General features: G+C 64.6%; 33 protein-coding genes. 8 read left to right on the top strand and 25 right to left on the bottom strand.

Annotated elements, in window-relative coordinates; all coding sequences use genetic code 11:
• From VM94_RS28885 to VM94_RS05960, 8 genes are all read right to left on the bottom strand, one after another.
• Positions 1–1,401: FAD-dependent monooxygenase (locus tag VM94_RS28885; RefSeq protein WP_046682713.1), on the bottom strand; the 1,401-nt coding region annotated here is incomplete at its 3' end.
• A complete protein-coding gene (locus VM94_RS05930) occupies positions 1,398–3,017 on the bottom strand; it encodes an AMP-binding protein (RefSeq protein ID WP_046682628.1) in 1,620 nt (539 codons plus the stop codon). The genes VM94_RS28885 and VM94_RS05930, both read right to left, overlap by 4 nt.
• 93 nt (positions 3,018–3,110) lie before the next feature.
• Entirely contained in the window at positions 3,111–3,818 is a 708-nt protein-coding gene (locus VM94_RS05935; protein WP_046682629.1) for a response regulator, read from the bottom strand.
• An 86-nt stretch (positions 3,819–3,904) separates the two neighbouring features.
• Positions 3,905–8,068, bottom strand: a complete 4,164-nt coding sequence (locus VM94_RS05940; protein WP_235432855.1) for a hybrid sensor histidine kinase/response regulator — start codon at positions 8,066–8,068, stop codon at positions 3,905–3,907.
• A gap of 120 nt (positions 8,069–8,188) precedes the next feature.
• Positions 8,189–9,358 (bottom strand): patatin-like phospholipase family protein, encoded by a 1,170-nt coding sequence (locus VM94_RS05945; protein WP_034751717.1) that lies wholly within the window; start codon positions 9,356–9,358, stop codon positions 8,189–8,191.
• Positions 9,359–9,466: 108 nt separating this feature from the next.
• A complete protein-coding gene (ggt, locus tag VM94_RS05950) occupies positions 9,467–11,242 on the bottom strand; it encodes a gamma-glutamyltransferase (RefSeq protein WP_046682631.1) in 1,776 nt (591 codons plus the stop codon).
• A 72-nt stretch (positions 11,243–11,314) separates the two neighbouring features.
• The gene (locus tag VM94_RS05955; protein ID WP_046682632.1) at positions 11,315–12,073 is read right to left on the bottom strand and encodes a 3-hydroxyacyl-CoA dehydrogenase; all 759 of its coding nucleotides are present in this window, start codon (positions 12,071–12,073) and stop codon (positions 11,315–11,317) included.
• Between the two features lie 158 nt (positions 12,074–12,231).
• A complete protein-coding gene (locus VM94_RS05960; protein WP_052755554.1) occupies positions 12,232–12,669 on the bottom strand; it encodes a hypothetical protein in 438 nt (145 codons plus the stop codon).
• Between the two features lie 282 nt (positions 12,670–12,951).
• On the opposite strand from VM94_RS05960, the gene VM94_RS05965 reads away from it, so the two are divergent.
• Positions 12,952–15,021 (top strand): TonB-dependent receptor domain-containing protein, encoded by a 2,070-nt coding sequence (locus tag VM94_RS05965; RefSeq protein WP_052755556.1) that lies wholly within the window; start codon positions 12,952–12,954, stop codon positions 15,019–15,021.
• Here VM94_RS05965 and VM94_RS05970 read toward each other — a convergent pair.
• The 10 genes from VM94_RS05970 to VM94_RS28120 form a co-directional block, all read right to left on the bottom strand.
• Positions 15,018–15,518, bottom strand: coding sequence for a glycine zipper family protein (locus tag VM94_RS05970; RefSeq protein WP_046682633.1), 501 nt, complete (start codon positions 15,516–15,518; stop codon positions 15,018–15,020). The two genes, VM94_RS05965 and VM94_RS05970, sit on opposite strands and share 4 nt — an antisense overlap.
• A gap of 14 nt (positions 15,519–15,532) precedes the next feature.
• Positions 15,533–15,955 carry a hypothetical protein gene (locus VM94_RS05975; protein ID WP_052755557.1) on the bottom strand — a complete coding sequence of 141 codons (423 nt, stop codon included), beginning with the start codon at positions 15,953–15,955 and terminating at the stop codon, positions 15,533–15,535.
• A gap of 174 nt (positions 15,956–16,129) precedes the next feature.
• Positions 16,130–18,253 carry a sodium-translocating pyrophosphatase gene (locus VM94_RS05980; protein ID WP_046682634.1) on the bottom strand — a complete coding sequence of 708 codons (2,124 nt, stop codon included), beginning with the start codon at positions 18,251–18,253 and terminating at the stop codon, positions 16,130–16,132.
• 179 nt (positions 18,254–18,432) lie between these two features.
• Positions 18,433–19,089 (bottom strand): adenylate kinase, encoded by a 657-nt coding sequence (gene adk, locus VM94_RS05985; protein WP_034782090.1) that lies wholly within the window; start codon positions 19,087–19,089, stop codon positions 18,433–18,435.
• Between the two features lie 244 nt (positions 19,090–19,333).
• Positions 19,334–20,089, bottom strand: a complete 756-nt coding sequence (gene kdsB, locus VM94_RS05990; protein ID WP_046682635.1) for a 3-deoxy-manno-octulosonate cytidylyltransferase — start codon at positions 20,087–20,089, stop codon at positions 19,334–19,336.
• Positions 20,090–20,091: 2 nt separating this feature from the next.
• On the bottom strand, positions 20,092–20,268 hold the full coding sequence (locus tag VM94_RS27710; protein WP_010395789.1) for a Trm112 family protein: 177 nt from the start codon (positions 20,266–20,268) through the stop codon (positions 20,092–20,094).
• Entirely contained in the window at positions 20,249–21,304 is a 1,056-nt protein-coding gene (gene lpxK / locus VM94_RS05995; protein WP_046682636.1) for a tetraacyldisaccharide 4'-kinase, read from the bottom strand. The genes VM94_RS27710 and lpxK overlap by 20 nt, the downstream gene beginning before the upstream one ends.
• Before the next feature lie 112 nt (positions 21,305–21,416).
• Complete coding sequence (locus VM94_RS06000; protein WP_046682637.1) at positions 21,417–21,857, bottom strand: ExbD/TolR family protein; 441 nt, start codon at positions 21,855–21,857, stop codon at positions 21,417–21,419.
• Positions 21,854–22,459 carry a MotA/TolQ/ExbB proton channel family protein gene (locus VM94_RS06005; RefSeq protein ID WP_034751738.1) on the bottom strand — a complete coding sequence of 202 codons (606 nt, stop codon included), beginning with the start codon at positions 22,457–22,459 and terminating at the stop codon, positions 21,854–21,856. Before VM94_RS06005 ends, VM94_RS06000 begins: the two co-directional genes overlap by 4 nt.
• Positions 22,460–23,004: 545 nt before the next feature.
• Positions 23,005–23,454, bottom strand: coding sequence for a hypothetical protein (locus VM94_RS28120; protein ID WP_138828895.1), 450 nt, complete (start codon positions 23,452–23,454; stop codon positions 23,005–23,007).
• 333 nt (positions 23,455–23,787) lie between these two features.
• Between VM94_RS28120 and xseA the strand changes: the two genes are divergently transcribed.
• The gene (gene xseA, locus VM94_RS06010) at positions 23,788–25,149 is read left to right on the top strand and encodes an exodeoxyribonuclease VII large subunit (protein WP_046682638.1); all 1,362 of its coding nucleotides are present in this window, start codon (positions 23,788–23,790) and stop codon (positions 25,147–25,149) included.
• An 81-nt stretch (positions 25,150–25,230) separates the two neighbouring features.
• Here the strand turns inward: xseA and VM94_RS06015 are convergent, their stop codons facing one another.
• From VM94_RS06015 to VM94_RS06040, 6 genes are all read right to left on the bottom strand, one after another.
• A complete protein-coding gene (locus VM94_RS06015; protein ID WP_046682639.1) occupies positions 25,231–27,681 on the bottom strand; it encodes a TonB-dependent receptor in 2,451 nt (816 codons plus the stop codon).
• Between the two features lie 107 nt (positions 27,682–27,788).
• A complete protein-coding gene (locus VM94_RS06020; RefSeq protein ID WP_046682640.1) occupies positions 27,789–28,829 on the bottom strand; it encodes an ABC transporter ATP-binding protein in 1,041 nt (346 codons plus the stop codon).
• Position 28,830: 1 nt separating this feature from the next.
• Complete coding sequence (locus VM94_RS06025) at positions 28,831–30,198, bottom strand: GH1 family beta-glucosidase (protein ID WP_046682641.1); 1,368 nt, start codon at positions 30,196–30,198, stop codon at positions 28,831–28,833.
• Positions 30,199–30,224: 26 nt separating this feature from the next.
• Entirely contained in the window at positions 30,225–31,043 is an 819-nt protein-coding gene (locus VM94_RS06030; RefSeq protein WP_046682642.1) for a carbohydrate ABC transporter permease, read from the bottom strand.
• Positions 31,040–32,029: a carbohydrate ABC transporter permease gene (locus tag VM94_RS06035; RefSeq protein WP_052755558.1), complete on the bottom strand. Its 990-nt coding sequence runs from the start codon at positions 32,027–32,029 to the stop codon at positions 31,040–31,042. The genes VM94_RS06030 and VM94_RS06035 overlap by 4 nt, the downstream gene beginning before the upstream one ends.
• A 7-nt stretch (positions 32,030–32,036) precedes the next feature.
• Positions 32,037–33,338, bottom strand: coding sequence for an ABC transporter substrate-binding protein (locus VM94_RS06040; RefSeq protein ID WP_138828896.1), 1,302 nt, complete (start codon positions 33,336–33,338; stop codon positions 32,037–32,039).
• 433 nt (positions 33,339–33,771) lie between these two features.
• On the opposite strand from VM94_RS06040, the gene VM94_RS06045 reads away from it, so the two are divergent.
• The 5 genes from VM94_RS06045 (at position 33,772) to VM94_RS06065 (ending at position 40,096) form a co-directional block, all read left to right on the top strand.
• A complete protein-coding gene (locus VM94_RS06045; protein ID WP_034751748.1) occupies positions 33,772–34,791 on the top strand; it encodes a LacI family DNA-binding transcriptional regulator in 1,020 nt (339 codons plus the stop codon).
• 212 nt (positions 34,792–35,003) lie between these two features.
• Positions 35,004–35,582 (top strand): superoxide dismutase, encoded by a 579-nt coding sequence (locus VM94_RS06050; protein WP_034751750.1) that lies wholly within the window; start codon positions 35,004–35,006, stop codon positions 35,580–35,582.
• 128 nt (positions 35,583–35,710) lie between these two features.
• The gene (locus tag VM94_RS06055; protein ID WP_046682644.1) at positions 35,711–38,683 is read left to right on the top strand and encodes a sensor histidine kinase; all 2,973 of its coding nucleotides are present in this window, start codon (positions 35,711–35,713) and stop codon (positions 38,681–38,683) included.
• Positions 38,684–38,769: 86 nt separating this feature from the next.
• Entirely contained in the window at positions 38,770–39,141 is a 372-nt protein-coding gene (locus tag VM94_RS06060; protein WP_046682645.1) for a lysozyme inhibitor LprI family protein, read from the top strand.
• 79 nt (positions 39,142–39,220) lie between these two features.
• Complete coding sequence (locus tag VM94_RS06065) at positions 39,221–40,096, top strand: Kdo hydroxylase family protein (RefSeq protein WP_046682646.1); 876 nt, start codon at positions 39,221–39,223, stop codon at positions 40,094–40,096.
• A gap of 6 nt (positions 40,097–40,102) precedes the next feature.
• Here the strand turns inward: VM94_RS06065 and VM94_RS06070 are convergent, their stop codons facing one another.
• Entirely contained in the window at positions 40,103–41,677 is a 1,575-nt protein-coding gene (locus tag VM94_RS06070; RefSeq protein ID WP_046682647.1) for a CYTH and CHAD domain-containing protein, read from the bottom strand.
• Positions 41,678–41,798: 121 nt separating this feature from the next.
• Here VM94_RS06070 and mgrA point away from each other — a divergent pair, with 121 nt between their 5' ends.
• On the top strand, positions 41,799–42,839 hold the full coding sequence (gene mgrA, locus VM94_RS06075) for an L-glyceraldehyde 3-phosphate reductase (protein WP_046682648.1): 1,041 nt from the start codon (positions 41,799–41,801) through the stop codon (positions 42,837–42,839).
• Positions 42,840–42,909 lie beyond the last annotated feature (70 nt).

The following is a 42,909-nucleotide window of genomic DNA, read 5'->3' on the forward strand; positions in this document are numbered from 1 at the left end:
GCGCGCGTCCGCCGACACGCACGTCATCTCGGCAAACACGAGGCCCGCGCCGCCCATGGCGCGCGCGCCCAGGTGCATCAAATGGTAGTCGCCCGCCACGCCATCGACGGCGCTGTACTGCGCCATCGGCGAGACGGCGATGCGGTTTTTCAGCAACACGCCGCGCAGCCGGAACGGCGTGAGCATGGGCGGCAATGGCTCTTGCGACAGCGTCACGCCAGCCTGCTCGCCCGCGCGCCGCGCCAGCCACTGTTCATAATCGGCCACGTATGCGGGGTCGCGCAGGCGCAGGTTTTCATGCGAAATGCGCTGGCTGCGCGTGAGCATGGAATAGGCGAACTGCGGCGCTTCCATGGCGCTGTAGCGCTCGACGTTTTCAAACCATTCCATGGAATTGCGCGCCGCGCTCTGGATTTTCAGCACCTCGATGGCACGCAGTTGCTGGTAGGCGGCCAGCGCAGCGTCGGCATCCCCATGCTGGCCGAAGCAGCGCGCCAGCTCGATGGCGTCTTCCAGCGCCAGCTTGGTGCCGGAGCCGATCGAGTAATGGGCCGTGTGGGCAGCATCGCCCATCAGCACGACGGGCACGCCATCCTGGTGATGCACCCATTGCCGGCAGACGATGCGCGGAAAGGTGATCCACTGCGCCGAACCGCGCAAGTGCGGCGAATTGCTCAGCAAACCGTGGCCGTCGAGCTCCTCGGCGAACAGGGCTTCGCAAAAGGCGATGCCCTCTTCCTGGCTCATGGCGTCCAGGCCCGCGGCGCGCCACACGTGTTCGGGCGTTTCGACGATGAAGGTGGAAGTATCTCCATCGTATTGATAGATATGCGCCTGGAACCAGCCGTGCGGCGTCTGGCGGAAGGCAAACGTGAACGCCTCGAATTTCTTGCGCGTGCCCAGCCAGATAAAGCGGCAATGGCGCTGGTCGACTTCGGGCTGGTAGCTGGCCGCATAACGCGTGCGGATACGGCTGTTCAAGCCGTCGCTGGCGATCACCAGGTCGGCGCCGTACTGCTTCGCGATGGCCTGGTCGTCCTGCACTTCCGTCTCGAACACCAGCTGCACGCCGAGTTCCTCGCAACGCGCCTGCAGGATGTTGAGCAGGCGCTTGCGGCCGATGCCGCAAAAGCCATGGCCGCCGGATCGCACGGTCTCGCCCTTGAAGTGGATCTCGATATCGTCCCAGTGGTTGAAGGCCTGCAGGATGGCGCGCGCCGTCGGCTCGTCCGCATTGGCCAGGTTGCCCAGGGTCTGGTCGGAAAACACGACGCCCCAGCCAAACGTGTCGTACGGGCGGTTGCGCTCGATGACGGTGATGCGGTGATCCGGGTTCTGCTTTTTCATGAGCAGGCTGAAATACAGGCCGGCGGGGCCGCCGCCGATGCAGACAATATTCATGGGGTGTCCGTGCGAAGTTTGAAGCGCTGCAGCTTGCCCGTTTCCGTGCGCGGCAGCGAAGGCAGGAAGCGGATGGCGCGCGGATATTTATACGGGGCGATCTGCTGGCGCACGAAGTCCTGCAGTTCGGCCGCCAGGGCATCGCTGGCCTGGCTGCCGTCTTTGAGCACCACGTGCGCCTCGACGATCTGGCCACGCTCGGCATCGGCGCGCCCGACCACGCCGCATTCGGCCACGGCCGGATGGCGCAGCAGCGCCTCTTCCACCTCCGGACCGGCGATGTTGTAGCCGGCCGAGACGATCATGTCGTCGCTGCGCGAGCGGTAATAAAAATAGCCGTCAGCATCCATCTCGAAGGTGTCGCCCGTCAGATTCCAGCCGTTCTGCACGTACTCGCGCTGGCGCGAATCGGACAGGTAGCGGCAACCGGTGGGGCCTTTCACGGCCAGGCGGCCCGTCACGCCGGGCGGCTGCGGCACGCCCGCATCGTCGACGATGCACGCCTGGTAGCCGGGAATCGCCTTGCCGATGGCGCCGCGGCGGATGCCCTCGCCCGTGGCGGAAATGAAGATGTGCAGCATTTCGGTCGCGCCGATGCCGTCCGTCATGGCCAGGCCCGTGGCCGCCTGCCAGGCGTCGCGCGTGGCCAGCGGCAGCGCTTCGCCGGCCGACACGGACAAGCGCAGGCTGCGCAAGTCGTGGCTGGCCGCCAGGGGTGCCATCTGGCGGTAAAAGGTGGGGGCCGTGAAGCAGATCGTTGCTTGATAGGCGCCGATGGCGCGCAGCAGGCCCTCGGGCGTGAGTTTTTCCAGCAGTACGGTGGCCGCGCCGAAGCGCAAGGGGAACAGCAGCAAGCCGCCGAGGCCGAAGGTGAACGCCAGCGGCGGCGTGCCGATGAAAATGTCGTCGGCGCGCACCTGCAGCATGGAGCGGGGAAAGCAGTCGCAGATGGCCAGCAAGTCGCGGTGCATGTGCATGGTGCCTTTCGGGACACCCGTCGTGCCCGAGGTAAAGCTGATCAGGCAGACGTCGTCGGCCGCCGTGTCGCATGCCGCAAAGGGCGCAGCGTGGGCCGCCATGCGCCGCTCCAGTTCCGCGTCGTCGGCGCCAAAGCACAGCATGGGCGGCAGGGATGGCACCGCGTCGAGCTCCGCGCGCAAACCCTGCGCGCACAGCACGGCGTTTACTTCCGCCTTGCTCACGATGGTGGACAGTTCGCGCGCCCGCAGCAGCGGCATGGTGGGCACGGCGATGCAGCCGGCCTTCAGCACGGCCAGCAGGCAGGCCGCCATCATGGGAGTATTCGCGCCGCGCAGCAGCACGCGGTTGCCGGGGATCAGGCGCAGGTCGCTGCGCAGCACGTGGGCGACGCGGTCGACATGCCGCGCCAGCTCGGCGTAGCTCCAGCGCTGGCCGTCGGCCAGGACGGCGGTACGCTCGCCGCCGCCATTGGCCACGGCAGCATCGAGCAGCGCGGCGACGCAATTGAGGCGCGCCGGATACTGCAGCTCGGGCAAATCAAGGCACAGCTGCGGCCAGAGTGCGCGCGGCGGCAAATGCGTGCGCGCAAAGTCGTCGTGGGGAGATGCGGCGGTAGGCGAAGGGTCGCTGCTCATGCTCATCCTGGCGGGTAGCGGGCGCGTGCACAAGGCCCGGAAGCAGATACTTTAAACCTAAAGTATTTTTCCAGCAAGCAGAAAACAGCAGATTCAGTCGGCGCAGTCCTGCTGTAACAAACGCGCCTGCTGCGCCACGCTGCGCGCCAGCGCGGCCAGGGCCGTTTGCATCTGCTCGCCGTCGAGCACCGCCGACTGCAGCAGTGCGCTCATGCCGGCCTCCGCGCCATGCAAGCCCAAGGTGCGGCAACCGAGGTGCAGCCGTTCCAGCTGCTGGCGCGCCTGGGCCGGCTCGCCACGGGCCAGCAAGGCGTCGACCTGTTCGCTGGCACCGCCGATCTGCCCCTGGAAGCCCGTCAAGTAGGCCAGCAGGCGTTCGCTGTCGATGCCCAGCCGCTGCAAGGTATCGCGCGGCGCCTCGGCCGGCAAGGCGGAAACGTCGAAGCAGGCGTCGATATGCTGGCGTACCTGCTCCGGCTGGAAGGGCTTGACGATGTAGCCGGCGGCGCCGGCCTGCACGGCGTCGCGCACCGTGTCCTGGTCATTGGCCGACGAGACGAGCACCAGCGGCATGGCGTCGAGCGCGCTGTCGGAGCGGATTTTCTGCAGCAGCTCCATGCCGGACAGGCGCGGCATGCGCAAGTCGCAAAAGCACAGCGAGGGACGCAAGCCGCCTTCGAGCTGCTCCCACGCGGCCGCGCCATCCTCGGCTTCCACGATATCGTGCACGCCGCAGCTGTCGATCAGGTGCATCAGCACCATACGCGACACGACATCATCGTCAACCACCAGTACTTTCATTGCTTTCTCCATTGGCGGCAGCGTCAAGGTGCCTGGCCATATTCTACCCAGTTTCGCCGCGCGCCCGATGGCCGGCATTGCCTATTTTACATTTCCTGGCCCGAAACGGCTATTTGCGCCAACAGTGCGCGCAATTGCGGCAAATGCAGGGCCACCTGCGTCCAGCGCCCGCCATCCGCCGCCTCTTCCATTTCCGTGCACAGCATGTGCAGCTGCGTTTCATCGAGATAGGCGGCGCTGCCCTTCAAGCCGTGCAGCAAGCGCCCGGCGTTGTCCTTGTCCCGCGCCGCCAGGGCGTCGTCGAGTTCGCGCAAGCGGCCCTCGAGGTCGGCGACGAAGGCGACGCGGATGCGCCGCTGCAGTTCGCCGCTGCGGATGGACTGGGAAGGCGCCGGAACAGGAACTGCCGGCGCGATGCCGAACAGGGCGTCGAGTTCGGCCTGCCCCCGCGCCGCGCCGCGCGGTGCGTTCGAGGGCATGCGCGGCAACATGAAACCGCGCTGCAGCTGGCGCTCGATGGCGCGCGCCAGCAAGCCATGCAGCGCCGCCTCGTCCACCGGCTTGCTGAGGAAATCATCCATGCCGACGCCAAGATAGCGGCTGCGGTCTTCTTCGCTGGCGTTCGCCGTCAGGGCCACAATCATCAATTCCTGGTCGCGCACGGGCTGGTCCGGCCAGCCGCCCACGCGGATCAATCGCGTCGCCGTGGCGCCGTCCATCTCCGGCATGCGCCCGTCCATCAGGATCAGGTCATAGCGCGTATGCACGCAGGCCGCCACCGCCAGCACGCCGTTGGCGACCACGTCGACCCGGTGTCCCAGTTCTTCGAGCATGACGCGGATGATGATCTGGTTGGTGGGGAAGTCTTCCGCGCACAGCACGCGCAACTGGTGGCTGTGCGGCGCCAGCGCCACCTGCGGCACCAGCGGCGGCGCCACACCATCGGCCAGCGGCAAGGTAAAGGCAAACGTGCTGCCCTGCCCCGGCGTGCTGGCCACTTCGATCTCGCCATCCATCAGTTCGACCAGCTGGCGGCAGATCGCCAGGCCCAGTCCCGTGCCGCCGTAGCGCCGCGTGGTGCTGGCGTCGGCCTGCTCGAACTTCTGGAACAGGCGCGCCATCGCATCGGCATCGATGCCGATGCCGCTGTCGCTGACGCTAAAGCGGATCAGGTTGACCTTGCGCCCGCCGCTGCCGCTGGCCACGCCGGCCCGCTCGACGCAGACGCTGACGCCGCCGCGCTGGGTGAACTTGAAGGCATTGCCGACCAGGTTGACCAGCACCTGGCGCAAACGGGTCGGGTCACCCACGACGAAGGGCGGCAGGTCGGGCGCGAAATCGATGGAAAAGCCGATGCTGCGCGCGGCCGCCTGCTCTTCGAACAGAGTGACGACCGTCTCGATGGCCGCGCCGAGCGCGAAGTCGATGTTTTCAATACTCAGCTTGCCCGCCTCGATCTTGGAAAAGTCGAGCAAGTCATTGATGATCACCAGCAGCGACTGGGCATTGGCCTGGCCGCGCAGGATCTGTTCGCGCGTGGCGTCGTGCAGCTGCTCGTCGCGCAGGGCAAAGCCCAGCATGCCGATCACGCCGGCCAGCGGCGTGCGCATCTCGTGACTCATGTTGGCCAGGAATTCCGATTTCTGGCGCGTCGCATCCTCGGCCTTGCGCTTGGCCTGGCGCAGGCTTTCCTCGTTTTTCGTCAGGCTGCTGTTCACTTGCGCCAGCTTTTCCGACTGGGCCAGCACTTCAATCTCCTTGCTCTGCAACTCGGCCGTGCGTTCGCTGACCTGCTTTTCCAGTTCATTCTGCTGATGTCGCAGCGCCCGCACGCGCTGGCGGTAGGCGCCATACACGGCGCCCAGCAGCAGCGCCGCCATCAGGGTGCGGAACCACCAGGTTTTCCAGAACGGCGGCAAGATCGTGATGGCCAGGGTGGTGCCGCTCTCGTTCCACACGCCGTCCTTGTTGGCCGCCTTGACGCGAAACACGTAATTGCCCGCATCGAGGTTGGTGTAGGTGGCAAAGCGCCGTCCCGCATCCGTCATGACCCAGTCCTGGTCGAAGCCTTCGAGCCGGTAGGCGAACATGTTGCGCTGGGGCGCGGCGAAATGCAGGGCCGCGAATTCCAGCGAAAAGACGCTTTCGCGACTGGTCAGCACCAGCTTGCGCGTGTGGTCGATGGCCGTCTTGAGCACGTGTGCGAACTCGCCGCGGCCGATACCCACGGGCTTATTGAAAATCTGCAGCTCCGTGACGGCCACCAGCGGCGGCACGCGGTTGTCGTGGATATCCTGCGGCATGAACGCCGTCATGCCGTTGAAGCCGCCGAAATACATGGTGCCGTCCGACGCGCGCAGGGCCGCGCCATCGAAGTACGAGCCTTCCACCGTGCCGTCCGCGCTGTCGTAGTTGCGAAACAGGCCGCTGCGCATGTCGAGCCGCGTGATGCCGCTATTCGTGCTCAGCCACAGCTGCTCGTTGTCGTCGCCGAGGATGCTGGCGACGGCGTCGTCGGCCATGCCATCCTTGCGCAGGAAACGGCGGAAGCGGATCTCGCCTTTCGCGTCGACGTCCATGCGGTTCAAGCCATTGGCCGTGCCCACCCACAGCACGCCGCGCTTGTCCTCGTGCAGGAAATGCACTTCGTCGTGGCTGAGGCTCTGCGGGTTTTGCGGGTCGTGGCGAAAATGCCGGAAGCGGCCGCTGGCGCGGTCCAGCAAGTCCAGGCCGTGGAAGGAACCTATCCACAGCCGCCCCTTGCCGTCTTCCAGCACGGGCCGCACCATGTTGTCGGACAGGCTGTTCGGGTCGGCCGGATCGTGGCGGTAAGTGGTAAAACGCTTGCTGGCGGGATCGAAACGATGCACGCCGCCCCGCGTCGAGACCCACAGCATGCCGCTGCGGTCGCTGACGATATTGCGGATGGTGTCGCTGTTCGGGTCGCCAGCGGCAAAGCGCATGGTAAAGAAGCGTTCCAAGGCCGGATCGAAGCGGTGCAAGCCCGTCGAGCCGCCCACCCACAGCACGCCGTCCGGCGCCTTGTACAGGGTCGTGACCTGCTCGTCGCGCGACATGCCGGGCGCGCTGCGCAGGTCGAACAGGCGCGAGCTGCCGTCGCGCGTGTCGTACAGTTTCAGGCCGCCCTTGGTGGCCAGCCACAGCTTGCCATTGCCCGCGTCGGCCACGGCGCGCACTTTCTTGTCGGCCAGCGCGCCCACGTCGCCGGGGGCGCGCGCCATGCGCGAAAAGCCGCCGCTGCCCAGGTCGACCCGGCTCACGCCGTTGTACCAGGAGCCGACCCAGAAAGTGCCGGCGCGGTCGCGGTACAACGATGACAGCTGGTTGTCGGCGACGCTGAACTTGTCGCCCGTCTGGTGGCGGTATTGCAGGAAGGTGCCGCTTTCGGGCAGCCAGCGGAACAGGCCATCGGCATTGCTGCCCAGCCAGACGGTGGCGTCGACATCCTGGTACAGGCTGGCCACGCGGATGGCGGAGAAGCCATGTTTCTCGCCGAAGCGCACTCTCGATTGCGGCGGCTGGCCGGCGGCGCCCAGGCGCCAGCGCTCGGCGCCGGCCATGGTGCCTATCCACAGGTTCTGCTGGCGGTCGATCAGCAGCGACTGGATCACGTTGTACTTCGAGCCGGGCGTCGCGTCGACGGCGAAATGCTCGAAGCGCTCGCTGCCCGGCGCCAGCATGTCCAGGCCCGTGACCGTGCCGATCCACAGGCGCTGCTGCGCGTCCAGCGCCAGCGCCTTGATTTCATTGTCGCCCAGGCTGTGCGGGTTGCCTTCTTCATGGTGCCAGGTGCGGAAGTGGCCCGTGGCGGGGTCGAAATGCTGCAAGCCGTCCGAGGTGGCGATCCAGAAGCCGCGCGCGCCATCGTCGAGAATGGCGTGGATATGCCGGTTGCCGTTGCCGCGCTTGCTCTTTTCGGCGGGGCCGTAATGGATGAAGGCCTGGCTGGCGGCGTCGAAACGGTCCAGGCCATTGTCCGTGCCCACCCATAGCTGGCCCTGGCTATCGACATGCAGTTCGCCCACCCAGTTGTCGGCCAGGCTGGTCTTGTCGCCCTCGATATTCTTGTAGACGACCATGCGGTAGCCGTCGTAGCGGCTCAAGCCGGACTGGCTGCCGAACCACATATAGCCTTGCCGGTCCTGGGCGATGGCCAGCACCGATTCCTGCGCCAGGCCCTGGTCAACGCTGAGCTGGTCGAAACGCAGGGTGGGCGCAGGCCCCGCCACGGCCCATCCGCCCATCAGCAGAATTAATAGTAAGGCAACATCGAAAACACGTCGAAATACCAGCACAATCGTCCTGTCAAAAAAAACGCGAAAAACCCGCACGCCGCTCCAAGGGCCGTCTCAAGAACCAAAAAACGCCAGTACATCGTCCTTGCGGGCCTGCGTATCGCGCTGTCCAAGACGGATCAGCTCGTTAGTATACGTCGATTCGAACAATAAATACGATGCCAGCGCCGCCCCGCGCGCTTCGGCCGCGCCGATGCCCGACAACATGGTGCGGATGGGACGCGGCAAACTGCCGATATGCCGGCTGGCGATGGCGTCGAGCCGCTCGGACGGCGCGATGACCAGCAATTCCACGGGTCGCAAGGCCGTCTTGCCCAGCAATTCGGGCGGCAGCATGGACAGGGTCAGGTTGATGCGGTTCAGGCGCTCGATGTCGACGGCCAGGCCATCGAGAAAGATCGACGACAGCGCATGGCCGGCGATCTGCGCCAGGCTCGGGTAGCGCGCCGCTTCGGACGCGGCGGGCGCCGGTTCCGTCATGCGCCCCGCGCCCACCACCAGCACCTTGTTCGCGCCCAGGTGGATGGCCGGCGAGATCGGCGCCAGCTGGCGCATGGAACCGTCGCCGCAGTATTCGCGCTGGCCGCCCACGTACAGGGGCACGGCGGGGAAGATGAAGGGGATGGCGGCCGAGGCCAGCAAGTGCTCCACGCCGATCTGGTCCGGCAGGGCCAGGCGCTGCGTGCGCACCCAGGGCGCGATGTCCTCGGCCGTCTGGTAAAACGTCATGTGCCGGCTGCCCGAATACGACGACGCCGTCACGGCCAGCGCATGCAGCAGGCCGTCGGCCAGGGCCGCGTCCAGGCGCGGCAGGTCGAGCATGCGGTGCAGCAGGCTGACCAGCGGGGTATTGTCGAGCAGGGAACTGGGCGGCGACGCATGCCACTGGCGCAGCAGCCAGCCAAACGACAGCAACGAGAGCCAGCGCGCGCCCGAACGGATCACGCCCAGCGAGTCGGCCCGGTAGACTTGCTCGACTTCGATGTGCTGCCACACGTCGAGCAGCTTTTGCACGCCTTCGCCGAAATTATCTGCGCGGCAGGCCAGCGCCGTGGCGTTGATGGCGCCGGCCGAGGTGCCGCAGATGATGTCGAACGGGTTGCGCGCCGGGGCCCAGCCCGCTTCCCACAGAATCGCTGAAATCGCCTGCAGCACGCCCACCTGATAAGCGGCACGGGCGCCTCCTCCCGTGAGTATCAAGCCTGTTTTATTTTGCATTCCCATGCCGGCAGATTAGCAGGGTCTGGATGCTTTGTGGAAAAGATTAGGGGTCAGACCCGTCGGGTCTGACCCCAGCTTTTGCCTTTGGGCTAAACAGTAACAATCAAAAAATCAATCTCCCCTGACCATCCCTTCACGCCGTGGATCCGCTCCCCCAAACCAGAAATCCTTGCCATGCGCATTCAGGCGCATGATGCCCTGCAAGCCCGAGTTCTGTTCGATCACGCGCACCTCGTGGCCCATGGCCTGCAGCGCCTCGACTTGCGCTGCCGGCGCGCGGCCCTTTTCCAGTTCCGTCGGGCCGTTGCGGCTGCCGAAGTTCGGCAGGCTGATCGCCTGCTGCACGTTCAAGCCCCAGTCCATGGTGCCGACCAGTACCTTGGCGACATAATTGATGATGGACGAGCCGCCGGGCGAACCCGTGGCCAGCACCAGCTTGTGCGTGCCCTTCTCGAACACGAGGGTGGGCGACATGGCGCTGCGCGGACGCTTGCCCGCTTCGACCCGGTTGGCGATCGGGCCGTCCGCATCGCGCGAATCGAACGAGAAATCCGTCAGCTGGTTATTCAGCAGGAAGCCGTCGACCATCTGGCGCGAACCGAACGCGTCTTCCACGCTGGTGGTCATCGACAGGCCGGCCCCAAAAGCGTCGACGGCCACCAAGTGCGACGTCGACGGGCGCTGCAAGGCGTTGTCCATGCCCCACGCCACCTGCATGCCGGGCGGCGTGCCGGGCAAGGCGCGGCCCATGGATTTCTCGCCGATCAGGGAAGCGCGCTGCGCCAGATAGGTTTTATCGAGCATTGAGGCGACGCCATTGCCAGGCAGCGGCACGAAGTCCGTATCGGCTACGTAGCGGTTGCGGTCCGCGTAGGCCAGGCGCCCCGCTTCCGAGAACAGGTGGATCGCTTGCGCATCGAGCACGCCGTCGACGGGTGCATACGGACGGATATCCTTCACTTCCAGGATGCCCAGCATCTGCGCGATGGCGATGCCGCCCGACGATGGAGGCGGCATGCCGCACACGGTCCAGGCCTTGTAATCGCTGCAGACGGGCTCGCGCACCTTGGCCTTGTAGCCGGCGATGTCGGTCGCCGTCAGCTTGCCCGGGTTGGTCGGATGCGACGCCACCTTGGCGGCGATGTCGCGCGCGATGCGGCCGTTGTAAAAAGCGTCGGCGCCGCCACGGGCGATCTCGCGCAGGGTGCGCGCCAGTTCCGGATTCTTCAGCACGTGGCCGACGGGCCAGGCCTTGCCCTCTTTGTCATAGAAATACGCGGCGGCGACAGGATCGCGCTTCAGGGCCTGGTCCCAGTTCAGCAAACCATTGAGGCGCTGGCTGACGGGAAAGCCGCCGTGCGCCAGCTTGATGGCGGGACCGAACAGGGTGGCCCACGGCAGCTTGCCGTGTTCCTTGTGCGCCAGTTCCAGCATGCGCAGCACGCCCGGCGCGCCCACGGAACGCCCGCCCACCACGCCCGTGGCGCGCGAGACGGGGCTGCCGTCCGCATTCTGGAACAAGTGTTCATCGGCGGCGGCCGGCGCCGTTTCGCGCCCGTCGAACGCCTGCACGCCCTTGGCCGTGGAGTACAGCAAAAAGGCGCCGCCGCCGATGCCCGACGATTGCGGCTCGACGAGGGTCAGTACCAGCTGCGTGGCGATGGCCGCGTCAATGGCGCTGCCGCCCTTTTTCAGCATCTGGTAGCCCGCATCGGCAGCCAGCGGATTGGCGGCGGCGACCATGAATTTCTGCGCCGCCCAACCCGATTTTTCCGCATACGCGGTGGCGACTTCCGGCGCCTTTTGCGGCACCTCGGCAAATACGGGACTGGCAGCCAGGGCTCCCAGCAAGGTCAGGCTCAGCGCCAGCGGCTTCAATGTGATCATGCTTACTCCGGTAAAGATACCCGGGTATGCTACCTCAAATGCCGGCCACGGCGCTGCACCCTGACCGAGGGCTTACTTCGGTTGCATGCGGATCGCGCCATCTAAACGTATCGTTTCGCCATTGAGCATGACGTTTTCCACGATGGCTTTCACCAATTGCGCATACTCTCCGGGCTTGCCCAAGCGCGATGGGAACGGCACCATCTTGCCCAGCGCATCCTGCACTTCGGCCGGCATGCCGAGCAGCATCGGCGTTTCGAAAATACCGGGCGCCACCGTCATCACGCGGATGCCGTTGCGCGACAGGTCGCGCGCCATCGGCAGAGTCAATCCCACCACGGCCGCCTTCGACGACGCGTAGGCCGCCTGGCCGATCTGCCCATCGTAGGCCGCCACGGAAGCCGTGTTGATGATGATGCCGCGCTCGCCTTCAACGGTGGCATCCTGCTTGGCCATGGCGTCGGCCGCCAGGCGGCACATATTGAAGGTGCCCACCAGGTTGATGTTGACGACCTTCTGGAACAGGGCCAGCGGATGCGGGCCGTCCTTGCCCACGGTTTTCACGGCGGGCGCCACGCCGGCGCAGTTGACCAGGCCGCGCAAGGTGCCCAACTTGGTCGCTGCCGCCACCACGGCCATGCCGTCTTCTTCCGACGTCACGTCGCATTGCACGAACACGCCGCCGAGTTCAGCGGCCAGCGCCTGGCCCGCCTCCGTCTGCACGTCGGCCAGCACGACCTTGCCGCCAGCCGCCGTCAGCATGCGCGCCGTGGCCGCGCCCAGGCCCGATGCGCCGCCCGTGATGATGAATACATTGTCTTGAATCTGCATGAAATCTCCTGAGTATGCTTAGTAATAAGGGCCGTGTTCCCGGCGCCTGATGGCTACATGGTGCCATAGTTACGTTTACGTAAACGTAATGTCGGCGACAATTGTAGCCATTTTTGAGCGCACCGCGCGAAAACTTGCAGGACCAGCCTATGGCAGGACTAAAAACACTGGATGAAAGCGCCATTACGGTGGCAGATTCGCCCGTTGGCGTCGAGCGTGGCATTGCCCGCGCCGTTGTAGCGCGCGCCGGCAGCATCGCGGCAACCGCCCGTGTCGCAGGCGCCGATGGGCTGTGGCGCACGGGGCATGGGCACGGCCGGGCTGGGCGGCAGGGGTGCCACGGGCACGACAGGAGGTACAGGCTGCGCCGGCATGCGGCCGATCACCTGCGTCACGGAACGGCGCGGCTGCACGGGCGGCGCCGGTCGGCATGGCTCCTCTAGCAGCTTGCCGCTGTCGCGCGGGTCAAGCTGGCATACGGGCAAAGGTTCAGGCAAGGATTCGGCGGGCGCCGGCGGCTCCTGCGACCAGGCATGGCCGCCAGCGAGCAGCATGGCGCAGGCCAGCCCCGGCATCGCTTTTTTCATCGTCTTCATGCCGCCTCTCCAAGCATCGATCTCATGGCGTTCATTATTGGCACACGCCGTGACAGATGCCAGCGCGCGTAACAATTTCTCACGCTTGTAGCTGCCGTGCACATGCTGCAACGGTGTTTTATTTCCTTTCAGCACTTTCCTTCTTGCCAGGATAGCATTACAATAAGAACGATTCTTATTCTCATTAGCAGAATGAGAGCGCAGTTTATTGCATTTTCAATCATTCATACCCGAGCCACCCGGAAGGCAGCCAGGAAAAAAACAACATCCGGAAAGTTCACCATGACCAAGCGCAGTCCCGCCTTCGCAACCTTCGCAGTCCCCGCCGCCATTCCCGCCCGTCCCCGCCATTGCGCCACCCTGCTCCTGCCCTGCCTGCTGTCCTTGGCCGTCAGCAGCGCCTGGGCCGAAGGCAATGTGGCCGCCGACCCGACCATGAACACGGTGGTGGTCACCGCGTCGGGCACGGCCATCGACATCAAGGATGCGCCGGCCAGCATCAGCGTCATCACGCGCGAGGAAATCGAGCGCCAGCCCGTGTACGACCTCAACACCCTGCTGCGCCGCATCCCCGGCGTGACGGGCGGCACCAGCCCGGTAGGCGAAGAATCGAAGATCAAGCTGCGCGGCCTGCCCGACAAATACACCTTGATCCTCGTCGACGGCAAGCGCGTGGGCAGCTCGGCCGACACGGCTTACCGCCCGGACCTGGGCCGCCAGGACTTGAACTGGATCTCGCCCGACATGATCGAGCGCATCGAAGTGGTACGCGGACCCATGTCCTCGCTGTACGGCTCGGACGCCATGGGCGGCGTGATCAACATCATCACGCGCAAGGTGCCGGGCAAGTGGAACGGTTCGGCCACGGCCAACTACACGCAGCCGCAAGACAGCGGCCGCGGCACGGCGCACCAGCTGGGCGTGAACTTGGCCGGTCCGTTATCGGACACGGTCGGCATGCGCCTGGGCGTGGGCCAGACGCGCCAGAATCCCGATGAAAAAGCCATCGGCAAATCGGGCGGCATCGGCGGCGAACGCAACCAGACTGTCACGGGCCAGCTGAGCTGGGCACTGGACAAGAAGCAGAACCTGACGCTGGACGCCAGCTACGGCAAGCAGCAGTCGACGGATTCGACCACGCTCGACGCGGACGGCTACCCGCTGTTTGGCGCCTGGGGCGCGAGCAAGCTGATACGCAAGAGCGCCAGCATCGGCTATGAAGGCCGCTGGGATTTCGGCAAGGCCATGGTCAACCTGTACCACAACGATTTCGACAACGAAGTCGTCGGCACGGTGGCCAAATCCAAGGACAGCACGCTCGACGCCAGCCTGGAAAAACGGGTCGGCTGGGGCGGCATCGAGCAAATGCTGGTGATGGGCGGCCAGTGGAAGCACCAGGAACTGACGAACACGGACACCATCGGCACCATCCCCACCGACTACCTGGGCAACCCCGTCAGCGGCGCCACCCTGTCCGGCACCACGTCGGCCCTGTTTGCGGAAGACCAGCTGTTCCTGCGCGACAACCTGACGGCCACGGCCGGCCTGCGCCTCGACCATCACAGCAAGTTCGGCAACCACTACAGCCCGCGCCTGTACCTGGTGTACCACCCTGCCCCCGCCTGGACCATCAAGGGCGGCGTGTCGCAAGGCTTCCGCGCCCCGAGCCTGAAGGAAAACTCGCCGGCGGCGGCCACGCAGTCGGGCGGACGCGGTTGCGGCAGCCTCAAACCGCTGGGCTACATCACGGGTGGCTGCTACATGGCCGGCAATGCGGACTTGAAGCCGGAAACGAGCACGGCCGGCGAGATCGGCGTGGCGTGGGAACAGAATGGCTGGGACGTGGGCGTGACGTACTTCCACACGGATTTCAAGAACAAGATCGACTACGCGCCGCTGGGCTTTTACCAGAAGCAGTGGTGGACCAAGATGACGAATATCCAGAAAGCGCGCACCAGCGGCGTGGAAGCGACGGCCACCATCCCGCTGACGAAAAACCTGAACTGGCGTAACAACGTGACCTACATGGCGGAAGCGAAGAACCTGACAACGGGCGCCAACCTGCTGTCGACGCCGAAACTGTCGTGGTACTCGGCCCTGGGCTGGCAAGTCAACGACCAGCTGTTCGGCGAAGTATCGGCCCAGTACACGGGCAAGGAACTCGACGCGGGTCAGGCGGCCAACAAGGCCTACACCATCGTCGACACGGTCGTGTCGTACAAGGTTACGCCCAAGTGGACCGTGCGCGGCGGCGTGGAAAACCTGTTCAAGAAAGGCCCGCTGGCCGATGGACTGGTCGACTATTATGTGCCGGGACGGCGCATGTTCGTCGGCCTGACGTCGCGCTTCTAATAGCGGGGCGGCGGCGTATCGGGCGGCGGCGTGGCGGCATTGGCCGGCACGCTGCCCAGCATCTGCCCGGCGACGGGCACCTTGTGGCCGCTCGCGTACATGCATTGCTGGTAGGCGTAGTCATAGCGGCGCTGCATGCCATACGCGGAACTGTCGGCCGCGCCCGTGCCCGCCAGCGCGCCAAAGACCAATCCCGTGCCGGCACCCACGCCGGCACCATGGCTGCCATCGATGGCGGCGCCGGCCACCGCGCCCAGCACCGTGCCCAGCGCCGCACTGCGCACGCCGCTGTCGGCCGCGGCCTGCTGGGCCGAACTGCCGCCCAGCTGCGCCTGCGCATAACCGCGGCAACTGGCGTCATCGCCCTGGAATTGCGCGAAACTCTTGCCCGTACCGGGCAAGACCATGGCCGACGGCCCTTGCGGCATCACCGTGCATGCCGCCAGCACAAGGGGCGCCAGCACGCCCCCACACACTGCGCCTGTTTTCCCGTTCATGTCGCACCTCGCCTTCAGCGCACGCTGCCCGGCGCCACAGCGCGCCACGGCAGCGTGCAACTTGTCACGTAGGGATAATAGCCTTGCGGCTGGCGGCAGTAGTACCACATTGGCGCCGTCGGCACCCCGCCCTGCTCGACATACACGGGCGGCGCGACGGGCAGCGGCTGCACCACGACCGTGCGTCCGTACGGATGGCGGTACCACGGGTCGCCGTACCAGCCCGGCCCGTAGCCCCAGCTCGAACCCATCCATATACCCACATGCGAGCGGCCATGGACATGGCCGTGCCCGTGATGGCCGTGATGGCCGTGAAAGCCGTGTCCGCCGTGCCGGCCATGTCCGCCGGGATCGGCCCAGGCGCTGCCGGCCAGCGCCAGCCCCACCGCCACGGCCAGCCCCCGCATCAGCCAGCGCCGTTTGCTCTCCTTGTCCATGATGCCTCCTGCTGCCTGAAGTGACTTCCTTCATTATTGGCAGGCGGCTGGCGCAGGCAAGGCGCTGTAACATTTGCTCACTTTTGATACGCGCAAGATATGGAACCCAGGAAATTTTGATGTCCCCAATGTGAAACAGCCCCGTGGCAGGGGCTGTTTGAGGTAAAACGCGTTTTATTGCGCCGGCAAGCTTTGCACCGGTGTGGCCGGCGCCAGGATGGGCGGCACGGGCGCGTGGATCGGTGCCGGCGCCTTGACCGCCAGCCAGCCCGTGGCCGGCAGCAGCGGCACCAGCAGCAGGGCCACGATATTGATAATCTTGATCAAGGGGTTCACTGCGGGACCGGCCGTGTCCTTGTACGGGTCGCCCACCGTGTCGCCCGTGACGGCCGCCTTGTGCGCATCGGACCCCTTGCCGCCGAAGTGACCATCCTCGATGTATTTCTTCGCATTGTCCCAGGCGCCGCCGCCCGTGGTCATGGAGATGGCCACGAACAGGCCCGTGACGATGGTCCCCATCAGCAGGCCGCCCAGGGCCGCTGGCCCCAGCAGCATGCCCACGACGATGGGCACCACCACGGGCAACAGCGAGGGCACGATCATTTCACGGATGGCCGACGCCGTCAGCATGTCGACGGCCTTGTCGTATTCGGGCCGCGCCGTGCCTTCCATGATGCCCTTGATGTCGCGGAACTGCCGGCGCACTTCCACCACCACGGCGCCGGCCGCCCGGCCCACGGCTTCCATCGCCATGGCGCCGAACAGATACGGTATCAGGCCGCCGATGAACAGGCCCACGATGACCATGGGGTTCGACAGATCGAAGGTGATGTGCTGGCCCACGGATTCGAGCGCATGCGTGTAGTCGGCAAACAGCACCAGCGCGGCCAGGCCGGCAGAGCCGATGGCATAGCCCTTGGTGACGGCCTTGGTCGTGTTGCCGACGGCGTCGAGCGGATCGGTAATGGCGCGCACGGAGTCGGGCAGGCCCGACATTTCCGCAATGCCGCCCGCGTTGTCCGTGATGGGACCATACGCGTCGAGCGCGACGATGATGCCCGCCATCGACAGCATCGACGTGGCCGCAATGGCGATGCCGTACAGGCCCGCCAATTGATACGAGACGAGGATGGCGATGCAGACGGCCAGCACCGGATACGCGGTGGACTTCATCGATACGCCCAGGCCGGCGATGATGTTGGTGCCGTGGCCCGTCGTCGACGCTTCGGCAATGTGGCGCACGGGCTTGAAGTCCGTGCCCGTGTAGTACTCGGTGATGTACACCATCAGCCCCGTGAGGACGATGCCGACGACGGTGGCGCCCAGCATCTTGTAGCGCATGGCGTCATCGGGCCACAGCATCCACGTGACGACGGCAAAGCCGACCAGCGACAGGCCGGCCGCCCACCACAGGCCCGTGTACAGGGCCGACATGATCTTCGCACCCGGCTTGGTCTTGACCATCGAGCAGCCGACGATGGAAGCGAGGATGGACACGGCGCCCAGCAGCAGCGGGTAGATGATGGCCGTGCTGCTTGCTTCTGCCATCAGCAAGGCCCCCAGCAGCATGGTGGCGATCAGGGTCACGACATAGGTCTCGAACAGGTCGGCCGCCATGCCGGCGCAGTCACCCACGTTGTCGCCCACGTTGTCGGCGATGACGGCCGGGTTGCGCGGATCGTCCTCGGGGATGCCCGCTTCGACCTTGCCCACCAGGTCCGCACCCACGTCGGCGCCCTTGGTGAAGATGCCGCCGCCGAGCCGCGCGAAGATGGAAATGAGCGAGGCGCCGAAGGCCAGGCCGATCAACGGTTTGATCAAATCATGCTGGGTCAGGCCGGGCGCGCCCGTCGTCACCAGCAGCCAGTAGAACAGGGTCACGCCCAGCAGGCCCAGTCCGACGACCAGCATGCCCGTGATCGCCCCGCCCTTGAAAGCCACGTTCAGCGCCTGGTTGATGCCCAGGGTGGCCGCCTGCGCCGTGCGCACATTGGCCCGCACGGAGACATTCATGCCGATGAAGCCGCAGGCGCCCGACAGCACGGCGCCGATCAAAAAGCCCAGCGCCGTGTGCAGGCCAAGCAGCACATAGATGGCGATCAGGAGCACCACGCCGACGATGGCGATGGTGCGGTACTGGCGCGCCAGGTAGGCGGCCGCGCCCTGCTGGATGGCCAGCGCGATTTCCTGCATGCGCGCGTTGCCGGGATCCTGCCTCAGGATCCAGCTGCGCGACACCAAACCATAAATGACTGCGACCACGCCGCAGGCTACCGCAAACCACAAACTGGCTGCCATATCGTCCCCTTCTGTTTTTATCCGACGTCATTGCCAACAGCTGCAGACCGCACCGGGTAGGCACGCGCAGCCAGGAAAACACGACCTGCAAAAAAACTGAACCACGAAAACGATACGGCGCCCGCCTGAAGCGCGGGCACAAAAAAAGCGGACACTCAGGTCCGCTTTTCAAACACTGCTTATTCCGCCAGGGCGGCAAATGCGCTGTCGCGGATTTGCTCGACCGGACCGACGCCGGCGATGCGGCGGTATTTCGGCGCGCCTGGCAGGCCGGACTTGGCCCAGTCATTGTAGTAACCGAGCAAGACCTTGGTCTGGTTGTGGTACACGTCCAGGCGCTTCTTGACCGTTTCCGCCTTGTCGTCGTCGCGCTGGATCAGCGGCTCGCCCGTGATGTCGTCGATGCCGTCGACCTTGGGCGGATTGAATTTGACGTGGTACACGCGGCCCGAACCCGGGTGGCTGCGGCGGCCGTCCATGCGTTCGATGATCGACGCGTCAGGCACGTCGATTTCCAGCACGTAGTCGACATTGATGCCGGCATCTTTCATGGCGTCCGCTTGCGCGATGGTGCGCGGGAAGCCGTCGAACAGGTAGCCATTGGCGCAATCGGCTTCCTGCAGGCGGTTCTTGACCAGGCCGATCATGATGTCGTCCGACACGAGGCCGCCCGCATCCATGACTTTTTTCGCTGCCAGGCCCAGTTCCGTGCCTTCCTTGATCGCCGCGCGCAGCATGTCGCCCGTGGAGATTTGTGGAATATTGTATTTTTCTTTGATGAAGTTAGCTTGGGTGCCCTTGCCGGCACCGGGTGCTCCTAAAAGTATCAGACGCATTGAAAAGTTCCTAAAAAACAGATTTTGGATGGTGGTATGTGTAATTATTTTTAGATGATGTTGCTATGGCTATCTTTCCCTACGAAACTTACCACAAAAAATCCCCGGAGCGCCAGTTTGCTGTCGATTTGCTATGCCCTGATTGATCAAAGCCAGCAATTATCGAAGCGGACGTTTCAAAATGTGGTTTTTACTGTAGGCGCGCAAAACTTTATTTGCACGCCTGCCGTTTTGCGGGTAGCGCTTACAGGGCGCCGTAGTGGGCTTGCACCCTGGCAAGATCTTCCGGCGTGTCGACACCGGCGGCCGGCGCCGAGACCGTGACATGCACAGCGATGGCATAGCCATGCCACAAGACGCGCAACTGCTCCAGCGCCTCGATCGCTTCCAGCGGCGACGCGGACAGGCCGGGATACGTTTGCAGGAACGCATTGCTGTAGGCATACAGGCCGATATGGCGCAGCGGCACGTAGCCGGCCGGCAAGCTGTCTTTCGACTGTGCGAAGCCGTCGCGGTGCCACGGAATCGTCGCGCGCGAGAAATACAAGGCGCGGCCATTTTTATCCAGCACGACCTTGACCACGTTCGGGTTGAACGCATCGGCCACGTCGTGCAGCGGATGGGCGCACGTGGCCATGGGGACGGCGGCGCTGATCTGCGCCGCGCAGGCGGCCAGCAAGGCCGGGTCGATCAGCGGCTCGTCGCCCTGCAGGTTGACGACGACGGCGTCCGGCGGCAGCTCGAGCGTGCGCGCCACTTCGGCGATGCGGTCCGTGCCCGACGGATGGTCGCTGCGCGTCATGCACACTTCCATGCCATGCGCGGCGCAGGCGGCGCGGATGGATTCGTGGTCGGTGGCGACGATGACGCGCGCGGCACCCGACAGGGCTGCCTGCTCGGCCACGCGCACCACCATGGGTTTGCCGCCCAAGTCGGCCAGCGGCTTGCCCGGCAGGCGCGTCGAGGCCAGGCGGGCCGGGATGATGACGATGAACGCCATCGTTATTCCACTGCGTCTTGCAGGGTGCGCGCTTCGTCCGCCCACATGATGGGGATGCCATCGCGGATAGGATAGGCGAGGCGGTCGGCGCGGCAAATCAGTTCCTGCGCCTTCTTATCGTGTTCAAGCGGACCCTTGCAAACAGGGCAGACCAGGATATCAAGCAGTCGAGCGTCCACGACATTTCTCCACAATTTGTTGGGCCAGCGCGCTATCGATGCGCGCACTGACGGGGACGACCCACAGTCTCGGGTCGTCTTTGAGATGTTCAATTTGCGCACATTTTACTGCATCCTTCTCGGTGATCAAGATCACATCCGTGTCGAGTGCCGCAAATGGCTGGTCGAGGAAGTCGTGATGATCGGGCAAGGGCAGTTCCGTGAAGTCCAATCCGGCGCCGCGCAGCATGGCAAAGAAGCGCTGCGGGTTGCCGATGCCGGCCGCCGCCACGATGCGCCGGCCGCTGGCCGCCAGGGTTGCAAGCGCCACGCTTTCACTGCGGTTCACCATGCGCTCGGCCACGCCGCCGGCCAGCAGCATCTGCACCACCAGCCCGCCCTGCGGCGCGACCCTGGCCACCAGATCCGGCGCCAGCTCGGGCGCATTGATCACCGTCACGTCGCGCCGGCGGCGCGGCGATTCGCGCAGCGGGCCCGCCGGCAGCAGCCAGCCATTGCCCGCGCCGCGGCCGTCGAACAGCACGATTTCCACGTCGCGCCGCAAGGCGTAATGCTGCAAGCCGTCGTCCGTCACCAGCACGTCGACGTCCGGGTGCGCGGCCAGCAGCGCCCTGCCCGCTTGCGCGCGGTCGCGCCCCACCATCACGGGGCAGCCGCCGCGCTGGAAGATCAGCAGCGGCTCGTCGCCCACCTGCTGCGGCGTGGAAGCAGCGGTGACGGCGCGCGGCGAACGGTCGGCGCTGCCATGGCCGCGCGAAATGACGCCCGGACGCATGCCCGCGTCGCGCAAGGCTTGCACCAGCCAGATCGTCAGCGGCGTCTTGCCCGTGCCACCGATAAAAATGTTGCCGACGACGACGACGGGCACGGGCAGTCGCGCGGATGTCAGGAGGTTTGCCTGGTACAGCCCGCGCCGCACGGCGCTCAGGGCGCCGAACAGCAGGGAGACGGGCCACAGCGCGCACGCCAGCGGGCCGCGGCGCAGCCAGGCGCGGGTCAATGTGGTTTCAAGCTTGGCGGGGGAGGATGTAGGCATGGAGGATGACGTAAAAATGGGGTAGGTCGGATTAGCCGCGCTGCCAGGCGCTGCGTAATCCGACATGCTCGGCGGCGGCTTTGTCGGCTTACGCCGTGCCGGCTAAACCGACCTACTTGCCACCCGCTTGCGCCGCGAACGTCAGCTTTTCATAGCCGGCCAGGCGCGCCGCTTCCATGACGTGGATGACCATCTGGTGCATGGCGAACTGGTCGGCGTTGACCACGACCACGGGCGTCTGCGCCGGGACCTTGCCGCCATTGGCTGCCTTTGCCGCGTTCTGCAAGGCGTCGGCCAGGCCGGCCACGTCGCGGAACGAGACGGGCTCGCGGTTGACCGTGTAGTTGCCCTTGGCGTCGATGGTGACGTCGATCTGCTGCGGCTTCTCTTTCGCCTGCTCGGCGTCGGCCGTCGGCAAGGTGATCTGCAGCTCCGTAAACTTGCTGTAGGTGGTGCTGACCATGAGGAAGATCAGGATCACCAGCAGCACGTCAATAAACGGGATCAGGTTGATTTCGGGGTCTTCACGCCCCTTGCCTTTGCGGAAATTCATTTGCGGCCACTGTGGACGATGTCGACGAACTTGACGGCTTGCTGCTCCATGTCAATGACGAAGCTGTCGACGAGGGCGCGGAAGTGGCGGTAGAAGACGAGGGTCGGCATGGCGATGGCCAGGCCGAAGCCCGTGTTATACAGGGCCACCGAAATACCGTGCGCCAGTTGTGCGGGATTCGAGCCGCTGGCGTTTTGCGAACCGAAGATTTCAATCATGCCCACCACCGTGCCGAACAGACCCATCAGCGGCGCCAGGGTGGCGATCGTGCCCAAGGTCGTCAGGAAACGTTCCAGCGTGTGGGCCACGCCGCTGCCCGCCTCTTCGATCGATTCCTTCATCACCTCGCGCGGCGCGTCGACGTTGCGCAGGGCGGCGGCCAGCACCACGCCCAGCGGCGAATTGCTTTCCAGCTTGGCCACCGTATCCGGCGTAATCTTGCCGCTGCGATACACCTGCACCACTTCATCGAACAGCTTGCGGGGCAGGATCTTGGCGCGGCGCAAATACAGCAGGCGCTCGATGATCAGGGCCAGGGCGACGATGGAAGCGATCAACAACAGCCAGATGGGCCAGCCAGCGGCTTGAAATATAGCGAGCAAAAGAAACTCCTGGTAAAGGGAAGGCGATGGAGCGCCAGAACAGCCTGTATTGTACCGAGCGCCGAAGTCCGATTCTACGTGCGCGCAGGAATGGCGCAATGTAGCGCGTTGCCGCGCCGGCGGCAAGTGGCGCCTGCATGGCACTTGTCCCCAGCGTGCGGCAAGCGCCCCCTCCCGACGCACAGTTTTGCACACTTTGTGTGGATAAGATTGTGAGCAAGCATGAAGTACAACATGCAAGCCATTGATTTACAGGGCTTTTATCACGCTGCGCAAAATACAGGCATAGCAGCTTATCGACAGTAGTCAATGTCAATAAATTAACACTTGAAGAGTTCTGCACATTTACTGTGGACAAGATTGTGCGCAAAGCCGAGGAATGTAATCAAGTCATTGATTTGAAAGGAAATTAAATCGATGCGCAAAAAAGTGGCAGTCACGCGCAATCGGCGGCAGATAAGCCATCAAAGTTCTGCACACAATCTGTGGACAAGATTGTGCGCAAGCTCAAAGATAGACGCTAAGTACATTGATTTATATCGTTTTTATTGCCATGCATAAAAATGTGGCAGAGGCCGGAAAGCAGGGTTTTCCACGTCCGATTTCACTTCCAAAACGGCAATTTTCCACCGCCAGCGCAGTTCCACACATAAAGTGTGGATAAGATTGTGAGCAAGCCGATTGACTCCATGCAAGAGCATTGATTTTAAAGGGATTTTTTTCTCTGCTGAAAAATAAGGCAGCAATTCGGCATGTTCACGCGGTGGAAAACCCGGACAAGCCACGAAACGGTTTATGCAGTTTTGCACACATTCTGTGGATAAGATTGTGAGCAAGGAGCGCGGTGCGATGCTATACCCTTGATTTATATGGCTATTTTTATGCTGCGCAAAATTCAGGCAAGCCATGCCATGGGCCTTCCAGTGGATAAATCCGGCGCCGCGCCAGAGTTCTGCACATTTTTTGTGGATAAGATTGTGCGCAAGGCCATGCATGGCATACTAAGCGCTTGATTCATAGGCACTTTATTTCCGTGCGCAAAAATGTAGCAAGGCATTTTTATCGCTCAATCCAAGCCAGCCCGGTCATGTTTTTCCAAGGCAAAAAGTTCCGCACACTTTCTGTGGATAACTTTGTGCGTAAGTGGCAGGAGCTACACTGATGTGCTTGATATTAAAGGTTTTTTTCCCTGTGCACGTAAATCAGGCATACGGGAATTCGTCATGAAATCAATTACTTAGAAATAGAACTTGTTGTTTTGCGCGATATATGACATAAGCATGACCTCGCCGATAATATGTGGACAGTTCCCTTCCGCTCCCAGCTTTATGATGACCGACAACCCGACTGACAGCGGCTTTGCCGCCCCACCCGTGCTGACCGTCAGCGCCCTGAACCAAGCCGTCGCGCGCCTGCTCGAGCGCTCGTTCCCCCTGACCTGGATCGCCGGCGAGATTTCCAACTTCACGCGCGCCGCTTCCGGCCACTGGTACTTCACCCTGAAGGACGATGGCGCCCAAGTGCGCGCCGTGATGTTCCGCGGCCGCGCCCAGTACGCGGGCTTCACGCCGCGCGAAGGCGACAAGGTCGAAGTGCGCGCGCTCGTCACCCTGTACGGCGCACGCGGCGATTACCAGATCAACGTGGAAGCCATTCGCCGCGCCGGCGTGGGCGCCCTGTACGAAGCGTTCCAGCGCCTGAAGGAAAAGCTGGCCGCGCAGGGACTCTTCGACCAGGAGCGCAAGCGCGCCATCCCCATGTTCGCGCGCAGCATCGGCATCGTCACCAGCCCGCAAGCGGCCGCCCTGCGCGACGTGCTGATCGCGCTCAAGCGCCGCGCACCGCACGTCAACATCATCCTATATCCCACGCCCGTGCAGGGCCAGCAGGCGCCGGAAAAAATCGCGCACGCCATCCGCACGGCATCGACAAGGGCCGAGTGCGACGTGCTGCTCGTGTGCCGTGGCGGCGGCAGCATCGAGGATCTGTGGTCATTCAACGATGAAGCCGTGGCCCATGCGATTGCCGACTGTTCCATGCCCGTGATCAGCGGCGTGGGACACGAGACGGATTTCACCATCGCCGACTTCGCGGCCGACCTGCGCGCGGCCACGCCGACGGCGGCGGCCGAACTGGCGGCCACGCCGCGCGCCGACTGGATGGCTTCCCTGCGCGCCGATGCGGCCGATTTGCGCCGTGCCATGCGCCGCAGCCTCGACGACGCGGCGCAAACCCTGGACCGCCACAGCCGCCGCCTGCTCAACCCGAAGGCGCAGCTGCAGCAGCAGCGCTTGCAGTTGCTGGCCCTGTCGACGGCCATGACGCATGCGGCGCGCGCGCCCGTGAACCAGTCGCAGTACGCGCTGGAACGTCTGCGCTCGCGCTGGGCCAACCTGCGGCCCGACGTCACGGCAGCGCGCGCGCAACTGCTGGAAGCCCAGCGGCGCAGCGGCGCGGCCATGGCGCAGCAGCTGGGCCAGCGGCGCCACCGCCTCGACGGCCTGACGGCGCAGCTGGAACTGCTCAATCCCCAGCGCACCCTGGAGCGCGGCTACGCGATACTGCGCGATGAAAAGGGGAATATCGTGCGCTCGCCGGCGCAGCTGCAGGCGCGCCAGAACGTCAATGTACGCCTGGCCGAAGGCAGCGCGCAGATCGGCATCGCCAGCGTGCAGGCGACGTTAGAATAAAAAAGGCCGGGGAAGAACCCCGGCCCAACACCTTCCCTACTGAGTGGACTGCTACCGCAACTACTCTTTCACACTGCCTGATTAAAACTTCATCGACACGCGCGCGCCAAACGTGCGCGGCGCGTTGTAGAAGGCGCCGTAGATCTGCTGCGTGGGCTGGCATGGCATGCCCACGTCCGTGCAGATTTCATTGACGTCCAGCTTGACGGCCTTGTCGGTGGCGTTCTGCACGAACGCTTCCACCGTGTAGGCCTTGTTGGCCGGCTGGAAGCGCAGGCTCAGGTCCAGGGTCGTGTAGGCTTCCTGGCGCTTGACGCCGGCGTGGCCCGGCACGTCGCCGTTGAACGCGCCCGCCCCCACGTACGACATGGTTTCATGGTGCACCGAAGCGCGCGGCGTGAGCTGGCCGCCGGCGACATTGAAATCATGCTCGTACTGCACGGTCGTGGAAAACTTCGGCGCATGCTTCATGGTGCTGCCGCCCACGTTCACCAGTGGCGCCGTCGAACCGCAAGACTGCCCATTCGCGCGCGCCGCATCGACGTCGCACGACATGAAGTCGTCGTACACGGCTTTGAGCCAGGTGGCGTTGCCCGTCAGGCGGTCGACCTTCGTAGGCCGCCACACCCATTCCGCTTCCAGGCCCTTGACGGTGGCGCCGGCCGCATTGAAGTTGGCCAGCACGCTGTTGACCACCTGCGATTCCAGCTTGTCCTTGTACTTCATCAGGAAGGCGTCGAGGTTCAGGGTCAGTTCGCGGTTCAGCAAGTCCGACTTGAAGCCGATTTCATAGCTGGTCAGCTTTTCCGGCTTGGTGGTGGCGCCGCCGTCGCCGATGGCCGGCGAATGGAAGCCCGTCGTCACGGAACCGAACAGCAGAATGTCCGGGCGCAGCTTGTACTCGATGCGGCCCAGCCAGGTGGCCTGGCCGTATTTCAGGTCGGCCGTATTGTCGCCCGGCGTATTGCCGCAGGTGGCGGCCGTGATGGCGCCGCCCGGGCCGATATTGTGCGTGTTGGCCAGGCCCGTGCCCGGCGTGACGAGCTGGCGCAACTGGTCGGCAGTGAGGACCGTGGTGCCCAGCGGCGTGTTCGCGGGCCAGTTCGGGCATGCCCAGTTCTTGCCGCCGATATCGAATTTATGATCTTTCGTGTAGCGCGCGCCGGCCGTCAGCTTGATCTGGTCCGTCACTTGCTGGCTGACCTGGCCGAACACGGCCTTCGACTTCAGTTGGCGGTCGCCCTGGATGAAGGACATCGACGACGCATACTGACCCACGGTCGGCTGCACGAAGATCACGGCGCCGTTGGCGATATCCTGCTGCACGGCCGCCTGCGAAATCTGGCTGCGGTCGATGTCGAAGCGCACCTTGTTCTTTTCATTGAACAGGAACAGGCCGGCCACCCACTGGAACGGCGCGTCGTCGTCCGAGCGCGCCTGCAGCTCGTGCGAATAGCTGTCGAACTGCGCCCAGTCCGTGCGGTTTTCCGACTTGAAGCCGGGGAACAGGCCCGCATCGGAGTCGTTGCTGTTCTGGCGCTTGTAGCGGCTCCAGCTGCCCAGGTACGTGAAATCCAGCGCGTCCGTCGGCTTGTAATTGAGCTTGCCCTTGTAGGTCAGAATCGACTGGTCCAGGGTGCCCGGCGTGTCGATCAGGGCCGAACGCAGCTTCTCGCCCCGTTTCGGTTCGGCCGCCAGGTAGACGTTGCCGGCGCCCTGGTCGAGGAAGTAGTCGGCGATGAAGGTACCGCGCAGCTGCGGCGTGAACTTCCACAGCAGCGAGGCGCGCACGCCCATCTGGTCGCCGGCGCCATACTTGGCCGTGCCCGGCATGACGTTCGAGCCGCGGCGGAAGTCCACCGTGCCGTCGTGGCTATCCTTGATGGCGGCGATGCGCAGCGCCACGTCGTCGGAAAACGGGATATTGATCATGCCCTGCGTCTGCAGATGGCGCTTGTCGCCCACCGTGATGCCGGCCGAACCCATGAACTTGGCCGTGCTAGGCGCGGCCGACACGAGGTTGACGGCGCCGGCAGTCGAATTGCGGCCGTTCAGCGTGCCCTGCGGTCCGCGCGCCACCTCGACGTGCGACAGGTCGTACATCAGCGCCGTGGCGCCCTGCGGACGCGGCGAATACACGCCATCGACATAAAAGGCGACGGCCGGGTCGCCCAGCTCCGTGTGGTTGGCCGAACCGACGCCGCGCATGTAGACGTGCACGCCGCCCGAGTCACCATGCTGCTCGACGACGAGGCTGGGCACCATGGTGGCCAGCGACGCCAGATCCTTGACCTGGTTGTTTTGCAGGGTGTCCTGGTTGAAGGCGGTGACGGCCAGCGGCGTCTCCTGCACGAAGGTATTGCGGCGCGTGGCCGTGACGACGATGCGGTCCATCTGTTCGGCTGCCGGCTTTGCCGCGTCGGTGGCTGCAGCCTCCTGGGCCATGGCGGCGCCGCTGCCCAGCAAGATGAACTGGGCGAAGGTCGCATGCGCCAGGCTGAGGGCGATGGTATTGCGTTTGAGCTGTTGCATTGTTGTTGTCTCCTGTACCGCTGGTTGATTGATGATCACATAGCTCTTTGGCTATTGCTGCACATTTTTTGGGTGTCAATCTGAAGTCATGTCGCCTCCGTGCGGGGTCAATGGGTAGCCACGGCGCGCCCGGCCGTGTCGAATAGAAAGGCATGGCCTTCTTCCGGCGCAAAGCCGATGGCGCTGCCCTGCGCCAGACTGTGGCGCGCCTCGCCGTGCAGCTTGATGGCCACCGCGTGCGAACTGCCGTCGAGCGTCGCGTGGATGATTTGCGCGTCGCCCAGCTGCTCGATCAGGGTCACCGTGGCGCCGTAGCCTTCGTGGCGCGGCACCAGGCGCAGGTGTTCGGGGCGTATGCCAACCAGCATGCCCGCCTCGCCGCCAAGCTGGCTGGCCAGCGCGGGGACGGCGGCGCACGGCAAGAAATTCATGCGCAGCGCGCCGATGAAGCCGGCCACGAACTGGCTGGCCGGCTGGCGGTACAGGTCCAGCGGCGCACCCACCTGCTCCAGGTGGCCGCCGTGGAAGACGGCGACCCGGTCACCGAGGGTCATGGCTTCGACCTGGTCGTGCGTCACGTAGATCATGGTGGTACCCAGTTCCTGGTGCAGCTTGGCCAGTTCGATGCGCGTCTGCACGCGCAAGGACGCGTCGAGGTTGGACAGCGGCTCGTCAAACAGGAACACCTTGGGCTGGCGCACGATGGAGCGGCCGATGGCCACGCGCTGGCGCTCACCGCCCGACAAGGCCTTGGGCTTGCGGTCGAGCAGGTGCGTGATCTGCAAGATCTCGGCCACCTTGCCGACGGCCGCGCGCACTTCCGCTTCCGGCTTGCCCGCCAGTTTCAAGGCAAAGCCCATGTTGTCGCGCGCCGTCATGTGCGGGTACAGCGCATAGCTCTGAAAGACCATGGCGATGCCCCGCTCGGCCGGCGCCACGTCGTTGGCCAGCAGGTCGCCGATGCGCAGCTGGCCCGCGCTGATGTCTTCCAGTCCCGCGATCATGCGCAGCAGGGTCGACTTGCCGCAGCCGGATGGCCCGACAAAGACCATGAATTCGCCGTCGTGGATATCGAGGTCCAGGCCCTTGACGATTTCCGGGCCGTCGCCATAGGTCTTGCGGATGCCGCGCAGGGAAATGGCGGCCATGTCAGTGCTCCTCGGCCAGCACGGCGGCGTGAGACGCGCGCTGCGCGGCGATGAAGTCGCGGTACCACAGGGCGCTGTCCTTGAAGCTGCGCTGCTGCGTGGCGTAATCGACGTAGACCATGCCGAAGCGCTTGGCATAGCCCGAGTTCCACTCGAAGTTGTCCATCAGGCTCCAGTAGAAATAGCCGCGTACGTCGATGCCCTGCGCGATCACGGCGCGCAAGGCGTCCAGGTGCAGCTGCACGTACTCGATGCGCGGCGCGTCGTGGATCTTGCCGTCGACGGGCTTGTCGGCCACGGCCATGCCGTTTTCCGTGATGTAGACGGGCGGCAATCGGTATTCGCGGTGCAGGCCGACCAGCAGTTCCGTCAAGCCTTGCGGGTAGGTTTCCCAGCCCATGTCGTTGACACCGAGCTTGCATTCGGGCTTGCGCGGCGGCGTCTCGGCGCTCATGAAAGCGCGCGTGTAATAGTTCACGCCGAGGAAATCGATGGGCTGCTTGATATCTATGAAATCGTTTTCAAAGATGGATAAAGCAGAAGCGTCGACGTGTTTCAGGGCCAGGGCCGGGTAGCGGCCCTTGAAGATGGCGTCCATATACCACTGCACCGAGCGCGCATATTCGAGTTCGGCCAGCTCGCGGTCCTGGGCGCTGTCGGTGGCTGGCGTGGCCGTCCATTGATTGAGCACGATGCCCAGTTTCGCGGGCGGATTGACGGCGCGCATCGATTGCATGGCCAGGCCATGCGACAGCAGCAGATGGTGCGACACTTGCACGGCGGCGGCCGGGTCGGCCATGCCGGGGGCGAACTGGCCCGTGCCGTGGCCCAGCACGGCCGTGCACCACGGTTCGTTATGGGTGGCGATGCTGGCCACCTTGTGGCCGAAGCGGCGCGCCACCTCGGCCGCGTAGGCGGCAAAGTGGTAGCAGGTGGCACGATTGAGCCAGCCGCCCTCGTCCTGCAAGGCTTGCGGCAAGTCCCAGTGGTACAGGGTCAGATGCGCATCGAGCCCCTTGGCAGCCAGGGCGTCGAGCAAACGCCCATAAAAATCGAAGCCGGCCTCGTTCCAGGCGCCGGAACCCGTGGGCTGCACCCGCGACCAGGACATGGAAAAACGGTAGGCGTTCACGCCCAGGCTGGCGATCAGCTCCACGTCCTCCGCGTAGCGGTGGTAATGGTCGCAGGCCACGTCGCCATTGCTGCCGTCGATGATCTTGCCATCCGTATGGCTGAAGGTATCCCAGATGGAGGGGCCCCGGCCGTCGATGGCGGCGGCGCCCTCGATCTGGTAGGCGCTGGTGGCCACGCCCCAGGTGAAGGTGGCGGGAAAGTTGGTATCAATGTCGTCGTTATGCATGGTGGTCATGTCAGTGTGAGTGGATTAAAAGAGTGCTAGCCTTTGACGGCGCCCTGGGTCAAGCCTTCTATGAGACGCTTCGAGGCGACAAAAAACATCAGCAGCAGCGGCAGCACGGCGATGGCGGCGCCCGTCATCAGCGCGCCCCACTCCGTGTTGTTGGGCGCCTGCATGCTGCGCAGGGCCAGCGGGATCGTATAGTTCTCGACCGAGCGCATGACGACCAGCGGCGTGATGAAATTGTTCCACGAGTTGATGAAGGTGATCAGGCCCAGGGTGCCCATGGCGGGGCCGATCAGCGGCAGCACGACCCGCCAGTAGATGGCGAATTCGCCGCAGCCGTCGATGCGCGCCGCCTCGATCAAATCCCTCGGGATCGCCGTGCCGATGTACTGGCGCATGAGGAAAATACCCAGCGCGCCGGCCGCTCCCGGCACGTACAGGGCGCGCGGCTGGTCCAGCCAGCCGAGGAAATCCATCAGCATGAAGGTCGGGATCATGTTCATGAACGAGGGGATGATCATCGACGCCATCACCAGGGTAAACAAGGGCCGCTTGAAGCGGAACTCGTACATGGCAAACGCATAGCCGCCCAGCGAGCAAAAGAACAAGGTCAGCGCCGTCGTCATCAGCGCCACGTACAGGCTGATGCCGATATTGCGCCAGAACGGCAGGCGCTCCTGCAGCAATTCCAGGTTGTTGAGCAGGGCCGTGCCGAACCAGCGCGGTGGCGGCAGGCTGTAGATCTCGGCGCTCGTGTGCGTGGCGAAGACGAACATGAAGTAGAACGGCGCGACCATGATCAGGGCGCCGATGGCCACCATGGCGTAGGCCGTCCAGCGGGTGGTTTTCATCGGACCTCCTTGCGTTCATTGCGGCTGAAAATGCGGTTGTTGACCCAGGTGGTGCTGGCGATGATCAGGAACAGCAGCCAGGAAATGGCCGACGCCGTGCCGAAGTCGCCCGAGGAAAACGCCGTCTTGTAGACGAAGATGGCCGTCGTCATCACGGACTGGCTCACGCCACTCGATTCGGCCACCAGCACGAACGGTTCCTCGAACAGCTGCAGGTTGCCCATGATGGTGAGTGTCACGGCCAGGTAGATCATCGGACGCAGCTGCGGCAAGGTGATGTACCAGAACTGCTGGCGTTTCGACGCGCCGTCGATGGTGGCCGCCTCGTACAGATCCTTGGGTATCACCTGCAACGCGGACAGATACAGCACCAGGTTCCAGCCCAGGTAGCGCCAGAAAATCACGAAGGCGACGGCCGGCTTGATGAACAGCGAGCTGCCCAGCCAGTCGATCGATTCGGCCGGGAACAGGCCACCGATTAACGGCAGGCTGGCGCACCATTGGATCAGCACATTGATCTGGCCATAGTCGCGCGAGAACAGAGTGTTGAAGACCATGGCGATGGCCACGCTGGACGTGATGAACGGTAAAAAGTAAATGCCGATCACCAGGTTGCGCGAGCGCTTGAAGCTGTTGTGGATGAAGGCTGCCAGCGGAATGGCGACCAGGTGCTGCGGCACGCCCGAGGCCAGCGCCAGCCAGACGGTATTGCCCAGCGAGCGTAAAAACCACGGGTCGCTCAAGGCGTACTTGTAGTTGTCCAGGCCCACCCACTGCATGGCTTCCACGCCGCTGGCCGCTTCCCACTGGTTGAACGACAGATAGATGGAAAACAGCAGCGGGAACAGGCTGAAGACGGCGAACAGGATGAAGAAGGGGCTGATGAAAATATACGGCGCCCACTTCTTCATGTTGTAGCGTTTCCTGGCGGGCCGCGCCGCAGCAGCAGCGGGCGCGCCATCGGTACAAGGCATGGAGGTAGTCATGCTGCTCCTAGCGCCGCGCGCGGTGGGTGATCAGGGCCTTGGCGTCGGCCAGCGCCGTCTTGATATCCTTGTTTTGCGCCAGCACGCTTTCCAGTTCCATGTTGACGATGTCACGCGCCACAGCGTCGAACTTGTCGACGCGGATGACGGGGATTTTCGCCGCCGTGTCGCGCGCCAGAATGCGCGTCTTCTGGCCGCCGAAATACGGCTGCGGCTCGTCCATCATGGGGTCCGCATACGCGGCCTTGATTGCCGGGAAGGCGCCGATCTCTTTGAGCGAGTGCAGCTGGATATCCTTGTTCACGGTCATGAACTTGATGAATTCCCAGGCCTGGGTTTTATTCGCCGCCTTTTTCGGGATGCCGTAGAAAGAGCCGCCGTAGGACGCCAGCGCGCCGGCCGGCAGGTTCGCCGCGCGCCACTGGCCTTTGGAATCGGGTGCCAGCCACTTGGCCAGGTGGCCGCTGAGCCACGAACCCATCATCTGGCTGGCCACCTTGTCGCGCTTGAAGCCTTCGGCCCACTCGCCCGTCCAGGCCACAGTCCGCGCATCGATGCCGGCGACCCGCGCCGCCTTGGCCAGTTCGAAGGCTTTGACGAAGCGGGGCGAGTCGACCAGCACCTGGCCCTTGTCGCCAAAATAAATGCCTTCGCCATCCTTCAAATTGGCGCGGATATAGATATCGGCCAGGTCGCTGGCGCCGGCCAGCAGATAGGTGCCGGTGGCGGCCTTGAGCTTCTTGCCGGCGGCGATGTACGACTCCCACGATTGCGTCAAATCGCTTTCCTTGATGCCCGCCTTGTCCATCAGGTCCTTGCGGTAGAACAGGGTGCCAGGTCCCAGGTCGGCCGGCATGGCGCCCAGGGTGCCGCGCGAACTGGTCGCCTGCACGAAGGTGAACGGCACGAACTGGGCGCGGTACTGCCCTGCCCCGTATGGCGGCTGCAGCAAGTCTTCCATGCCCTTCGATTCGGCGAAGCTGCCGACATAGCGGAAGTCGATGGCCATCACGTCGGGCAGGCGCGCGCCGGCCGCCAGCGCCGTCGTCATCGAGTTATGGTGGTCGTCGATCTGCAGGCTGACCAGCTTGACCTTCACTTGCGGATACAGCTTTTCCCACAAGGGCAAGGCCGTTTTCACGGCGCGGTCCAGGTCGGGGAACGAGGCGACGGTAATCGTTGCCGGGGCCAGCGCCGGCAACGGTGCGGCCTGCGAGACGGCCGGCGGGACGGCTGCAGGTGCGGCGGCCACGCCAAAGGCCAGGGTCAGCGCCGCCAGAGGGACGGCGCCAAGGATGCTTGACTTCATTATTTCATCTCCGTTTATTGAGCGTCTTCTATCTTGAAAACGTTTTCACAACATGTGTCCATTTAACACCGCAAAGAAAATCAAGTCAACCGAAAAAGTTGTCATTTTTATTGAGGGCAGCGTGGCGAGATGCACGCCATGGCGCGTGTTCTCCTATGAAAAGACGTAAAAATCCGCCATTTCAAGATGCTGTTGTTTTTCGTGAAAACGTTTTCAAGCATAGGTCGGATTAGCGCGTGAGCGCGTAATCCGACAACATTGTTGGCGCCAGAGGCATGGTCCGAGGCATTGTTGGCTGCGCTGTGTCGGCTTACGCCCTGCGGGCTAACCCGACCTACGCCGACCTACGGCCCTGTAGGCATTTATGGTAATCTTTCGATGAAAAGGTTTTCAGAGCACTGAGAACCAGCCATCTTGATACCCAGGAATCACCTTGAACGATAGCGCCCACGCTGCTCCCCCTTCCACCCTGCTCGACGTGGCCCGCCAGGCCGGCGTGTCGCCCAGCACCGTCTCGCGCATCCTCAATGGCACGGCCAGGGTGTCCGACGACAAGCGCGACGCCGTGCTGGCGGCCATCGCACACATGAAATTCGCGCCGAACCAGATGGCCCAGGGTCTGAAGAAGGGCCGCTCGATGACCATCGGCATCGTGGTGCAGGATATTTCCAGCCCCTTCTTCGACGAAAGCCTGCGCGGCGTGGACGACGGCTTGAAGGACACGGGCTATGCGTCCGTCATCGTCAGCGGGCACTGGAATGCGCAGGAAGAGGCGGACCGCATCCGCTTGCTGCTGGCAAGAAAGGTCGACGGCATCATCCTGCTGTCGGGGCGCATCTCGGACGAGAGCGTGCTCGATTTCTCGCAGCAGCGGCCCATCGTCTCGACGGGCCGCCTGCTGGCCACGAAAAGCGCCATCGGCTTCAAGCTCGACAACGAATACGGCGCCTACCTGGCCGTGCGCCACCTGGTGGAACTGGGCCACCGCCGCATCGCCTTCGTGGCCGGCCCCGCCAACAACACGGATGCGGCCGAGCGCCTAACGGGCTACCAGCGCGCGCTGCGCGAAGCGGACATCGCCATCGACCCGAAGCTGATGGTGGAAGGCGATTTCCACGAGGCAAGCGGGATGCTGGCCATGAACCATCTGTTCGATACGCAGCAGCAATTCAGCGCCGTCTTCGCCGCCAACGACCTGTCCGCCTACGGCGTGCGCCTGTGCCTGTACCGCAAGGGCATCCGCGTGCCCGACGATATCTCGCTCGTCGGTTTCGATGACTTGCCCGGCTCGTCCTACACGACACCGCCGCTGACGACCATCCACCAGCCCCTGTACGACATCGGCCGCATTGCCACGGAAGCGCTGCTGGGGCTGATCAATGGCGAAGCCGTGCAGGCGGCCATTCCACCGCTGGAACTGATCGTTCGCGAGACCACCCGACGCATCCGTTAAGGCTTGCGGCTGGGAACTTTTCCGCCCGATTCAGGCTGAACGAGAATCACTACGCCAAAGGCATCCGCGACGCGTGCCGGAATCTGCAGCAATGGCGCATCCGCTTTACAATAGTGGCTCGTTCAGCAAGAATGCCTGCTTCAAGCAAGCTTGGCTCAACCCTCCGGCCACAGGCTGGAAGACTCCGAACACTCACCATAAAGGGACATCACATGGAACATACTCTGCCACCACTGCCGTATGAAATGGACGCTCTGGCGCCGCATATTTCGAAAGAAACCCTGGAATACCACTATGCCAAGCATCACCAGGCGTATGTCACCAACTTGAACAACCTGATCAAGGGTACCGAGTTCGAGAACCTGTCGCTGGAAGAGATCATCAAGAAATCGTCGGGCGGCATCTTCAACAATGCAGCCCAGGTATGGAACCACACCTTCTACTGGAACGGCATGAAGCCGGCCGGCGGCGGCGCGCCTGCGGGTGCCGTGGCTGACGCGATCAACGCCAAATGGTCGTCGTTCGACAAGTTCAAGGAAGAATTCACCAAGTCGTGCGTGGGCAACTTCGGTTCGGGCTGGACCTGGCTGGTGCAAAAAGCCGACGGTTCCGTCGACATCGTCAACACCTCGAACGCCGGCTGCCCGCTGACTACCGGCGACAAGCCGCTGCTGACCTGCGACGTCTGGGAACACGCCTACTACATCGACTACCGCAACCTGCGCGCCAAGTACGTGGAAACGTTCTGGGGCCTGGTCAACTGGGACTTCGTTGCCAAGAACTTCGCGTAAGCGCCAGTTCCTGTCAACGTAGGGCAAAAAGAAGCCTGCGCCACCCGCGCAGGCTTTTTTTTGCCTGCTGAAAAGCCCGGCGCTGCGCTACAATCACTGCCCCGCCACCGCTATCTCCCCCTGCCCCGATGTCCGCTCGCCTGCTGCGCCGCCTGTTGATCTTGCCCCTGCTGGCGTGCCACCTGCACGCGTGCGCGGCCGCCCCATCGCCCCTGCTGTCCGACTATACCCACAATGCCTGGGGCGCCTTGCAAGGCGCGCCCGTCGATGTGCTGAAATTCGCCCAGGGCAAGGATGGCTGGCTGTGGATCGCCACGGCCACCGGCTTGTACCGCTACGATGGCGTGCGCTTCGACAGGGTCGACAGCGTGTACGGCCACCGCCTGCCGTCGAGTAATGTGCTGGGCCTGGCCACGCCGGCGGACGGCGCCGTGTGGGTCGGCTACCGCCTCGGCGGCGTCAGCGTCTTTCGCAAGGATGGCGTGCGCACCTACCGCGAAGCGGACGGCTTGCCGCCGGGCGCCGTGTTCCATATCGAGGTAGCGCCCGACGGCGCCATCTGGGTCGGCACGCGCGATGGCGCGGCGCGCCTGGCGCCCGGCGCGGACCGTTTTGTTGCGCAAGCGGCCAACGTGGGCCTGCCCGACAAGCGCGTCTACCAGATCCTGTTCGCCCGCGATGGCACGCAGTGGATGGGCACCATGCATGGCGCCTATTTCCGCAGGCCGGGCGAGACGCATTTTTCCCATGCCTGGCCGCGCACCATCCTCACCGGCATGGATGAAGCGCCCGACGGCGCCATCTGGGCCGTCGATGCGCAAAGCAATTACTATCGCGTGCGCACCAGCGCGCCGCGCGGCGATGCGCCCATCCGGCCCGACGCCAGGGGCAACAGCATCCGCTTCGACCGCGCCGGCACCATGTGGCTGATGCAGCCCGACGGCATCGAACGCAAGTTCGAGCCTTCCGGCCCCAGCCTGCCAGCCCAGCGTCTGACGCGCCAGAACGGCATCAGCGGCCCGCTGCCGCAAACGTCGTTCCAGGACCGCGAAGGCAATCTGTGGTTCGGCACCTCGACGGGCCTGGACCGGCTGCGGCCGAACCGCCTGAAGACCCTGGCCGTTGCCGTGCCCTTCGACCATCCCGGCATGCTGCCGGGGCCCGACGGCGATGTGTGGATCGGCGACTACGTGAGCGACGTGCGCAGCTTTACGGCCGATGGCATGAAAAAAGTGATCTTGAAGGGGGCGCTGGCGGCCAGTCACTGGGCGCCCGACGGCACGCTGTGGCTGGGCAACGAGCAGGAACTCCACCATCGCGCGCGCAACGGAACCATGACGCGCGTGGCGACGCCCGTGCAAGGGCTCGATCCGCAGGCGCTGCAGCAAGACCGCTCGGGGGCCCTGTGGGCCTCGTTTTCCGGCGGCGGCCTGTTTCGCCTGAGCGAAGGAAAATGGAGCGCGAACGGCGGCCTGTCCGGCCTGCCGACGGTGCTGACGACGGCCATGGCGATGGATGGCGCCGGCACCGTCTGGCTGGGCCATGCCGACAATACCGTCAGCCTGGTGGCCGACGGCCAGCGCGCGGGCGCCGTGAAGCGGCTCGGCGCGCCCGAGGGTCTGCAAGTGGGCACCGTGCTGCAGCTGTACCGCGATGGCGAGGCGATGTGGGCCGGCGGCGAAAACGGCATGGCCCTGTACCGCGCCGGCCGCTTCCACACCTTGCGCGGCGCGCGCGGCGCAGCGTTTCGCGGCGTGTCGGGCATCGTGCGCCTGCCGGACGGCGACCTGTGGCTGCATGGCGCGGACGGCATCGACCATATCGGCGCCGCCAGCCTGGCCGCGTGGATGCGCGACGGCAGCGCTGTTACCTCGGAACGCTTCGACGCGCTCGACGGCTTGCAGGGCCATGCCTCGCAGCTGCGCCCCGTGCCGTCACTGATCCATGCGCCCGATGGCAAGCTGTGGTTTTCCACCTCGGCCACCATCGGCATGCTCGACCCGCTGCACATCCGCCGCAACGCCCTGGCGCCGCCCGTGCAGATCCACAGCCTGCTGGCCAATGGCGCGCGCTACGCGCTGGACGATGGCAAGCCGCAGCACCTGCCGCAAGGCAGCAAGACCCTGCAGATCGGCTTCACGGCCCTGAGCCTGTCGATGCCGGAACGCGTGCGCCTGCGCTACAAACTGGCGGGCGTGGACGCGGGCTGGCAGGAAGCGGTCGGCCGCCGCGAAGCCTACTACACTAACCTTGCACCCGGCAGCTACCGCTTCGAGATCACGGCCGCCAACGAAGACGGCGTGTGGAACACGCAGGGGACAGGGCTGGCCATCATCATCGCGCCCGCCTTCGTGCAAACGCCGTGGTTCGTCGTGCTGCTGGCGCTGGGCGCCGCGCTGCTGCTGTATGGCGGCTATGTGCTACGCATCCGCCACCTGACGCGCAACATGCAGGAACGGCTGCAGGAACGCTTGCAGGAGCGCCTGGCCGAACGCTCGCGCATCGCCCGTTCGCTGCACGACACCCTGCTGCAAAGCGTGCAGGGCCTGATCCTGTCGTTCCATGCGCATGCGGACATGCTGCCCAAGGGCACGCGCGAACGGGCCCGCCTCGACGGCACCCTCAACCTGGCCGACCAGCTGCTGATCGAAGGACGCGACCAGATCATGGACTTGCGCGCCTCGGCCGAACCGGACGAACTGCGCCTGGCGCTGCAGCAATTCGGCAAGGGCCTGGCAGAGCACCGCGCACACGCGTTCACGGTGCATGTCAGCGGCACCTGCCGGCGCCTGCAGCCGCGCGTGCATGACGAAATCTATGCGATCGCGCGTGAAGCGCTGTTCAACGCCTCCCGCTATGCCGAGGCGGCCAACATCGTGCTGGAACTCGACTATGCGGACCATGCGTTCACCCTGCGCGTGCGCGACGACGGCTGCGGCCTCGATGACGCCGTGGCGCAAACGGGCCAGCGGCCCGGCCACTGGGGCCTGGTCGGCATGCGCGAGCGCGCCGCCGCCATCAAGGCCAGCCTGCGCATCGACAGCCGGCCCGGCGCCGGCACGCAGATCGAAGTAAGCGTGCCGGGCCGCCTGGCTTACTGACGGCGCTGGAAGGGAAGTGTTGTAGGATGCGCAAGAGCGCTGCCTTGCTCGCCGATCCGGCTCCCACCACTTTCTGAAAGCCCGCCATGAAAAAATGCCTGCTTGCCCTGCTCATGTTTGCCTCCGGTTCCGCCTTCGCCAACTCGGCTTGCGACACGCCGCGCAACGACTTCGACGGCCTGTACTGCCTCAACAAGGTGTACCAGGAAGCAGACAAGGAACTCAACGCCAACTACAAGAAACTTAGCTCCCAGCTCGATGCCAGCGGCAAGCAAAAGCTGAAATCGGGCCAGCTGGCGTGGATGGCCAACCGCAACCAGAATTGCTCCAAGCGCGAATCGTCGGGCTTCTATGTGAACCTCGATTGCGCCACCCAAACCACCATCGAACGTGCGCAATTCCTGCAAGACCGCGTGCGCGAATGCGCTAGTGCCGGCTGCCAGAACAGCAAACTGTGAACTGAATCTGCGCCAGCGCAAACGGAAGCGGGCGGCAAGCGCCCATACTGGCCGCTCCGATGTTTTACCCGTTTGTGCCATGAGCAAACTCATCGATATTTCCCTGGACCGGTGGGACGCCAGCGGCAGCGCCGCGCAGCAGGCGGCGGCGCAGCAGGCACTGGAAGATGGGCAGGTGCTGCTGTTGCCCGCGCTGGGCTTTCCCCTGCGACAGGAAGAACATGCGCTGCTGAACGGCGCTGTGGGCAGCGCCAGCAGCGCCAAGAACATCAGCTGGGAACCGGCGCGCGGCGTGCGCGGCCACGGCGATGCCTGCGATACGGCGCTGCTGGCCGCGCTGATGCAGCGCTATGCGCGGCACACGCAGCGCTTGCTGGCCGGCTTGCTGCCCGGCTACTCTCCCCATCTGCAGCAAGGCAAGGGCAGCTTTCGTCCCGTGGAAATCGCCGGCCGCGTGACTTCCTGGCGCAAGGACGATACGCGCCTGCACGTCGACAGTTTTCCCTCCTCGCCCACGCAGGGCCGGCGCATCCTGCGCGTCTTCACCAACATCCATCCGCGCGATGCGCCCCGCGTGTGGAAACTGGGCGCGCCATTCGAACAGGTGGCGCAGCATTTCTTGCCCGTCGCGAAGCGTCCGCAACCCGTGCTGGCGGCCCTGCTGCAATGGCTGCGCGTCACCAAGTCGCGGCGCACGGCCTACGACCACTACATGCTGCAGCTGCACGACGCCATGAAGGCCGACCTCGGTTACCAGGCGCAGGTGGAACAGCACACGCATGCGTTCGCGCCGGGCCAGACGTGGATCGTCTTCAGCGACGCCGTATCGCATGCGGCCCTGCGGGGACAGCATGCACTGGAGCAAACCTGGCTGCTGCCCGTGCGCGCCATGGCCGCCCCGCACAAGTCGCCGCTGGCCATCCTCGAGCGCCAGTTGCAACGCCCGCTGGCCTAGACTGGCTCAGGCCGGCAAGCGGGCCGCCTTGAAGCGCCGCCAGGCCTTGTGCATGCGGCCATCGCTGCCCTGCGCCTGCGCCGCCAGGTAGCCGCGCACGAAGGCTGCATGCAGCCGCAATCCGTCCTGGGCGGACTGTTCAACCTGGTCGGCCTGGCCAGTCTGAACTTCGGGCAATTGCCGCAGCAGCCGGTCGGCCACTTGCACATCGTTGAGCCAGCCCAGTTCATCCTGCAGCGCCGACAGCCGCCCCACATACGGTTTCACGGCCCGGCCCGCAAACAGCGAGGCAAAAAATTCCGTCGCATAGCGCGTCTTCTTGGCCGCGATGCGCACCCGGTGGCGCTGCTGCGGCGTGGCATGCAGCAGGCGCTTGCCGCGCTGCATCAGACGGCGCTGGTCCTTGCGCAGGGTCGCGCGGGCAAACGGGCGGACGTGCGCATCCAGGCGCCGCAACTGGCGCACGGAACAGCTGTCGCGCCAGGCGCGCGCCTGCAGCCAGCGCTGCAAGCCCAGCATGCAGGCCGTGTAGCGCGCCGAGGTGACGGCCTGGGCCGCCAGTTCGTGCTTGAGGCGCGCCTGCGCGTGCGCCGCCTCCGCCAGCGCCGCCGCATCCGCGGCCGCTTCCCCGTCGAGCTGCGCCAGGGTATTGCCCGCCAACACATCCCAGTCGCGCGCCTCGCCCAGCGCGCCGCCCAGCCACTCGAGTTCGTCCTTCAAGGCATCCGGCAGCGCCAGCAGGGACTTGAACATGCCCAGCGCCGAGCGCAACCGGCGCAGGCCCACGCGCATCTGGTGCACGCTTTCCACGTCCTCGCCCCCCGCCACGCCATCCTGGTTGCCGCTGACTTGCTCCAGGCAATTGCCTGCGATGGCCAGGAACACCTGCTCCACCGACATGGCCGCGTCCAGCGCCAGGGGCTGGGCCTTGACCGCCTGCAGAGGCTGTGACGCCGCGAGGCGGTAACCGCGTTCCGCCTTGCTCATGTGGCCCAACTGTAGCGGCACGTCCTGCAGCAGGGCCAGCGCCACGTCGAACAGGCTGGACGCCTGCCCCTGTTTCAATTCCAGTTCGATCTCGCTGACGGGCACGCTGCGCGCGGCGCCATCCGCGCCGCTTTCGATGACACCCTGGTCCAGCACGCATTCGATCTCGTCGCCCTGCGGCGTGCGCAACTGCCATACGGTGCGCTCCATGCGCGTGGTAAACACGGGCTGCAAGGCGCCGCGGATGGCGTCCTGACGCAGCAGCGCGCGGATGGGCTGCTTGCGGCCGATGGCCGAGCCGAGCGCGGCCAAGTCCGGTTGCGGCCCCGGCACCTCGCCTTCCCATTCGTGGCGGCTGTGCAAGCCGCCGCTGACGGTACCGCCCGCCTTCAGGGTTTGCACCCAGCGTCCGTCCACCTGGCGCACGCGCAAGCCCGCCTGGTGACGGCACAGCTGCAGATCGGGCGTATCGACATAGATATCGTGCATCCGCAGCAGTTGCGGCGCACCTTGCGTGGATTGCGCCAGCAGCGGGTGCGCGCGCAAACGCGATACATCCTGCTGTGCCAGCAACAGTTTCAATTCGATTTCCATGACTACTCCTTGCGAGACTCCTCAACACTTATTGTAAGGCGCGTGCGGCCACGCGCACGGCGCACGCACACGGACCTTGATTTTGCGCGAAAATAAACGCTTCATTCAACCAGGAGATGCCATGACCTACCACGCCGCCGAGAACCGCTACGACAGCATGCAATACCGCACTTGCGGGCGCAGCGGGCTGAAACTGCCGCTGCTGTCGCTGGGACTATGGCATAACTTTGGCGACAGCAACAATCTGGCTTCGCAGCGCGACATGCTGCGCACGGCGTTTGACCTGGGCATCACGCATTTCGACCTGGCGAATAACTACGGCCCGCCGTATGGCAGCGCGGAAAGCAATTTCGGCAAGCTGCTGCGTGACGATTTTCTGCCCTATCGCGATGAGCTGATCATTTCCACCAAGGCGGGCTGGGACATGTGGCCGGGACCGTACGGTCAGGGCGGCGGGTCGCGCAAATACGTGCTGGCCAGCCTGGACCAAAGTCTGCAGCGCCTGGGCCTCGACTATGTCGACATCTTTTACTCGCACCGTTACGACGCCGACACGCCGCTGGAAGAAACCATGGGCGCGCTGGCTACCGCCGTGCAGCAGGGCAAAGCGCTGTACGTGGGCCTGTCGTCGTATTCGCCGCAAAAGACGGCCGAGGCGGCCGCCCTGCTGAAGGAGTGGAAAGTGCCGTGTCTGATCCACCAGCCTGCCTACAACATGCTCAACCGCTGGATCGAGGAAGACGGCTTGCTCGATACCCTGCAGGAGGAAGGCATGGGCTGCATCACGTTCACGGCACTGGCGCAGGGGCTGCTCAGCGACAAGTACCTCGATGGCGTGCCGCAGGATGCGCGCGTCAACCGTCCCGGCGGCGGTTCGCTGACGCAACAGCATCTGAGCGCGGAAAACCTGGCCCGCGTGCGCGCCCTGAACCAGATCGCCGCGCAGCGGGGGCAAACCCTGGCGCAGATGGCGCTGGCCTGGGTGCTGCGCGATCCGCGCGTCACGTCGACCCTGATCGGCGCGAGCAGCAGCGCGCAAATCCGCGAAAACGTGGCCGCGCTGCAGCAACTGTCGTTCACTGCCGATGAGCTGGCCGCCATCGACGTGCAGGCGCGCGAAGGCCACATCAATCTGTGGGAAGGTCCGTCGCGGGCCATCTGATCACCCGTCCTGCGCTTGTGGCGGCGGCAGCCTGCAGGTAGACTGCCGCCGCCGTCCAACATCCACCACG

Source organism: Janthinobacterium sp. KBS0711, from assembly GCF_000988085.1.
Lineage (GTDB): Bacteria > Pseudomonadota > Gammaproteobacteria > Burkholderiales > Burkholderiaceae_D > Janthinobacterium > Janthinobacterium lividum_E.

Excerpts from the sequence above, each read along its gene's own strand:
- VM94_RS05930 (WP_046682628.1), bottom strand. The coding sequence starts at position 3,017 with ATGAGCAGCGACCCTTCGCCTACCGCCGCATCTCCCCACGACGACTTT.
- VM94_RS05935 (WP_046682629.1), bottom strand. The coding sequence starts at position 3,818 with ATGAAAGTACTGGTGGTTGACGATGATGTCGTGTCGCGTATGGTGCTG.
- VM94_RS05945 (WP_034751717.1), bottom strand. The coding sequence starts at position 9,358 with ATGGGAATGCAAAATAAAACAGGCTTGATACTCACGGGAGGAGGCGCC.
- ggt (WP_046682631.1), bottom strand. The coding sequence starts at position 11,242 with ATGATCACATTGAAGCCGCTGGCGCTGAGCCTGACCTTGCTGGGAGCC.
- VM94_RS05955 (WP_046682632.1), bottom strand. The coding sequence starts at position 12,073 with ATGCAGATTCAAGACAATGTATTCATCATCACGGGCGGCGCATCGGGC.
- VM94_RS05960 (WP_052755554.1), bottom strand. The coding sequence starts at position 12,669 with ATGAAGACGATGAAAAAAGCGATGCCGGGGCTGGCCTGCGCCATGCTG.
- VM94_RS05965 (WP_052755556.1), top strand. The coding sequence starts at position 12,952 with ATGACCAAGCGCAGTCCCGCCTTCGCAACCTTCGCAGTCCCCGCCGCC.
- VM94_RS05970 (WP_046682633.1), bottom strand. The coding sequence starts at position 15,518 with ATGAACGGGAAAACAGGCGCAGTGTGTGGGGGCGTGCTGGCGCCCCTT.
- VM94_RS05975 (WP_052755557.1), bottom strand. The coding sequence starts at position 15,955 with ATGGACAAGGAGAGCAAACGGCGCTGGCTGATGCGGGGGCTGGCCGTG.
- VM94_RS05980 (WP_046682634.1), bottom strand. The coding sequence starts at position 18,253 with ATGGCAGCCAGTTTGTGGTTTGCGGTAGCCTGCGGCGTGGTCGCAGTC.
- adk (WP_034782090.1), bottom strand. The coding sequence starts at position 19,089 with ATGCGTCTGATACTTTTAGGAGCACCCGGTGCCGGCAAGGGCACCCAA.
- kdsB (WP_046682635.1), bottom strand. The coding sequence starts at position 20,089 with ATGGCGTTCATCGTCATCATCCCGGCCCGCCTGGCCTCGACGCGCCTG.
- lpxK (WP_046682636.1), bottom strand. The coding sequence starts at position 21,304 with ATGCCTACATCCTCCCCCGCCAAGCTTGAAACCACATTGACCCGCGCC.
- VM94_RS06000 (WP_046682637.1), bottom strand. The coding sequence starts at position 21,857 with ATGAATTTCCGCAAAGGCAAGGGGCGTGAAGACCCCGAAATCAACCTG.
- VM94_RS28120 (WP_138828895.1), bottom strand. The coding sequence starts at position 23,454 with ATGCATGGCCTTGCGCACAATCTTATCCACAAAAAATGTGCAGAACTC.
- xseA (WP_046682638.1), top strand. The coding sequence starts at position 23,788 with ATGATGACCGACAACCCGACTGACAGCGGCTTTGCCGCCCCACCCGTG.
- VM94_RS06015 (WP_046682639.1), bottom strand. The coding sequence starts at position 27,681 with ATGCAACAGCTCAAACGCAATACCATCGCCCTCAGCCTGGCGCATGCG.
- VM94_RS06020 (WP_046682640.1), bottom strand. The coding sequence starts at position 28,829 with ATGGCCGCCATTTCCCTGCGCGGCATCCGCAAGACCTATGGCGACGGC.
- VM94_RS06025 (WP_046682641.1), bottom strand. The coding sequence starts at position 30,198 with ATGACCACCATGCATAACGACGACATTGATACCAACTTTCCCGCCACC.
- VM94_RS06030 (WP_046682642.1), bottom strand. The coding sequence starts at position 31,043 with ATGAAAACCACCCGCTGGACGGCCTACGCCATGGTGGCCATCGGCGCC.
- VM94_RS06035 (WP_052755558.1), bottom strand. The coding sequence starts at position 32,029 with ATGACTACCTCCATGCCTTGTACCGATGGCGCGCCCGCTGCTGCTGCG.
- VM94_RS06040 (WP_138828896.1), bottom strand. The coding sequence starts at position 33,338 with ATGAAGTCAAGCATCCTTGGCGCCGTCCCTCTGGCGGCGCTGACCCTG.
- VM94_RS06050 (WP_034751750.1), top strand. The coding sequence starts at position 35,004 with ATGGAACATACTCTGCCACCACTGCCGTATGAAATGGACGCTCTGGCG.
- VM94_RS06055 (WP_046682644.1), top strand. The coding sequence starts at position 35,711 with ATGTCCGCTCGCCTGCTGCGCCGCCTGTTGATCTTGCCCCTGCTGGCG.
- VM94_RS06060 (WP_046682645.1), top strand. The coding sequence starts at position 38,770 with ATGAAAAAATGCCTGCTTGCCCTGCTCATGTTTGCCTCCGGTTCCGCC.
- VM94_RS06065 (WP_046682646.1), top strand. The coding sequence starts at position 39,221 with ATGAGCAAACTCATCGATATTTCCCTGGACCGGTGGGACGCCAGCGGC.
- VM94_RS06070 (WP_046682647.1), bottom strand. The coding sequence starts at position 41,677 with ATGGAAATCGAATTGAAACTGTTGCTGGCACAGCAGGATGTATCGCGT.
- mgrA (WP_046682648.1), top strand. The coding sequence starts at position 41,799 with ATGACCTACCACGCCGCCGAGAACCGCTACGACAGCATGCAATACCGC.